This window comes from Actinacidiphila acididurans, assembly GCF_016918855.1.
GTDB classification, from domain to species: domain Bacteria; phylum Actinomycetota; class Actinomycetes; order Streptomycetales; family Streptomycetaceae; genus Actinacidiphila; species Actinacidiphila acididurans.
In genome coordinates, this window is record NZ_JADKYB010000030.1 from 1 (window position 1) to 55,622 (window position 55,622).

The 55,622-nt window shown below is 71.0% G+C and carries 72 protein-coding genes (1 of these 72 running past the window's edge); 49 read left to right on the plus strand and 23 right to left on the minus strand.

All coding sequences use genetic code 11. The annotated features are described in order from the left end of the window. The 23 genes from ITX44_RS36300 to ITX44_RS36410 all read right to left on the minus strand — a co-directional run. The coding region (locus ITX44_RS36300; RefSeq protein ID WP_205363493.1) for a hypothetical protein at positions 1-557 on the minus strand (557 nt) is incomplete at its 3' end. Next, complete coding sequence (locus ITX44_RS36305) at positions 554-1,234, minus strand: hypothetical protein (RefSeq protein WP_205363494.1); 681 nt, start codon at positions 1,232-1,234, stop codon at positions 554-556. The genes ITX44_RS36300 and ITX44_RS36305, both read right to left, overlap by 4 nt. After that, the gene (locus ITX44_RS36310) at positions 1,234-1,965 is read right to left on the minus strand and encodes a hypothetical protein (protein WP_205363496.1); all 732 of its coding nucleotides are present in this window, start codon (positions 1,963-1,965) and stop codon (positions 1,234-1,236) included. The genes ITX44_RS36305 and ITX44_RS36310 overlap by 1 nt, the downstream gene beginning before the upstream one ends. A 2-nt stretch (positions 1,966-1,967) precedes the next feature. Beyond that, positions 1,968-2,606, minus strand: coding sequence for a hypothetical protein (locus ITX44_RS36315; RefSeq protein WP_205363498.1), 639 nt, complete (start codon positions 2,604-2,606; stop codon positions 1,968-1,970). Positions 2,607-2,608: 2 nt separating this feature from the next. Further along, on the minus strand, positions 2,609-3,481 hold the full coding sequence (locus ITX44_RS36320; RefSeq protein ID WP_205363500.1) for a hypothetical protein: 873 nt from the start codon (positions 3,479-3,481) through the stop codon (positions 2,609-2,611). Next, positions 3,478-3,849: a hypothetical protein gene (locus ITX44_RS36325; protein WP_205363502.1), complete on the minus strand. Its 372-nt coding sequence runs from the start codon at positions 3,847-3,849 to the stop codon at positions 3,478-3,480. Before ITX44_RS36325 ends, ITX44_RS36320 begins: the two co-directional genes overlap by 4 nt. Then, positions 3,846-4,772 carry a 3'-5' exonuclease gene (locus ITX44_RS36330; RefSeq protein ID WP_205363504.1) on the minus strand — a complete coding sequence of 309 codons (927 nt, stop codon included), beginning with the start codon at positions 4,770-4,772 and terminating at the stop codon, positions 3,846-3,848. The genes ITX44_RS36325 and ITX44_RS36330 overlap by 4 nt, the downstream gene beginning before the upstream one ends. Further along, the gene (locus ITX44_RS36335) at positions 4,769-5,605 is read right to left on the minus strand and encodes a hypothetical protein (RefSeq protein WP_205363506.1); all 837 of its coding nucleotides are present in this window, start codon (positions 5,603-5,605) and stop codon (positions 4,769-4,771) included. The genes ITX44_RS36330 and ITX44_RS36335 overlap by 4 nt, the downstream gene beginning before the upstream one ends. 17 nt (positions 5,606-5,622) lie before the next feature. Next, the gene (locus tag ITX44_RS36340; RefSeq protein WP_205363508.1) at positions 5,623-6,249 is read right to left on the minus strand and encodes an ASCH domain-containing protein; all 627 of its coding nucleotides are present in this window, start codon (positions 6,247-6,249) and stop codon (positions 5,623-5,625) included. Then, a complete protein-coding gene (locus tag ITX44_RS36345; protein ID WP_205363510.1) occupies positions 6,246-6,554 on the minus strand; it encodes a hypothetical protein in 309 nt (102 codons plus the stop codon). Before ITX44_RS36345 ends, ITX44_RS36340 begins: the two co-directional genes overlap by 4 nt. Continuing rightward, complete coding sequence (locus ITX44_RS36350; RefSeq protein ID WP_205363512.1) at positions 6,551-7,234, minus strand: hypothetical protein; 684 nt, start codon at positions 7,232-7,234, stop codon at positions 6,551-6,553. The genes ITX44_RS36345 and ITX44_RS36350 overlap by 4 nt, the downstream gene beginning before the upstream one ends. Positions 7,235-7,358: 124 nt before the next feature. After that, entirely contained in the window at positions 7,359-7,820 is a 462-nt protein-coding gene (locus tag ITX44_RS36355; RefSeq protein WP_205363514.1) for a hypothetical protein, read from the minus strand. Between the two features lie 22 nt (positions 7,821-7,842). Further along, positions 7,843-8,124, minus strand: a complete 282-nt coding sequence (locus tag ITX44_RS36360; protein ID WP_236062328.1) for a hypothetical protein — start codon at positions 8,122-8,124, stop codon at positions 7,843-7,845. A gap of 19 nt (positions 8,125-8,143) precedes the next feature. Beyond that, positions 8,144-8,719, minus strand: coding sequence for a hypothetical protein (locus tag ITX44_RS36365; protein WP_205363516.1), 576 nt, complete (start codon positions 8,717-8,719; stop codon positions 8,144-8,146). A 247-nt stretch (positions 8,720-8,966) separates the two neighbouring features. Then, positions 8,967-9,464: a hypothetical protein gene (locus ITX44_RS36370; protein WP_205363518.1), complete on the minus strand. Its 498-nt coding sequence runs from the start codon at positions 9,462-9,464 to the stop codon at positions 8,967-8,969. A 184-nt stretch (positions 9,465-9,648) separates the two neighbouring features. Next, complete coding sequence (locus tag ITX44_RS36375) at positions 9,649-10,083, minus strand: hypothetical protein (protein ID WP_205363520.1); 435 nt, start codon at positions 10,081-10,083, stop codon at positions 9,649-9,651. Positions 10,084-10,220: 137 nt separating this feature from the next. After that, positions 10,221-10,481, minus strand: coding sequence for a hypothetical protein (locus ITX44_RS36380; protein ID WP_205363523.1), 261 nt, complete (start codon positions 10,479-10,481; stop codon positions 10,221-10,223). A gap of 401 nt (positions 10,482-10,882) precedes the next feature. Beyond that, positions 10,883-11,179, minus strand: coding sequence for a hypothetical protein (locus tag ITX44_RS36385; protein WP_307795651.1), 297 nt, complete (start codon positions 11,177-11,179; stop codon positions 10,883-10,885). Further along, the gene (locus ITX44_RS36390) at positions 11,176-11,469 is read right to left on the minus strand and encodes a hypothetical protein (protein ID WP_205363525.1); all 294 of its coding nucleotides are present in this window, start codon (positions 11,467-11,469) and stop codon (positions 11,176-11,178) included. Before ITX44_RS36390 ends, ITX44_RS36385 begins: the two co-directional genes overlap by 4 nt. Before the next feature lie 212 nt (positions 11,470-11,681). Further along, positions 11,682-11,849: a hypothetical protein gene (locus ITX44_RS36395; protein ID WP_205363527.1), complete on the minus strand. Its 168-nt coding sequence runs from the start codon at positions 11,847-11,849 to the stop codon at positions 11,682-11,684. A 148-nt stretch (positions 11,850-11,997) separates the two neighbouring features. Further along, complete coding sequence (locus ITX44_RS36400; protein ID WP_205363529.1) at positions 11,998-13,284, minus strand: helix-turn-helix domain-containing protein; 1,287 nt, start codon at positions 13,282-13,284, stop codon at positions 11,998-12,000. A 216-nt stretch (positions 13,285-13,500) separates the two neighbouring features. Then, positions 13,501-13,788: a hypothetical protein gene (locus ITX44_RS36405; RefSeq protein WP_205363530.1), complete on the minus strand. Its 288-nt coding sequence runs from the start codon at positions 13,786-13,788 to the stop codon at positions 13,501-13,503. 183 nt (positions 13,789-13,971) lie between these two features. Next, the gene (locus tag ITX44_RS36410) at positions 13,972-14,736 is read right to left on the minus strand and encodes a GntR family transcriptional regulator (RefSeq protein WP_205363531.1); all 765 of its coding nucleotides are present in this window, start codon (positions 14,734-14,736) and stop codon (positions 13,972-13,974) included. 200 nt (positions 14,737-14,936) lie between these two features. Here ITX44_RS36410 and ITX44_RS36415 point away from each other — a divergent pair, with 200 nt between their 5' ends. The 49 genes from ITX44_RS36415 to ITX44_RS36650 all read left to right on the plus strand — a co-directional run. Then, entirely contained in the window at positions 14,937-15,326 is a 390-nt protein-coding gene (locus ITX44_RS36415; RefSeq protein ID WP_205363532.1) for a hypothetical protein, read from the plus strand. A 119-nt stretch (positions 15,327-15,445) separates the two neighbouring features. After that, a complete protein-coding gene (locus ITX44_RS36420) occupies positions 15,446-16,036 on the plus strand; it encodes an HNH endonuclease (RefSeq protein ID WP_205363533.1) in 591 nt (196 codons plus the stop codon). Next, positions 16,033-16,488, plus strand: coding sequence for a hypothetical protein (locus ITX44_RS36425; RefSeq protein WP_205363534.1), 456 nt, complete (start codon positions 16,033-16,035; stop codon positions 16,486-16,488). Before ITX44_RS36420 ends, ITX44_RS36425 begins: the two co-directional genes overlap by 4 nt. Before the next feature lie 256 nt (positions 16,489-16,744). Beyond that, complete coding sequence (locus ITX44_RS36430; RefSeq protein WP_205363535.1) at positions 16,745-17,248, plus strand: hypothetical protein; 504 nt, start codon at positions 16,745-16,747, stop codon at positions 17,246-17,248. A gap of 99 nt (positions 17,249-17,347) precedes the next feature. Continuing rightward, positions 17,348-17,932 carry a hypothetical protein gene (locus ITX44_RS36435; RefSeq protein ID WP_205363536.1) on the plus strand — a complete coding sequence of 195 codons (585 nt, stop codon included), beginning with the start codon at positions 17,348-17,350 and terminating at the stop codon, positions 17,930-17,932. Continuing rightward, complete coding sequence (locus ITX44_RS36440) at positions 17,929-18,195, plus strand: hypothetical protein (protein WP_205363538.1); 267 nt, start codon at positions 17,929-17,931, stop codon at positions 18,193-18,195. The genes ITX44_RS36435 and ITX44_RS36440 overlap by 4 nt, the downstream gene beginning before the upstream one ends. Further along, the gene (locus tag ITX44_RS42890; protein ID WP_307795652.1) at positions 18,195-18,857 is read left to right on the plus strand and encodes a RapZ C-terminal domain-containing protein; all 663 of its coding nucleotides are present in this window, start codon (positions 18,195-18,197) and stop codon (positions 18,855-18,857) included. Before ITX44_RS36440 ends, ITX44_RS42890 begins: the two co-directional genes overlap by 1 nt. Further along, the gene (locus ITX44_RS42445) at positions 18,857-18,982 is read left to right on the plus strand and encodes a hypothetical protein (RefSeq protein ID WP_265934368.1); all 126 of its coding nucleotides are present in this window, start codon (positions 18,857-18,859) and stop codon (positions 18,980-18,982) included. The genes ITX44_RS42890 and ITX44_RS42445 overlap by 1 nt, the downstream gene beginning before the upstream one ends. Beyond that, entirely contained in the window at positions 18,979-20,103 is a 1,125-nt protein-coding gene (locus ITX44_RS36450) for a hypothetical protein (protein WP_205363539.1), read from the plus strand. The genes ITX44_RS42445 and ITX44_RS36450 overlap by 4 nt, the downstream gene beginning before the upstream one ends. A gap of 23 nt (positions 20,104-20,126) precedes the next feature. Continuing rightward, positions 20,127-20,783, plus strand: a complete 657-nt coding sequence (traA, locus tag ITX44_RS36455) for a plasmid transfer protein TraA (RefSeq protein ID WP_205363541.1) — start codon at positions 20,127-20,129, stop codon at positions 20,781-20,783. A gap of 77 nt (positions 20,784-20,860) precedes the next feature. Then, complete coding sequence (traB, locus tag ITX44_RS36460; RefSeq protein ID WP_205363543.1) at positions 20,861-22,882, plus strand: plasmid transfer protein TraB; 2,022 nt, start codon at positions 20,861-20,863, stop codon at positions 22,880-22,882. Between the two features lie 17 nt (positions 22,883-22,899). Continuing rightward, positions 22,900-23,166, plus strand: coding sequence for a hypothetical protein (locus ITX44_RS36465; RefSeq protein WP_205363544.1), 267 nt, complete (start codon positions 22,900-22,902; stop codon positions 23,164-23,166). A gap of 205 nt (positions 23,167-23,371) precedes the next feature. Continuing rightward, positions 23,372-23,785, plus strand: a complete 414-nt coding sequence (locus ITX44_RS36470) for a hypothetical protein (RefSeq protein ID WP_205363545.1) — start codon at positions 23,372-23,374, stop codon at positions 23,783-23,785. Positions 23,786-23,805: 20 nt separating this feature from the next. Continuing rightward, positions 23,806-24,039 (plus strand): hypothetical protein, encoded by a 234-nt coding sequence (locus tag ITX44_RS36475; RefSeq protein WP_205363546.1) that lies wholly within the window; start codon positions 23,806-23,808, stop codon positions 24,037-24,039. Between the two features lie 5 nt (positions 24,040-24,044). Then, positions 24,045-24,719, plus strand: coding sequence for a DUF6197 family protein (locus tag ITX44_RS36480; protein WP_205363547.1), 675 nt, complete (start codon positions 24,045-24,047; stop codon positions 24,717-24,719). Between the two features lie 229 nt (positions 24,720-24,948). After that, positions 24,949-25,767 (plus strand): hypothetical protein, encoded by an 819-nt coding sequence (locus ITX44_RS36485; protein ID WP_205363548.1) that lies wholly within the window; start codon positions 24,949-24,951, stop codon positions 25,765-25,767. Positions 25,768-25,784: 17 nt separating this feature from the next. Further along, the gene (locus ITX44_RS36490) at positions 25,785-26,390 is read left to right on the plus strand and encodes a hypothetical protein (protein ID WP_205363549.1); all 606 of its coding nucleotides are present in this window, start codon (positions 25,785-25,787) and stop codon (positions 26,388-26,390) included. 14 nt (positions 26,391-26,404) lie between these two features. Continuing rightward, a complete protein-coding gene (locus ITX44_RS36495) occupies positions 26,405-26,563 on the plus strand; it encodes a hypothetical protein (protein ID WP_205363550.1) in 159 nt (52 codons plus the stop codon). Continuing rightward, positions 26,560-27,288, plus strand: a complete 729-nt coding sequence (locus tag ITX44_RS36500; protein ID WP_205363551.1) for a WDGH domain-containing protein — start codon at positions 26,560-26,562, stop codon at positions 27,286-27,288. Before ITX44_RS36495 ends, ITX44_RS36500 begins: the two co-directional genes overlap by 4 nt. Continuing rightward, positions 27,285-27,674, plus strand: a complete 390-nt coding sequence (locus tag ITX44_RS36505; protein WP_205363552.1) for a hypothetical protein — start codon at positions 27,285-27,287, stop codon at positions 27,672-27,674. Before ITX44_RS36500 ends, ITX44_RS36505 begins: the two co-directional genes overlap by 4 nt. A gap of 27 nt (positions 27,675-27,701) precedes the next feature. Further along, entirely contained in the window at positions 27,702-27,914 is a 213-nt protein-coding gene (locus tag ITX44_RS36510; protein ID WP_205363553.1) for a hypothetical protein, read from the plus strand. Then, entirely contained in the window at positions 27,911-28,606 is a 696-nt protein-coding gene (locus ITX44_RS36515; protein WP_205363555.1) for a hypothetical protein, read from the plus strand. The genes ITX44_RS36510 and ITX44_RS36515 overlap by 4 nt, the downstream gene beginning before the upstream one ends. Further along, complete coding sequence (locus tag ITX44_RS36520; RefSeq protein ID WP_205363556.1) at positions 28,603-28,905, plus strand: hypothetical protein; 303 nt, start codon at positions 28,603-28,605, stop codon at positions 28,903-28,905. The genes ITX44_RS36515 and ITX44_RS36520 overlap by 4 nt, the downstream gene beginning before the upstream one ends. Then, entirely contained in the window at positions 28,902-29,351 is a 450-nt protein-coding gene (locus tag ITX44_RS36525) for a DUF6221 family protein (RefSeq protein ID WP_205363557.1), read from the plus strand. The genes ITX44_RS36520 and ITX44_RS36525 overlap by 4 nt, the downstream gene beginning before the upstream one ends. A gap of 110 nt (positions 29,352-29,461) precedes the next feature. Then, complete coding sequence (locus tag ITX44_RS36530; RefSeq protein WP_205363558.1) at positions 29,462-30,067, plus strand: GIY-YIG nuclease family protein; 606 nt, start codon at positions 29,462-29,464, stop codon at positions 30,065-30,067. Between the two features lie 126 nt (positions 30,068-30,193). After that, a complete protein-coding gene (locus ITX44_RS41875; protein ID WP_205363559.1) occupies positions 30,194-30,454 on the plus strand; it encodes a MerR family transcriptional regulator in 261 nt (86 codons plus the stop codon). A 165-nt stretch (positions 30,455-30,619) separates the two neighbouring features. Further along, positions 30,620-30,988: a hypothetical protein gene (locus ITX44_RS36540; RefSeq protein WP_205363560.1), complete on the plus strand. Its 369-nt coding sequence runs from the start codon at positions 30,620-30,622 to the stop codon at positions 30,986-30,988. Between the two features lie 7 nt (positions 30,989-30,995). Continuing rightward, the gene (locus tag ITX44_RS36545; RefSeq protein ID WP_205363561.1) at positions 30,996-31,388 is read left to right on the plus strand and encodes a hypothetical protein; all 393 of its coding nucleotides are present in this window, start codon (positions 30,996-30,998) and stop codon (positions 31,386-31,388) included. After that, positions 31,385-31,849, plus strand: coding sequence for a hypothetical protein (locus tag ITX44_RS36550; protein WP_205363563.1), 465 nt, complete (start codon positions 31,385-31,387; stop codon positions 31,847-31,849). The genes ITX44_RS36545 and ITX44_RS36550 overlap by 4 nt, the downstream gene beginning before the upstream one ends. Positions 31,850-31,881: 32 nt before the next feature. Beyond that, positions 31,882-32,280, plus strand: a complete 399-nt coding sequence (locus ITX44_RS36555; protein ID WP_205363565.1) for a hypothetical protein — start codon at positions 31,882-31,884, stop codon at positions 32,278-32,280. A 61-nt stretch (positions 32,281-32,341) separates the two neighbouring features. Continuing rightward, positions 32,342-32,707, plus strand: coding sequence for a hypothetical protein (locus ITX44_RS36560; protein WP_205363567.1), 366 nt, complete (start codon positions 32,342-32,344; stop codon positions 32,705-32,707). 86 nt (positions 32,708-32,793) lie between these two features. Continuing rightward, positions 32,794-33,744: a hypothetical protein gene (locus tag ITX44_RS36565; protein WP_205363569.1), complete on the plus strand. Its 951-nt coding sequence runs from the start codon at positions 32,794-32,796 to the stop codon at positions 33,742-33,744. 10 nt (positions 33,745-33,754) lie between these two features. Then, positions 33,755-34,177: a hypothetical protein gene (locus tag ITX44_RS36570; RefSeq protein WP_205363571.1), complete on the plus strand. Its 423-nt coding sequence runs from the start codon at positions 33,755-33,757 to the stop codon at positions 34,175-34,177. Positions 34,178-34,208: 31 nt separating this feature from the next. After that, a complete protein-coding gene (locus tag ITX44_RS36575) occupies positions 34,209-34,790 on the plus strand; it encodes a hypothetical protein (RefSeq protein WP_205363573.1) in 582 nt (193 codons plus the stop codon). Between the two features lie 20 nt (positions 34,791-34,810). After that, the gene (locus tag ITX44_RS36580) at positions 34,811-36,295 is read left to right on the plus strand and encodes a hypothetical protein (RefSeq protein ID WP_205363575.1); all 1,485 of its coding nucleotides are present in this window, start codon (positions 34,811-34,813) and stop codon (positions 36,293-36,295) included. 300 nt (positions 36,296-36,595) lie between these two features. Continuing rightward, positions 36,596-39,319, plus strand: coding sequence for a phage portal protein (locus tag ITX44_RS36585; protein WP_307795653.1), 2,724 nt, complete (start codon positions 36,596-36,598; stop codon positions 39,317-39,319). A gap of 47 nt (positions 39,320-39,366) precedes the next feature. After that, positions 39,367-41,247, plus strand: a complete 1,881-nt coding sequence (locus ITX44_RS36590) for an HK97 family phage prohead protease (RefSeq protein ID WP_205363577.1) — start codon at positions 39,367-39,369, stop codon at positions 41,245-41,247. 73 nt (positions 41,248-41,320) lie between these two features. After that, positions 41,321-43,066, plus strand: coding sequence for a hypothetical protein (locus tag ITX44_RS36595; protein ID WP_205363579.1), 1,746 nt, complete (start codon positions 41,321-41,323; stop codon positions 43,064-43,066). 48 nt (positions 43,067-43,114) lie between these two features. Then, positions 43,115-43,702 carry an HNH endonuclease family protein gene (locus ITX44_RS36600; protein ID WP_205363581.1) on the plus strand — a complete coding sequence of 196 codons (588 nt, stop codon included), beginning with the start codon at positions 43,115-43,117 and terminating at the stop codon, positions 43,700-43,702. A gap of 72 nt (positions 43,703-43,774) precedes the next feature. After that, positions 43,775-44,041: a hypothetical protein gene (locus ITX44_RS36605; protein WP_205363583.1), complete on the plus strand. Its 267-nt coding sequence runs from the start codon at positions 43,775-43,777 to the stop codon at positions 44,039-44,041. After that, the gene (locus ITX44_RS36610) at positions 44,041-44,499 is read left to right on the plus strand and encodes a hypothetical protein (RefSeq protein ID WP_205363584.1); all 459 of its coding nucleotides are present in this window, start codon (positions 44,041-44,043) and stop codon (positions 44,497-44,499) included. Before ITX44_RS36605 ends, ITX44_RS36610 begins: the two co-directional genes overlap by 1 nt. Positions 44,500-44,791: 292 nt before the next feature. Then, positions 44,792-45,700 (plus strand): hypothetical protein, encoded by a 909-nt coding sequence (locus tag ITX44_RS36615; protein WP_236062329.1) that lies wholly within the window; start codon positions 44,792-44,794, stop codon positions 45,698-45,700. Then, positions 45,697-46,227, plus strand: coding sequence for a hypothetical protein (locus ITX44_RS36620; RefSeq protein WP_205363585.1), 531 nt, complete (start codon positions 45,697-45,699; stop codon positions 46,225-46,227). Before ITX44_RS36615 ends, ITX44_RS36620 begins: the two co-directional genes overlap by 4 nt. A 64-nt stretch (positions 46,228-46,291) precedes the next feature. After that, positions 46,292-46,693: a hypothetical protein gene (locus ITX44_RS36625; protein ID WP_205363586.1), complete on the plus strand. Its 402-nt coding sequence runs from the start codon at positions 46,292-46,294 to the stop codon at positions 46,691-46,693. Between the two features lie 2 nt (positions 46,694-46,695). Beyond that, on the plus strand, positions 46,696-47,946 hold the full coding sequence (locus ITX44_RS36630) for a phage tail tube protein (protein ID WP_205363587.1): 1,251 nt from the start codon (positions 46,696-46,698) through the stop codon (positions 47,944-47,946). 114 nt (positions 47,947-48,060) lie between these two features. Beyond that, positions 48,061-48,456: a hypothetical protein gene (locus ITX44_RS36635; RefSeq protein WP_205363588.1), complete on the plus strand. Its 396-nt coding sequence runs from the start codon at positions 48,061-48,063 to the stop codon at positions 48,454-48,456. Positions 48,457-48,716: 260 nt separating this feature from the next. Continuing rightward, positions 48,717-49,160 (plus strand): phage virion morphogenesis protein, encoded by a 444-nt coding sequence (locus ITX44_RS36640; RefSeq protein WP_205363589.1) that lies wholly within the window; start codon positions 48,717-48,719, stop codon positions 49,158-49,160. 31 nt (positions 49,161-49,191) lie between these two features. Continuing rightward, entirely contained in the window at positions 49,192-53,865 is a 4,674-nt protein-coding gene (locus ITX44_RS36645) for a hypothetical protein (protein WP_205363591.1), read from the plus strand. Between the two features lie 36 nt (positions 53,866-53,901). Continuing rightward, positions 53,902-55,622, plus strand: the 5' portion of a protein-coding gene (locus tag ITX44_RS36650) for a hypothetical protein (RefSeq protein WP_205363593.1). It continues 1,666 nt past the right edge of the window; 1,721 of the gene's 3,387 nt are visible here — the first part of the coding sequence; it begins with the start codon at positions 53,902-53,904; its stop codon lies beyond the right edge, outside the window.

Sequence of the window (55,622 nt, forward strand, 5' to 3'; positions counted from 1 at the left end):
TCCTGGTGGCGGGGGCAGAAGTAGTGGAGCTTGTGCCAGCCCGTGTCAGGCAGCTTCTCCACCACGTACTCGGACGCCGTGTCGCCGCAGATGCCCTTGGTGTTCCGAAAGTCTTCCTCGTCCCGCCTGGCCTGATCGGCGAGCTGCGCTGCGGTCGCGCCGGTCCACGGACGGCTGCGGTACGGGCGGGTGCGCGGCGCGGCACAGACCTGCAGCAGGTTGTCGTAGCTACGGGGCTGGGCGTCCGGCGGCACGTACCGCGGGGCGTCGTTCCTGATCAGCTTATCCAGGCGTTCCCCGTAGGTACGGGTCTTGCCGAGAGCCTGCCGGATCAGCGTCCACTGCGCTACCGCGTCGTCCGGGGGAGCGGTGACGACTGCGTAGGCGAAGGCGAGCAGCAGCGCCCGCGTGTCGGCGTCGGCTCGGCCGTCGGCGTAGATCCGCTGGGCGTCCTGGTAGAAGCGGTCGCCGCGGCTTCCGCCACCGTCGCCGTCCTTGCGTTTCCGCTTCGGCCCGGGCGGGGCCTGGTGGACCTCGGCGAGGTGCAGGGCGCTCACCGGTGCCCCCCTTCCCACGGTCCGGCCGGCCGCCAGCTTGACCCGTCGGAGGTGATGCGGGGCTTCCTGGACGGGTCGACGGCCAGCCACCGGTCCTGGTAGGCCAGGACGATCGGCAGGCAGTGCCGGCGGGTGTGGAACACCGCGGTGTTCGAGCCGAGGTCGGGGCGGATCAGGTTGTCGCCGCTGAACAGGATGCTGTGTTCGCGTGGGGTGACGATGTGGCCGCAGCCGTGGCACATGCCGTGGGTGAGGCGCATCTCGAACTCGATGCGCTGTGCCTCGACGGCCATCACGCGGTCCGCGAACACTTCCGCGCATGGGGGGAGTTCCCCGCACTGGCGGCACACGGAGTAGTGCTCGGGCAGGATCACCCAGCCCGCGTCGGCGGGGACGATGCCGCCGCGGGTGCCGGTCTCGGTCTTGTTGTCGTACTGGACGGACAGCCACATCGGCCGGGCCGTCCAGGTGGGGATGTCGGGGCGGCCGGCTTCCTCCCATGCCTGTTCGTCCTCGTCCCGCCAGTTCCCCCGGTTCAGGTCTTCCAGGCTCACGACGCGGAAGGCCGCCTTGCCCCAGATGACGAGCATCCCCGGGGTGAGGGCCGTGGTGAGCGCCTGCTCGGTGTCGGGCTGGTCGGACGTCCACTGCTCGTAGGACCGGATCGCGCGGAGCATCAGGGCTCCCTCCACCAGCGCAGGCCCTCGGGCTCGACCGGTTCGGGGTCGCCGTCCTGGGCACGGAGTTCACGGTTCCAGCGGGCCACAGCGTCGGCAGCGTGCTCCCGGGCGGCCGTTTCCATCTTCGAGGTGAGGTAGCGCCAGTTGCCGTGGAGCCAGACGGTGCCCCAGGCGTCGTCGCCGGGCCACAGGCGGCGGTCGCTGATCGCATCGATCGCGGCGAGGGTGTCGCGGGCCTGGTCGATGGCCTGGGCGCGCACGGACGCGCTGATGGTGAGGTCGCACAGGCGGCGTACGGCGTCGACCTGGGCGTGGGCGTTGACGGACTGGGCGCGGACGCGGTTCTCGCTGGCCTGCGCCCGCAGGGTCGCTGCCTGTGCCTGGAGGAGGGCGGCCTGGGCGTCCGCGCGGTCGGCGTCGGCCTCGTGTGCGTGCCGGGTCGCCGTACGCAGCTCGGCACGGAGCCGGTCCACAGTCGTGGGTTTCGCCTGGCCCGTCAGGATCCGCTCGTACTCCGCCTTACGGGCCAGGCAGTCCCGGCAGGTGACGGTGGCGCCGGCGTCGAGTTCGCCCTGGGGTACGGAGCGGCCGCAGATGGCCTGGCCGTGGATCCACGCCTCGGCGCGGTCGTTCCAGGACAGGACGGCCAGGTGGGCGTCTTGCGGCTCGCCCGGGAGGAGTTCGGGTCCGACGGTGACGAGGTAGCGGCGTGTACGGTCGCGGTCCACGCTCACGCCTCCTCGGTGGCGTCGGCGGGCGCGCCCGGCACCGTGTGGCCGGCCTCGGTGAGGAGCTGGAGCAGCGCGCACACGTCCACGGACGAGGTGTTGGCGTGGTCGTACGCCCACTGGCCGACGACCCGCAGGACGCTGTCCCGTTCGGCCTCGGCCTTCATGCGGGCGCCGTGCGGCGTGATCCCGTTCCGGCGTTGGATGGTTACGGCGTAGGAGTCCCAGGGAGCGTCGCTGCCGCGGAGGTCGAAGGACACGGAGGGGCGGGCCTTCAGTTCCATCTCGACGTAGTTCTTGGCGTCGTAGCCGTCGAGGATGCCGCGCATCCCAGCCACCATGATTTTGATCATCTCGGTGGCGGGCTCCAGGTCCATCGTGGCGACGCCGTCCCTGATCGTGAGGGAACGCAGCATCGTGCCATCCACGAGGATCTCTGCGGCCAGGTCGCCGAGCCCGTCTACGGCGTTGAGGGCGGCCAGCGGGAAGTTCGGGCCAGAGGCGTCGCGGGGCCCCCACTCGTCCCAGGTGTCGCGCAACGCGGTCTCGATCGCCGTACGGGCCTGCTTCCGCCGGGCTTCCTTCTTCTGGTGATCCAGCGTCTCGTCGACCTGCGGAATGGTGTCGGTGGTGTCGGGCATGGTCACGCCTCCTTGGCGGGCAACTGGTCGGCAGCGGGCAGGGCCAGGGCGGCGCGGAGGTCGGCGGCCGCGCGGGTGGCGGATTCCCGGATGCGGTCGAACTCGCGGGCGCGGCGTTCCATCTCCTTGCGGGACTCGGTCAGGGCTTTCTGGCCGAGGACGAAGGCGCGGAGGGCGCTGGCGGCGTCGGGAGCACTGAGCCGGTCGTGCCAGGTCTCGGTGTCGAGGCGCTCGCCCAGGGCCTCCTCCAGGAGGTCGAGGAGTTCCAGGCGCTTCACGGTTCGGGGGTTCACGGCGTGGGCGTTGAGTTCACGGCGCAGTTCCTGCTCGCGCCGGTACGCCTGGTTGACGAGGTCGGTGCGGACCTTACCCAGGGAGTTGGTGCGCACCGTCTCGGTGTTCTTCAGCAAGGTGACGAGCAGAGGGATGTCGATGCGGGGCTCCCGCTCGGCCGGCTTCACCACCGTCTTGAAGCGGCGGCCGCGGCCGGAGGGCACCATGAGGCCCCAGCCGGCCGGGAGGTCGTCGGGTCCGGCGATGGACAGGTGGGGGACGACGAGCCAGAACGCCGTGGAGTACGGCCACCAGGCTTCGGCCTTCGCCGGGTCGTTCAGTTCGCGGAGGAAGTCCGACCTCGAGGTCTTCAGTTCGCACACGTCGATGCGGCCGGCGCCGCGGGACTGCCACAGGCCGATGTGGACGACGTCGGCGCGCCGGTTGCTGCCGGGGGCGGTGACCTCGGTCAGGTAGATCGCTCCGGCCCCGGCGACGGAGGTCTGGTCGTCGGGCTTGATGAAGTGCGCGTGCAGCAGTTCCTCGAGCTGCTTGGTCGGGCCCTTCCCGGACGCCTCGGGTTCGGTGACGGTGGTGGTCATGCCGGGCGGTCCTCTCCGTCGTCGGTGGTGGGGTTCGGGTCGGTGGCGCGGCGGTTGGCGGCCCAGTTCGGGTCGAGGCGGGGCGCGGGCATGCGGACGGCGGGGGAGCGTTGCACGTTGCGGGCTTCCTGCCAGGAGCGGCGGTTCGCCATCGAGCGGCGCGGGTGGACGGTGAGCATCCACGCGACCGCGGCCAGGCCGACGGCCTGGGCGGCCCACCAGGCCGGCCCGTGCGGGCCGAGGTCGCGGTCCTCAGCCCACGCGAGGAGGCGCTGCCCGGGCCGTACACGGCCGAGCAGGTACCCGGCGGCGACCGCCCAGGCGAGGAGGGCGGCTTCGCCGGAGGCAAGCCAGCGCAGGACGCTCACTCGGAGGCTCCGACCATGAGGAGGAGGTGTTCCTGCCAGGCGGCTTCGGGGACGCCGCGCCAGCGGGCGGTGGGGCTGGCCCAGCCGCAGGAGCAGGCCAGGGCCAGAGTGCCGTCGGCGGGGTGCTGCCAGGTGATGCGGTGGTCGCGGATGGCCTGGGCGTGGTCAGGGCAGGCGTAGCCGGTGAGGATCGTGGGCCGCATCTGCACCCAGCCCTTTCCGGACCAGGCGGATGTGGCCGGGGGCCAGCCGGACATGTGGGCGATGACGTCGAACTCGTGCAGGCAGCCGGGGAACAGGCAGCGCCGCAGGGCGGGCGGGTAGGCGGTCGCCGCGTCGTACAGGGCCAGGGCCCATTCGGCGTCGCCGAGGGCGGTGTGGGCCTTGTCGGGGCCGGGCCTGGGGACGCCGATGGTGTTGGCCACGTCGTCGGTGGAGAACGGCATCTGCCACATGGCGCCCTGCGCGCGGAGTCGGGCGGCGGCGAGGGTGACGGCGCACACGGGGCGGTAGTGCCACGGGTCCTTCCCTGCGCGGAACAGGTGGTGGAGGAAGGAGGCGTCGAAGTGCGGGTTGGAGCCGACCATCACGGTGCGCTGCAGGGTGTCGTGGATCTGCCAGGCGGCGTCCACGTAGCTGAGGGGGATCGGCTGGCCGCCGGTGAGGGTGGGTGTCATGTCGAGGGCGTCTTCGTCGTGGGGGACGACCATGCGGTCCCGGAACCGGGAGATGTCCAGGGCCTCGTCGTCGGCGTTCATCAGGTCCACCGAGGTGGGGCGGATCTGCCACAGGTGGCGGGTCTCCGTGCCATCAAGGTCGCGGCGGATCACGCCGACCTCCCACGCCATGTGGTACGTGGGGTTGGTTCCGGTGGTCTCCACGCCGGTCGCCGCGATGGGCAGCGCGCTGGCAGTGCCGGTCATTCGGTGATCCGGTGCTGTTCGGCGCAGTCGCGGTGTGCACGGACCAGGACGCCGCGGAGCCGGCCGACGAAGCGCATGCTGTCCCCGGGGGTGGGGGTGATGTCGCCGGGGCAGTAGATGCAGGCTTCGCCGTCCCGTTGGGCGGCGGTGAGGTCGTGTACGTCCGGCAGGTTGTACGGGTACAGCAGGAACGGTGCTGTCGCCTCCGGGGCCAGGGACGGCACCTTCGCGTCGGAGGTGTCGGAGGCGTCGGGGGCGTCGGAGGCCGGGGTGAAGGTGAAGTCGAAGGCGCCGACGACGCGGTCGCCGGCCAGGATCTGCCCGCCCTCGATCTTGGGGTCGGTGTCGATCACGACGTGCAGGGGCCGTCCTTCGGCGGTCGCGTGGGGGCGGGCGTGGGCGGCGATGGCGTCGGTCAGGTCGGGGGTGGTGTGGGCGGTGACGGTGAACGGAGCGGGGAGGGGTGTGCCGCGGCGTCCGCGGCGCCCGAGGCGGGTGTAGGTGATGGTGTAGGTGCCGGGGGTGATGTGGACGGGGCGGGGCGGGGTGTCCTCGTCCGGGTCGCTGATGTCGAACGGGTCCGGATCCGGGGCCGGCTCCGCAATGGTGGTGGGTGCGGGGACGGGTCGGACGTGCGGAGCGGCCTGCCCGGGGGAGGAGACCGCGGGGGCGGTGCCGCGGGGCTTGGCGTACGAGGGGATGATGCCGCCTTTGATGATGTCGACAGGGCGGCCGGACGCGGCGGCGGCCTGGAGGGCGGGCAGCACATCGGTGCGGCGCCAGCCGAACAGGCGGAAGGGCGCTCTGCGGCGCGGGGACGGGACGGTGGCCATGGTACGGGGTGCTCCGTTCAGGACTGGGCGGTGGTGGTGTCGATCTGGGCGCGTACGGCCTCAATGAGCCCCCACGGGGGGATCCACAGGCCGAGGTTGCCGTTGATGCCGATGGGGGTGGTGAGGGGCCGGGCGTCGGCGATCTCCCAGTGCCACCGGTCCGGCTCGCCCCACGCCGCGCAGGCCGGGGTGCAGCCGTCGCCGGCGCGGTGGCAGCCGGTGATGCGGGCGGTGGCGATGACGGCGCGCCACGCCAGCGTCGGGGCCGGCGTGTAGAACCGGCTCGGCACGGCATGGAGGGCGTTCCAGAAGTTCCCGGAGCCGCCGAGCTCGTCGAGGCGGATTGCGGCGTCCCGGGAGTACCGGACGATGTGCACGCCCCGCTGGGGCGCCTTGCTGGTGTGCAGGTAGATCTCGCCCCGGTGGTTGGTGCGGCGGGTGCGGTTCTCGATGGGCTTGAAGCCTTCGGCGATGGCGAACGCGAACGGCTGCTTCACGGTCAGGGCGCGGATGCCGGACTGGCGTGCGCGTTCGGCGTTCGCCTGCTCGACGCAGTCCGGGGCCGTGCACTCCTCCAGCGGGCCTTTGTGCTCGGTGTCGCCGTGCCCGGCGGGGTGTGGCCCGTAGTGCGTGGTGGTGGTCACCGGCCGGTCACCTCCTCCTTGCTGGTGGGGGCCTGCCACAGCGGGCAGCCGGTGCAGATCGTGTCGAGGCGGTCAGGGCCGTCGGCGGCGCCACAGGACTCGGGCCAGCCGGGGTGCTCCGGGTAGGGGCCGGGCTCCGGCGGTTCGTAGTGGGTGCAGGTCTTGCAGGCGCGCACCTCTGGGTTGTGCCAGCAGCGGGCGATGTGCTGCTCGATGGCCTGCTTACGGGACCGGGAGCGGGTGCAGAACGGGCACTTGTAGCGAGTGACCTGTACGGGCACAGGCACGGGGAGTGCGGCGGTCACCAGGGCTCACCGCCCTTGGGGATCCGGCCGTGGATCTCGTCGATCGACAGGTCCGTGGTGTGCTCGGTGCGGGTCAGCGGCCCGTACTCGGAGATCACCTCGGAGAGCATCACGGCCTCGTTGTGCCTGTCGCCGTCGGCGAGCAGCCACAGGCCGCGGTCGTCGGTGGAGTACGGCAGCCACAGGCCGCCGTCACGGTCCGCGTACCAGTGCGCGGCGCTGTACTCGACGCCGTCCACCACGATCCGGGACTGGGAGCAGGCCGGGTCGTGCATCTCCGCCGAGAAGCAGCGGCAGACCGCCGCCTCCAGCTCGGCGACCCGGTCCCGCAGCGCCTGCGTTTCCTCCTCCTGCTGGGCGCGGTAGGTAAGGATCGCGGAGGCGAGCGCGGACTGGTGGACGTCGGTGTAGAACGCCTGCCAGCCGTCGCCGATCTCGTGCCGGGCGTGGTCCCGGGTGACGGTGAATGCGGACCAGGCGGCGGTGAACGCGGGGTCGTCGCTGTTCCTCAGCGCAATGAGCTGCTCGAGGTGGTCGCCGGAGGTGAGGCGGATGCACTCGCGGCAGTTCAAGCCGTCGGGGTGACCGGCACTGCGGCAGGGCCGGTAGCCGTCGGCGTTCAGATTGTGCTGGTCGGCGTGGTGACCGCACAGGGTGCAGGTGGTGTTCTCCTCGGGCACAGGCGAGGCTCCGTTCGTATGCGGCGGCGGTGTGGGTGCTCCCCCGCCCGAGGGGGGTTCGGGCGGGGGAGCGGCCGGGTCCCGTCCCCACGGGCCAGCCAGTCAGCGGGTCAGGCGGTGGAGGTCAGTTCTCCCAGCCGCGGGCGACGTCGTAGGCGCGGCGCAGGGCCGAGGCGAGGGGGAGACGCTGCGCCTCCGGTACACGCACGTCCGCGCAGCGCATGTCACCGTCGCCGAAGTCCTCCTGGACGCCGACCAGGAAACCGTCACCGTCGGGGGTGAGGGTGAGGCCGTCGAGCACCCACCTCTGCGCGGTTCCGTCCGGCCAGTGCGGCACGTGCTGCCATGGCCGGGTGACGGGCTGCTCCAGGGCGTCGAGCAGGGCGGGCAGGTCGGTGGTGGTGATGCCGATCTCCGTGGCGTTGGCGTGGCTCTTGGTCGCGCGGATCATCACCTCGGCGCGGCCCGGGCCTTCGCGGAGGCCGGCGGGGATGACGGTGAGCGTCGTGCCGGTGCTGTCGGTGTAGTCCCAGGGTTGCGGGGTGAGTTCGGCGGTGGCGATGCGGGTGGCGTCGCGGAAGTCCACGGGGTTCCGTTCGGGTTGGCGGTCAGTTGAGCTGCGGTGCGGTGATCAGGGGGTGCGGTTCGAGGGAGACCCAGTCGCAGCCGCCGCGCGCGTGTACGGCCCCGTCCTCGTCCTGCCACGCCCCGTCGATGTCGAAGGGGATCGACCGGGCGGCCTCGGCGAACGGGCCCTTCGCAACGTCCTTCGAGGCGAAGACGCCGAGGACGGTGCCGCCTTCGTGGTCTTCACCAGAGGAGAGGACCCAGACGACCGTCCCGGCCGGCGCGGCGCTGTTGCTCCGCTGGAGGCGTTCGATGTTCGGCACGGGGTCAGCTCCTTGTGGTTCAGGCGGGGAGGTGCAGGTCGTTGATGGGCCGACGGCGCGCCCGGGGGACGGTGACGTTCGGCTGGGGGAGGTCGTCGAACAGCGAGTCCTGGACGCCCGGGCCCGAGGTGGTGGTCTCGGGGTCGTCTTCCTCGGCGAGGAAACGCAGCAGTTCGGCGTGATCGGCGCTGGGGTGGAAGTCGCAGTGGGGGTTGCTGCAGGAGTGCCCGTCTTGTTCCCAGTAGGCGCGGTGGGCTTTCTCGGCTTCGGCGAGCCAGGCGGTCGGGTCATCCTCGGCGAGGAAGCTGGGGCGTGATTCCGCCCAGTAGGCGATGACGTGAGCGAGGAGGTCGCCGCCGCCGTAGAAGTCCGAGAAGCCGTGCATCTTGACCTGGAAGATCCAGTCCCGGCGGCAGGCCTCGTAGTGACTGCGGGAGTAGTCGCGGCCCATCGACGGGTCGATGTCGTCCATGTCGACGCCGCTCGCGATGAGCAGGGCGATGCGGGAGTCCGCCATGGAGGTTCGCTTGTCCGGGTCGGTGTCGTAGGCGTAGTGGCGGATGAGTGCGGCGGCCGTGTGGGCGGGCGTGGACATGGTGCCCCCGTGGGGTGTTCGTGTGGTGTGGTCCCCACCCTACCGTATAAATGAATACACGCGCAATCGTTTTCGGGAGAGGCGGACAGGCGCCGGCCGGCACGACCCCCGGAAACGACGAACGCCCCCACCGCTTCAAGCGGTAGGAGCGTTCGGGGAAGGTGCCCGGCCACAGCAGCGGCCGTAGACGGCAGTCTAGCCACGGACCTCCCGAGCAGGGGAGAGGCTGGCCGCGGCCGAGGATCCGTCAGCCGCTGATCGGGGCAATCCTGGTGACCGTGCCGCCTTCGAGGCGCTGCTCGGCGTCGAGGGCGTGCCCGTTGCACGCGTCGAAGCCCGCGCCCGCCGTGTCGGTGACGCGATGGGTGATGGGCTCGGTGCAGGGCAGGCCGAGCCGGTCGTACGTCCAGCGCCGGCCGCAGCGTTCCACCATGCACCAGGTCTCCCCGGCGGAGCTGCGCAGGGTGTTGCCGTGCTCGGGGCACACGCCCCACGGCACGCCGCACAGGCGGGGGTCCCGGGCGGTGCGTACGCGGACGAGATCCCGTGCGGTCTCCTCGAGGTCTGTGGCGGCCCCGTGCACGTAGCCGGAGGCGTCCGCGAGGCGGAACCGGATGCGCCGGACCTCCGGGTCGGCCACGGCGCCCAGCTTCTCGTACAGGGCGGTGATGCGGTCCGCGAGTGCGCCGGCCTGGTCGCCGAGTGCCCGCACTTCGGCGGGGGTCGGCTCCGAGGGGGTGGTCATGGGTTCCACTGTCCCAGGTATACCGGGCGGGTGTGACGGATCGGCCGGAACCCGCACCGGGTCACCCGGCGGTGGCCGTAGCCGGCTCAGAAAGGGGGCTGTGGACCCCCAAAAGTTATGCCCTGGCATAACTTTCAGGGGCGTCGCTGCCCCCTCCGAGCGCGCGAATCTGGCTGGCCCCGGGTCACCCGGCGGTGTCCGTGGGGCCCGGCTCCTTTGGGGGAAGGCGCTCTTTCAGGGTCCGGTGCAGCTTCTCCTGCAGCTGCCGCAGCCCATCCGGGTCGTCGGCGACCTCGGCGGAGACCACCGCCCAGCCCTTTTCGCCGTTGGGGCCCGGCATCTCCACGATCCGGTGGTCCATGCTTCCGGTACCCACCATGGTGACCACGTCCGCGAGTTCGCGGGTCACCTCCTCGGGGAGGGCTTCAGCGTCGGTGTCGAGGTCGAACGATCCCTCGCCGCCGTTCTCCATGGCCTCGTTGAAGCCGTGCAGGGCCTGCAGAAGCAGATCGAAGTGCTCGGGTTCCATCCGGGCCCGCAGGGACTCCACGTACATCTTCACCAGGTCTGCGCGGCCGGCCGGGGGGAGGTTGTACTTGTCGTCGTTTTTGTCGTCCATGGCGTCACCCTTCTCCCGGGCGGCCGGGGCGTCCAGAGTCTGGGCGAAACCGGTCGCCGGAACCGTCACCGCGCCCGGTGGCGGGTCAGGCGGTGCGGTCGAAGGCGCGCGGCACGGCGGGGGCGCGGCCGGCGATCCTACGACGCGCCCGCGCTGTGCTCATCCATCGCCATGTCCAGGTTCACGCGGGCCGCCCCGACCTCGATCGCCATAGCGTCCTTGAAGCACGCCCCGTTCGCGTCCGCGCTCGGGTCGGTGGCGCAGCCGGCGGTCTCGTAGGCGGTGGCGACCTTCACCAGGCCGTTGATGTCGGTGACCGTCTGCTGGTATTCGCTCGTGGCATTGGCCGCGGCGATGCCGCGCAGTACGCCGGTCAGCGTGGTCAGACTGTCCGTCATGGCTGCGACGCAGGTCGGGCTGCTCGCCGAGTCCGTACACGAACCGAATTGGTTGCCGGCCCCGAGCGCCTGAAGTTTGGGCCCCCACGTGGTGGACAGCTTCACCGGGGCTGCCGGCGCTGTTGTCGCTGCGGGGGAGGTGGCGGTCTGCGTGGCGGCCATGGTCGCGGCCGTGGTGGACGGTGAAGCCGTACGGGCGGTGTCCTTCGCGCCACCGCCACCGCATGCGGCCACCCCTACCGCGATGGCCGCCACCGCTGCCGCCGCGCACACAACTCGCTGAACCTTCGACATCCTGACCCCCCAGGCTCGTTCCGGAACGCCTCACCGTAGTGGGACGTTCGGCTGCCCGGGGCCGGTTCGCCGAACCTGCCGGGCGTCGGCCGCGGGCAGGGGCGGGGTCAGCCGATCCAGAGGAGAACGGGTATGCGCAACTCGCGGATCTTGTGGTCCACGACATACTCGATGATGACCGGCTCACCCGGGATCTGAACCAGGTAGCGGCGGCCGTTCTCGCCGACGCGGCCCCCGGGCGGCTCCTTGCCCGCGTCGATCGCAGCACCGGCTTCCAGGGCCAGGGCTTTGATGAAGTTCCCGACCGCGGTGTGTAACTCCCGCGGCATGGCCTCCATGGTTGCTGCGGCCTCGTACTCCATGAAGGCCGGCCAGCCGCCGCGTCCCCGGCCGGGATGGGTCACCGGGCGTCCAGGGTGACGCCGAGGCGGTCGGCGAGGGCGTCGATGGAGATCAGGTTTCGGCCCGCGTCGGCGTTCGCGCGGCTGCGTTCCGCGCCGGGCACCAGGTCGACCATTGCTTTCATCCACCACCGGTTCATTACTGCGTCGATCGGCTGGCCTGCCTCGGCGCTGAGGACTTCAGCATAGAACCGGGCGCGGTCCGCGCCGGACAGGGTGTCGCCGATGGCGTTGATGGTGTGGGGGATGGCGCGGACCCTGGGGTCCTGGGGCTGCTCGGGCTGGGCGCTCACAGGGTCCTCCGATCGTATGGACTGCGTGAGGAGATCCTACGCAGCGAACCTACGCGCATCTCCCCTTTCGAAAGGCGTACACCCTGCCTCACCTGCGGAACTGCGCACAGTACCCCGTGACTCGGTGCGTAGTCACCGCCTCATGAAATACGGGAGCGACCTGCGGAACTGCCGGACGCCGAACCGGCGCCCGGCAGCAGACGGTTGGCGGATCACGGCCGCTTGCGGGGAGCGAGGACGCCCACGATGCCGCCAGCCGCGATCGAGTCCTGAACGGCCTGTGCATGGTCGTGAGACAGGATCAGTGTGGCCAGCACAACGGTGAATTGGGCGCGTGGGTCTGTGGTGATCCGGCCAATGAATTGGCTGATCTTGCGCATGCTGAAGCTCCTGGGTGCCTGATCGTGGAGTGTCTGGAGAAGCACCCAGGAGCTTGGGTGTCAGCCGGGCCGCCTCATCTTTTGCCGGAGGGGGCGGCCCGGCGCCTGGTAGCCACACGCTAGCCGTAAACGAATACACACACAAGCACTACACCGTTGTGGCGTGGACCACGCCCTTCGTGGTCCGGAGGAACTCCTCCTCCGCGAGGCACTCGTTGCAGGTGACGATGCTCGGATCGGCAGTCCGGGCGAACACGACTTGGCAGCGGTTACACCGATGCGGCGCACTCCTCTGGGGCGGCACCGGCGGCGTCTCCTGGCCGCCGTTCTCCACCGGCTGCTCCTCGGCCTTCCTGAGCGCGTGGTCAGGCTCCCCGGCCTGACGGCGGTCCCTCCTGCGGTCCGCCAGGCGCTCGGGGCACGCTGTGCACGGCTCGCCCGTATCCACGTCTGTGCCTTCCTCGCAGCGTGGGTTCGCGCACCCGTACTGGTCGCCCCGCTTCAGGGGCCGGACCATCGCCACCGCGGCGCCGACCGGGCTCGCCAGGGTCCCGGCGTGGTGCTTCGCGGCGTATCCGTGGAGGTTCCAGCGCCGCTCGATCCGGGCGCCGAGCTGCTCCACCGTCCGGCCGGCTGCCGGTACGTCTCCGGTGAGCGCGCCGAGGATCGCGTCGGTGAGCACCGGCACCAGCGACACCCCGAGCTCCGGCGGGAACAGGTCGCACACCGCGCGGGCCTGCGCCAGCTCCTGTCGGGTGTGCCCTCGCTGTCGCCCCTTCCCCGCCTTCCCGACCTTCGCCTGGGGCGCCGGCGCCGGCCCGTCGTCCCGCTGCTGAGGGGAGGGTGGGGTCTTGCTGGACGCGGCGGAGCCGCCTGCACGCGCGCCCCCACTACCTGAGGACGAAGTGCTTCGCACGCCACGGGCGCTGCGCGCCGAAGGCGCCTCCGGTTCTACTGATAGTTCCACTGAGGGTTCACTGAGGGTTTCCAGGTCATCCTGACCTGGACCTGGGGTCATCTTGACCTGACCGCCAGGCCAAGATGACCTGACGGTCAGGTCATCTTGAACTGTCCGCAGGTCAGGGGCTGCTTTCTCGGTCTCCTCACGGTCTTCGGCGAACCCGAACTTCTCGATCAGGTTGTCGTCGTAGGGCCGGTCCGGGCGCTTCATCGAGGCCAACAGCTTCAGGTTGATCCTGGTCATGCTGCTCGTGTCCGGGCGCCGAACGGACTTCACCAAGCCCATGTCGGTCAGTTCCTTCTTCGCTCGCCTCAGCGTGCTGGCGGACATGCCGGTCTCTGCGATGAGGCGTTCCTCGCCAGGCCAGCAGAATCCGTGATCGTCGCACCGATTCGTGTAGGCGAGCAGCAGGAGCCTCTCCTTGGCATCGATTCCGTCAGCGGCGAACACCATCGCCATGTGCTCGATGCTCATCGGTCGGCCTCCGCCGTGCGGGTGCTCACGCGGTGGGTGTCTGTTCGGCGGATCGGGACTACAGGTACCCTCGTCACGAAGGGCCTTCCTTGATCGGGCTGGTCTTCTTCACGCGGCGGGTTGCAGCCCGCTGGACTTCGGACGGCCGGATGGGACTGGACCCCCACCGGCCGTTTCGTCGTATGGGCCCGACTCTGGCAGCCCCGGACGGCGCGGTCACGGCGCCTCGCCCCGCCTCCGCCGCTGCTGCTTGTCCGGCCCTCGGCCAGACCGAGGGTGCTTCCGGAAGTAGTCCAGGAAGACCCCGGTTTCCATCGTTCGGGCGTTGCTGACCTTGACGTATCGGTGCGGCCGGCCGTCGCCGAACGGCCAGTCGGCAGCGGTGCGGGCCACGTAGCGGATTGCCGTGGCAGTGGCCTCCGGGTCGATATCGAGGTCGATCAGGAGCCGGGCGCCGGTCTCGAAGGTGACGAAGACCGGCAGGGGTGGTTCTTGTTCGGTCATCGGTTGCTGCCCCCGCGGGGACTTTTACCGAGACTCGCCAAAGCGCATAGGATCACGGGGAACCTTTCCGCGAGATGGGTTCATGGGTTGGCGCTCTGGGAAGCGCTGGCCTTCGGACGGTCGGCCGGTCTGATACACCGGTCGACCGTTCTTTTGGATCAGGTACTCATCTCCCTCGGTGGGTTACTCACCGTCAACGGCGATCTCGTACGGGTAGGACACGGTGTGCCTCGGCGGGATGACGGATTCGCCGTACTCGATCAGGCGGTCCTCCCCGGCCTCGGTTGACACCCACACCAGCCACGTCATGGCGAGGACCGCGGCGCCGATCGGCAGGCCGAGAGCGTTCGCCTCACGGGCGTCCGCCCCCCGGGCGTGGTAGAAATCGCGCGCCCGGGTGCCTTGGCCCGTCACCGACTCGATCCGGCTCAGCATCGGCCCGACCTTCGACGACTCCGTGTCCAGCAACTCGGGGACGCTTTCGGCGAGTTCGGCGGGGTGCCAGGTAACCGTGAGGGCGCGCTGCTGCTTGTTCTCGACCGTCGTCCACTCCCGCCGTACGACCCGGCCGGCGTGCTCCATGTCGAACAGTTCGGCGACATACGTGGGGGCCGCGACGATCTCTGCTGCGGTCACGAAGTGGTGCTCACCGTTGGCTTCGGTCGTTCCGGTGCGTCGTGAGCGGCTTATGCGGTCCTGGGGTGAGCTTGCCTTGCTGCCCTGGCTGGCCACGACGCTGCCCCGAGATGGGGAGCTGGTGATCAGCCCCTCCACCTGGAGCTGGCTGATGGCGCGCGCTGCCGTGGCGTGGGCGACGCTCCACTCTCGGGCGATCTCGGCGACGGTGGGGAGCTTGTCCCCCTCGCTGAAGACTCCGTCGATGATCATTTGCCGATACGCGTCCGTGATCTGCATGTATGGCGGCGGCTGCCGCTGGATGCGGGGCATGAGCCCTGTCTCCTCCTGTATCTCGCATGTCAGTACGCAACGGCTTCAGCGTAGCCCCTTGCATCTCGCGTTCTAGTATGACAGCATTCTAGAACAAGAGGCAAGGCTTAGAAATGCAAGCGGCCCCCAACCGGTGCGTCAACACCGGCAGGAGGCCTCGGAGCCGCCCCTACCTGCATGCACAGGAGGAGTGATCCCTGATGACGGATCGTACCGAGACCAAGCCCAGGCGCACGACCAACAACGCGCCGATTCCGATGCCCGGCCGGCTGGCCGTGGACTTCTACGACAACCTGCTGAAGGCCCAGAAGCAGGGCCCCCTCGATCAGCAGCGGCCCGGCACCGCGGTCACCGCGACCGGCCGGATCACCCTGGTGAAGCCGCTGGACAGTGGCCGCGTCCACGTGGTCCTGACCGACACCGACAAGAACTCCGCCCTGATCGACTTCGGCCCGTCCGCGGCGGACAAGGTCTGGCCCCTGCTGAAGCAGGGCGCCCGGCTCACCGTCGCCGGCCACGTGACCGGCGCCCGCCCCTTGGTCCCGGCCGGCATCGCCGGCTACGACGCCCAGATCGCGGGTGCCCGGTGACCGCCCCCACCATCGCCCCGGCGGCGCGGCCCGTCCCGAAGCCGGCACCCCGGGGGCAGCACATGGGCCGGATCACCGAATGCGGCCCGCTCGTCCCGGACAGCATGGCGACTGGCGTCATGACGCTCCCGACCGGCCGTACGATCCGGTGGCGCGCCTCCGCCGACTTGGTGCTGGAGTGCGCCGAGGCGTTCAACGGCTCCCGGATCGTTGCGTCGGGCCACATCCTCCACAACGGCACGATGAACATCGGCTCCGTCCGTGCCGCGTTGCCGGGGGAGTGGGAGCGGCGCATCGCCGACATCATTGCGAGCCGCTACAGCGAGCCCCGGCAGGACCCGGCGCAGGAGCTGAAGCGCCGCGAAGACATCACCCGGGTGCTCACCACCTTGGTCGAGGAGACGGTCGCCAGCCGTCCCCTGGACCCGGAGAAGGTTGCCAAGTCCGCGAAGGCGGCGGCCGCGAAGCGCAAGAAGAAGATCGCGCTCGCCGAACGGGACGGTCTGGAGTGCGCCCTGTGCCACCGGCCGCTCTCCAACGCCTTGGAGGGCCGACTGCACCACATGGTCCCGTACGAGCTGTACCCGACGTGGGCCAACTCGGCACTGGTCTTGGCCTGCCCCGACTGCCACGAGAACACGGCCAAGCGGGTGCCGATCCTCATGGCCCTGCTGATCGCCCGTGTCTTCGGGATCGAGGCGTCCCAGTGACCGCCCCCGCCCCCGCCGCCACGGTGGTGCCGCCGCTGGACGACGAGATCGAGGGCATCGCCGACGACCTCACCGGCATCCACCCGGGCGTGGACTTGATCCGCGACGGTCTCCTGACCCTGGTCCAGAGCGGCCTGACCCGCGGTCAGACCCTCACGGTCCTCGCCACCCTCGGCGGGTCCGAGGGCGCCGATGTCGTCAGCCTCCTCGCCGCCGTGATCGCCCGACTCGCGAACCCCGACGCCAACCCCGGCCTGGCCGGCCCCGGTGGACTGTCCGCCGGGGACGGCGACAACGCCCGCCGGATCGGCGAGGCCATCGTCACGGATGTTGCCTACTCCTGGCCCCGCGACCTCGTCGGGGACGCCATCGCCCACATCGACCCCTACGCCCCCGCCCCCTACCCCGCCGACACGCACCACGACGTGGCGAAGGGAGGCGAAACGCGATGACGGACGAGGAGCGCGCCGAGCTCAGCCGCCGGGTCGCTGAGGCGAACAAGCGCAGCGGAAACGGCCGCTGACCAGACCGGGGCCCGGCGGACAGTCGCAGCACCGCCGGGCCCCACCCCCCACCGTGCACCACCCGCCCCCCGCGCCTGATGGCCGCGGTGTCGCCCCCGGGCCCCGCCCGGCCGGGGACGGCACCGGCCCCTCAGCACCCGCAGATAACCCGCTCCGACCTCGAACCCCGGAAGGACTCCCGATCATGCCGCTCGCCATTCGGGCACTCATCGCCCCCCGCAAGCGAGGCCACACCTACGGCTTCAGCCGGATCGAAGAGTGGCGCCACCTGCGCGACTTCAACCGCCGATGCAAGCAGATGCGAAACAACCCTCCCGACGCTCCCCTCGCTATCGAGATCGAAGGTGAGGACGTCAAAGCGATCGAGGCCATGGTCTGGGCCTGCGACGACTCGTGGAACCGCAACCGCCCCGACGCCCCCATGTACCACGACGACCTGGTCAAGCAGCTGTACGAGCGAGTCGGCGCGGCCACCACGACCGATGCCGCGCAGATGACCGTGCCGCTGTACGAGTACGAGATCAGCAGCCTGGAACTGATGCTGCCTCTCCTCAGCCGGTACGGCGGCGCCGCTGACAACCGGGCCGCCCGGCACCTGCTCAACAAACTGCACGCCCTTCAGGGACGGGCCCGCGTCATGCGGACTTTGGGCGGCATCCCCGTAACCCGCCCCGCGATCGAACGCTGACCGTGCCCTTGACCCCCGGCCCACACGGACCGGGGGTGACGAGAACGGCCAGCACTCACCCGCCAAATCCGCCGAACCGACCAGGAGACCCAGCTCCCGATGACCAGCACCCTCACCCGCCTCGGCGCCTTCGGCGTCCTGCGGCAGGAGGCCGCGGCGCTGCTGCCCGGCACCTCCGCCCGGCACCACCGCCGCGCCTACCGCGAGAACGTCGCACGCCTCATCGATCTGTGGGACGAGCTCGACCAGACCTGGCGCGCGGACGCCTGCGAACTCATCCTCAACGACCTCGCCGACACCCTGTCCCGCCTCGGCCGCGCCTACCGCGAGGGATGGCGCGGCCGGCGCGGCACCCGCCAGATCGCCGCCGACTACGACACCTCCGCCACCCTGCTGGAACTGATCGCCACCACCGAACAGAAGCCGCCGGCCCGCCGCAAGCACGCCTCGCAGGACTGGGAGGACGCCTTCGGCGACACCCTCGACGACCTCGCCTACACCTTCGCCCTGGACGAGCGCGCCGCCACCCTCACCCGCCTCTACCTGGCCGCCCACACCGCCATCGGCGACCCGGCCGACGTCATCGCCCGACTTTCCACCGCCTACTGCCGCGCCCACATCAACCGCCAGGCCAACGCCACCACCACCGACCTGGAGAACGCCTTCGGGGAGGCGGTCCGGTGACCCCCGCCGACGCGCACGCCCTCGCCATGGCCGAGCAGACCGGCGCCGACGGCATCTACACCGACTGGCACCAGGCCCTGAAGGACGCGGCCGCCACCTGGGGCGCCGAAGGCCAGGCCCGCCCTTCCGGCCTCACCGCCCGCGGCGAGCAGGCCCTCGCCAGTCTCACCGACCGGCTCGGCCTCACCACGTCGACCACCACCACGGCCGCCACGACCACCGGCCGTACGGACGCCGCCGCGGCGGGACGGAGCGCCGCCTGATGACCACCACCATCCAACCCACCGCGACCCCGGCCACCCCGGTGTTCGCGACGGTGCCGGCCAACCTCCCCGAGAACACGATCGCCGTATTCGGGACCCTGGGCGGCACGGTCGTCGCACTCACGAAGGACCCCGAGACCTTCCGCACCAACACGGCGGCGTTCGCCTGGGTGTGCCTGGGCTGCGGCTCCCAGTCCGCCTACGCCCACCCCCGGGAAACCGCCCGCGACAGCGCCAACGGGCACGCCGGCCAGTGCCGCTCCCTGCCCATGCCCCCGGCGCCCGCGCCGATCCTTGCGCAGGTCGAGATCACCTCCTTCGGCTACCTCCACGGCACACCCCCCACCGCCCACATCACCGTCGACCTCCGCCACCACTACCGCGACCCCCACGTACGCCCCGAACTGCGCCACCTCACCGCCCACGACCAGACCGTCCGCGACACCGTCCTCGGCACGGCCGGCATCCCGGCCCTCCTCGACTCCCTCACCGCCACCATCGCCGCCTACGCCGCCGGCCCCCGCACCGGACCCATCACCATCGCCGTCGGCTGCGCCGGCGGACGCCACCGGGCCGCGACCGTCGCCGCCGAACTCGCCCACCGCATCCCCGGCGCCACCCTCATCCACCGCGACCTCCACCAGTCCGTCGTGGAGCGGTAATGGCCGACTCCGACCCCACCGGCCTCCACGACGGCGCCAACAACCCCCCGGCATCCCCCGACCCGCCCCAATACCCCACCCCCGCACCCACGATCGTCGACGACGAGGAGGCCAAACCCCAATGACCACCGCCCCGCCCGCCCCGCAGGCCCGGCCCAACCCGGCCGACCCGCCCGCCGCCACCCCGCGGCACGGCGGGACGGGGCTCCCGACCATAACCACACCCCCCACCCACAAGCCCCCGGCGCCCGCAGAGCCGAGCACCATTCAGCAGGCCAGCGTGGCCCACCACGAACACCGCATCGCCACCCTGGAAGCCCACGCCGCCGCCATGACGAACAGCGCCCCCACCCCCCGGCCCCGCACCACCCCGGCACCGGCCAGCAGCCCCGAGAAGCAGACCGAGCCCAAGCGGCCCCTCGTCGACCGCTTCGGCCCCAAGGTCGCCCTCGCCGCCGCCGTCGGCCTCACCGCCTCCGGCGAATACCAGCTCGCCCACCTCGTCGGCTTCCCCGGCATCATCGCCGCCCTCCTCCCCACCGCCATCGACGTGTACGTCATCCAGGCCATGCGCCGCCACCGCGACGTCGCCGCCGCCCTCATCCTCATGGTCGCCACCAACGCCCTCTACCACCTCGCCGCCGCCGGCCTCTTCGGCGTCACCTCCCACCCGGCCGCCAGCCACATCGCCTACACCGCGAAGTGGTGGCTCATCGTTGCGGTCGCCGCCGTCGCCCCGTTCATCGTCTGGCGCATCCACCGCATCACCGAGACCAAGACCCAGTCTCACCGCCGCGCCGCCGCACGAGAGACCACGGCGGAGACCAGTCCCCGCACCGAGACCACGGGGACCGAGACTCAGGTCTCCACCCGCGAGACCAGCCGTGAGACCGCGCTGGAAACCAAGCGTGAGACCGAGACCAGGGCGCCCGAGACCAGCGAGACCAACCACCGGGAGACCCCAGTCCCGCAGACGGTGCGCGAGACCAAGCCCACGGAGACCAAGACTGAGACCCGCTCTCCCCGCCCGGTCCCGACCCGCCGAACCAGCGAGACCACCACCCCGACCGTCACCGGAATCGGAGACCGCGAGACCGAGATCAACCACCTCCTGGACCTCATGCGGTCTCGCGGAGGCGCCGACAAGGTCTCCCTCGACGACGCCATCACCGAGACCGGGCGGCCGCGGTCCACGGCCGCCAAGCGCCTCGCCACCGCGCGAGACCTCTACGCCAAGACCGCCTGACCCTGCACCGAAGGAGTTTCGCCATGGCCGCCCCCGACTACGACCTCCACCCCTCCGGCCCCGGCCCGCGCCGCCTGGCCCCCGCGGCACCGCCCCGGCCCACCGCCCCGCCGACACCCCCCACGCCCCCGGCCGCCGCCGGGCCGTCGCCGACCGCGCGGGCCCGCCACGAGCGGCGCGGCAAGACCGTGAACAAGACCCGCAACGGCGGAGGCTTCAACCCGTCCTTCAACCCCGGCGTCAACATCACCGTCGTCAAGCAGAGCGGCGGCTCCGGAGGAAACGGCGCAGGCCAGGGCGGCACCACGGCCGGCCCGTCCGGCACCGGGTCGTCCGGCACCCCCGGGTCGGCCTTCATGAGCAACGAGGACATCCGCACCTTCGCCGAGCACGTCCGAAGGGGCGCCCGGGCCCGGGCCACGGAGCGGGCCATGGACGCCGAGCAACTCGAGGAAGTCCTGCGGCACATCCCCGACCTCAACGGCTCCATCGGGGGCGCCCGCATGCGGGCCCGCCGCGTCTCCAAGCACCTGAAGCGGATCGCCAAGGCCGAGCAGGTCATCGCCAAGGAAGCCGCCGCCGCGTACGCGTCCTTCGAGCGCGAGTACGACTCCAACGCCCGCACCGTCAGCAAGGGCCGCACCCCGCCCCCGCCCCGCGCAAAGTTCTCCTTCAACTGACCCCCGACCCGAACGCCCCGCACCCCTGACACCCATCCCACCTGCACTAACACCCCTCTGACAGGAGTCCTGACACCATGGCTGACAGCCTGAAGGCCGACCTCTGGAAGGCGGCGAAGCACCAGCGGACACGGCCGTGGCTGGCAGTCATCGCCGAACTCCCCGCCTCCGTCGGCGCCCACGCCCTATGGGGCCACAGCCCCCTCGCCGCCGCCGGACTCACCGTCGCCTCCGGCCTCATGACCGCCACCACCTGGTGGGCCGGCAAAGGCACCAGCGACCAGCGGCGGCGCCACGCCACCCTCACCACCGGCGCCGCCAGCGGATTCCTCCTGCTCGGCACCATCACCAACCCGGTCAGCCCGTTCATGCTGTCCACCTGGGCCATCGGCGGGGCCGTCACCGCCGGCGGCTGGAACATCCGGCAGATCCTCCGCACCAACCCCGACAACCAGCACGGCCAGCCGGCCGCGATCGAGCAGGGCATCCTCACCAAGGCCATCGGCCAGGCGAAGGTCCAGCTCAGGGGCACCCCGAAGGTCGAACCGAACAAGGTCACCGCGCCGATCCAACTCGCCCCCGGCGAGGTCACCACCGACGAACTCGGCAACCGCGTCAAGCACATCGCCGCCGAGTTCGGCGTGGCCCCCACTGCGGTGCGGATCCTGCCCGACCCCGACCGCGGCGACCGCGCCACCCTCGTCGTCGTCCCCCAGGACATGCTCAAGCAGCCCACCGACTGGCCCGGCCCCTCCAGCCCCGGCGGCTCCATCACCGAAGCCATCCACATCGGCCTGTACGAGGACGGCGCCCCCGCCGTCCTGTGGTTCCCCTCCGGCCTGGGACGCAACGCCACCCACTTCCTCACCGCAGGCATGAACGGCTCCGGCAAGAGCGCGGGCCAGTCCGTCGCCATCACCGAAGCCCTGACCAGGTGCGATGTCGTCGTGTGGGCCATCGACCCGTCCAAGGGCATGCAGACCTTCGCCCCGTTCCTGCCCTACCTGGACTGGGTCGAGATGACCCTCAAGGGCGGCGAAGCCATGATCTCCGCACTCTCGGACGTCATCACCGCCCGCGCCAACGAACTCGGCCGCAACGGCTTCAAGAACTGGACCCCCGACGCGTTCGAGCAGCTCGGCATGCCCTACATCATCGTGTGGATCGAAGAGGCCGCGAAGTTCTTCCGCGAGGGCACCGAGATGGAAGGCCTGGTCATGGAGGCCCGCTCCGCCGGGATCTCCGTCATCGTCTCCCTCCAGCGCCCGTCCTCCACCAGCATGCCCACTGACGTGCGGGAACAGCTCGGCGGCGCCCTCGTCTTCGGCGTCAAGGGCTCCACCACCGCCGACATGGCCCTGCCCGACGACGTCCGCGACGCCGGCGCCCGCCCCGAAGCCTGGGAGAACCGGCGCCCCGGCTACGCCTACCTCGTCGCCCCCGGCGTCGACGAGGACCGCTACGCCACCCCGCTGCGCACCTACCGCATCGACGACGACGCCATCGCCGGAGTCCTCGCCGTCACCCACCGCCCCACCCTCGACCCCGTCACCACCGCCGCCGCCGGCCAGGCATACGCCGACCGCACCATCTACGAGCCCGACGTCTACGCCCCTGACACCGACCTGACCAGCACCGACACCCACACCGACGACTTCGGAGGGCCGGACATGCCGGGCGCCGACGACCTCGAGGACGCCATCCTCGCCAGCGTGGAACGCGACATCCGCGCCGGAGAAGACGAGGACGACGACACCCCCGACCCCGTCGTCGACCCCACCAAGGAAATCCCCGCCCCCGCCACCACCTGGACCTTCGGCACCGCCACGGCGACCACCGCCAGCAGCAACGACGAGATCACCACCGAACAGGCCGTCGCCGCCGTCCACGCCCTCCTCGACGAATTCCGCAAGGCCGGCTACGACACCCTCGGCCCCCGCGACTTCAAGCCCTACCTCGGCGGCGACGGCTACATCGGCCGCTCCCGCGCCTGGCTCTCCCCGCGCCTGGCCGAACTCGCCGAACAGGGCATCCACCTCGCCGACACCGACACCCCCGGCGTCTACCGCCTCCTGTACCCCGAACTCCAGCCCGCCTGACCAGGAAGGACACCACCATGGGCAACGCCCACTACACGATCACCCGCAACGGCGAGGAGATCGAAGCCGGCTACGCCGTCGAAACCGTCTGCGAGGAGTCCGGCTGCACCGAGCAGATCGACCGCGGTCTCGGCTGCCTCTGCGGCCAGACCCCCGGCGGCGACGAGTACGGATGCGGCGGCTACTTCTGCGGCCAGCACCTGCACATCGGGCCCTCCGAGGACACCGGTGACCTGTGCGCCCGCTGCTACGACGCCGCCGACAACGAGGAGGCACCCGCCTGACCTGCACCGACACCGGCTGACAGCCCAACACGCCCACCACGGGCCGTCAGCCGGTATCAGCCCCCGGTATCAGCCCGGCTGTCAGGCCGCCCACCTCTACGTAACGCGCGCGCACGCGCGCGAGCCGCCCCCCCTGACACCCCGACCCGCTGACACCACCCGCCGCCCAGCCGGACCCGCCACCAACCACCGCCGAGGACACCCCATGCCCCAACCACGCAACGCCGCGGTCCTCACCGCCGCCCTCAGAAGCTGGGCCACCACCACCCGCGACCCCGACGGCCACGACGTCGCCCGCGTCGAATTCCGGCAGGCACCCGACTGGGCCCCGGTCGGCAAAACCCCCCTCACCGGCCAGCAGGTCGACCGGCTCCTCACCATCCTCCGCGCCGACCTCATCCCCCCGCGCCGCAACACCCCCACCCAGGCAGCGGCCGCCGTCGACCAGATCATCGCCGAATGGCGCGCCGAAGGCCGCACCCGCATCCGCCCCACCGACCTCATCGGCCAACTCCCCAGGATCGGCCAGACCCGCGCCTGGCTCGCCCAGCACCTCACCCACCTCGTCGACTCCGGATACCTCCACGAGACCCGCCGCCCCGGTACCTACCGCCTCTGACCACCCGCCAGGAACCCGCCATGGACCAGCCCTTACCCACCCCCGCCGACGACACCGCGGAACCCGACCCGGCCGCTGAGGCCGCCGACGCCACCACGCCGGACGACGAGCCCACCGCCAAGGCCGTCCTGGCCCGCCTCAACCCGGCACTGACCGACTCCCCACTACGCCGCCACCTCCGCGCGGCCGGCCTCGAAGCCCCCTTCGGCATCGACACCACACCGCCACCCGCACCACCCACCCAGGAGACCTGACCCCCATGCCCGGCGCCAGCCCCGACCCGGACCTGCTCGACCAGCAGGCCGCCGCACTCATCGAGTCGGCGGCCTGGCAGGCCGTGCTCGACGGCTGGCACACCACCGCACCCGAACCCACCACGCCGCCCGCACCGGACCAGACGGCACCCGCCTCCGGCGGCCCGTACGACCGGCCCGGCCGGGGGAGCGGCGCCGACCTCGTCGGCCAAGTCCCCGGCCTCCTCCTCACCAAGACCACCGCGCAGCTCGTCCGGGAGGCCGGTATTGTCACCGGGCCCGCCCCCGCCGACCGACAACTTCCCGGCCGGCTCGCCGCCGTCCTTCCCGACCGCCTCCACACCTGGCGCCGCCTGTACCAGCCCGACATCAAACCGTCCGTACAACTCGGCTGGGCCGCGACCGTCTTGACGGAGTGGGGCTGGCAGGCGCGGCCGTACCGGCTCCGGGACGCCCGCGGCGCCCGCTGCGTATGCGGCGCCATCCTCGCCGCCGAACGCCTCGGCCACGGCTCCCGCGCCACCACCGACCACTCCGCCGCCTGGGTCATGGTCGAGTTGAAGGGACGCGGATGGCCCGGTCTCATCGGTGAGTGGAACCGGCAGCCCGGCCGCACCGCCGACCAGGCCATCGCCCTCGTCACCGCCGCCGCCCACCGCGCGACTCAGGCCGGCTACTGACCGCGCGTGTAACTCCTGGTCACCTCGGGAGGTAGTCGGCTACGCTGGGCGCGTCGCACGCGGCATGCACTTAACGTCAACGGCCCCACCCGAACCTCGGGTTGGGGCCGTTCCGCGTTCCCGCCCCTCTGCGGGCCGGACCACGCCGCTGCCGCGCACCCACCTGTAACCCCCGGCCTCGGGCAATGCCGCCGGCCGGCGCGCGCCGCGCCCTCACCAGGAGACACGCATGCAGTCGCCCCACACCCACCCCACCTCCGTCTCCGCCCCCAGCACCCAGACCGCCAGCCAGGGCGACCACAACACGCCCGCCGTCAGCGGCGACGAGTACGCGTGGCCCACCTGCATCGCCTGCCACCGCGACCTCTGGCCCGATGAGCACGGCCGGCACGCCTGCCGCGCCTGCCAAGACCGCGCCGCCCACCGCCTCGCCAGCATCCGGGCCCTCTACCCCTACCTCGACACCACCAGCGCCCTCACCCGCCACCGCGGCGGCGACAGCGGCCGATCCGGCAGCCGCACCGACGCCCCCGTCCCCGTTAACCTCGCCGTCCTCACCCTCACCACCGCCGGCGGAGTCGCCACCCGCCTCCAGGCCATTGAGGATTCCTGGCGCACCGCCCTCCGACGCCACATCGGCACGTGGCCCGGCAGCCCCCGCCAAGCCATCCCCGTCCACATCGAGTTCCTCCGCATCAACCTGGAGTGGGCCTGCGAGTCGCACCTGGAGGTGGCCGACGACCTCGAGGAGATCCGCCGCCTCCACGACCAGTGCACGACCGCCCTCCGCGGCGCCCTCGACCCCGGCGAACGCCGCCCCGGCCCCGTCCCCATCGGCCCCTGCCCCACCCCCCTCCCCGGCCTGTCCGGCGCCGGGCCAGCCGCGGCCCCCGGGGCCCCCGCCCTGTGCGGCACCCCCCTCACCACCCGGCCCGGCGCACAGCGCGTCCACTGCCCCACCTGCGGCACCACCTGGGAAGGCGCCACGGCATGGATCAACCTCCGCCGAGCCCAGAACACCCACACCCCCACGACCGCCGCCGCCTGACCAAAGGGAGCCCCCTCGTGCATGACCCCCTCACCGTCGCCTTCGAGATCCGCCGACCATGGCCGCGCCCGGACGCCTGGACGACCGGACTTGCCGCCCGTACTGGTGTCCGCTGGCAGCACCGCGGTGCGTACTCCGTCGTCGCCGGCCGCGGCCTGTACTGGCCGCCCCTCATTACCGTGTGGCACCGCGACCCATCCGGCTACGACGACGCAACCTGCGGAGCAGGACGCGGCCGAGCGTGGATGTGGCACATCCACCACTGGCGCATCCAGGTGCCCCCGCTCCAGGAATTCCGCCGGCGACTGCTGACCCGATGCGCCTGGTGCGGCGAACGCTCCACGAAGGCCGACCCGGTGAACGTGAGCCACCAGTACGACCGCAAACGCAGCCACTGGTGGCAAGGCGAACCCGGCCTGTTCCACTCCGACTGCTCGGCCATCAAAGCCGCCCACGCCGCTTGCATCTGCGACCAGCCCATCCTCGACGGGGACGGCGACGGCTACGGCCACTGCGCCCACTGCGGCCGGTACCGCGCCTACGGCACCACACCCGAACGCCTCGCCCGGATGCGGGAGCTCGCCGCGATCCCCACGGGCGGACGCCGCCCCGCCACCGACTGAACCGGGGGAGCCCCATGCCCGAACAGCCCGAAGAACCCCTTACGTCACTGGCCGCCGAAGCGGTCATGCACCACGAGATCTACGACTCGTACGTCCGAGCCGGCTTCTCCGAACCCCAGGCCCTCGAACTCCTCAAGACGATCATCGTCACCATCATCGGGAAGACAGCATGACCGCCCAGGAACAAGCCCGCCCCTCCGCAAATCCACTGGCAATCCAGCAGCGCAGCATCCCCGACACCATCCGGCACATCGCCACGAAGATCACCGACCACATCACCCCCGCAGAACAACTCGACACGCGCCTCGCCGGCCTCGCCATGTCCCTCGCCGTGGCCGCCGACGACACCGAAGCCGAACTCGCACGGATCACCGCCGAGCGCGACAGGCTGTACCGCGCCCTCGCCGACGTCGATCTCCGCAGCGCCATCGCCGCGGCCGCCCACACCGTCCTCGCAGGTGCCGGCCCGCAAACCCTCGACGAGTGGACCGCCCTCGTCGCCGACGCTGTCCTGCCCGTCGTACGGTCCCGCCTCGCCTCGACCGTGAAGGAACGCGACGGCGCCTACCGCGAACGGAATGCCCTCGCCGCCCTTGCCGCCGGCCAAGCCGAAAGCGCCGTCGTCGCCCCGGCCACGGACGTGCCCGAACCCGGCTGGCAGATCCTGTACCTCGTCCTGCACGGGCGGCAGTGCTCCTGGCACTTCGGCCCCAGGGACGCCGACCTGATCGAGCACCTCGAACACGTCCCCGCCGACGACCCCCGCGCCCAGTGGGACGGCCACACCACCGAGGCGAAGTACGAGCACATCGCCTGGATCGCCCGCGCCCTCGGAACGCCAGGGCCGTTCCGGAAGCCCGACCCCGCCAAGACCACCGAACGGGGCCAGCAGTTGTGACCGCTAACCACACCGGCATCGGCGTCATCGGCGTCGGCATGCCCGCCATGCTCCACCTCGAAGCATTCGGCCGCGAGATCAACGACGCCTTCGGCCACCTCCCCTACCTCGTCGGATCCGCGGCCAAGACCAAGACGTGGCGCGACGTCGACGTCCGCCTCATCCTCCCCGACCAGGAGTTCGACGCCCTCTTCCCGCAGCCCGCCCCCTACGAGTCACCGGACGGACTCTGGGGACTGCTCTGCGCCGCCCTCTCCGAACTCGCCAAGCTGCGCACCGGCCTCCCCGTGGACTTCCAGATCCAGCGCATGACCTACGCGAACGAGCGCTACCCCATCAGCCACCCCCGCCACGCCCTCGGCCTCCACGACCGCAACGGCCAGTAACCACCACCCCAACCACCGGAGCCCTCCATGCCCGAAACCCTCGAAGACCTCACCGCCCCCGACCTCGACAGCCTCGACGACACCGAGCCCGCCCTCCCGCCGCCCCCGCGCTGGACCGCCCACGACGCCGCCCGCCAGCTCCTCGCTGCCGGCCACCACGTCCACCTCGTCTCCGACGGCATGACCGGCTGCCTCAACGGCCGCTGTGCCCCCGGCCTGTCCCTGGACGGCACGGCATGAGCGGCCACCTGGACACCACGCCAGCCGGTCCCTTCCCCCCGCACCTCGAAGAGGTCGCCTGTCACCTGTACCTCGTGTTCTGCGAACACCTGCCGTTCTGCGGATGCGGCGACCCCGCAGCCGGATACAAGCTCGCCCACCAGATCCTCACACTCGCCCCGCTGTACGAAGACGGCCGGTGGCGGCAAGCCGAAGAACTGTGCGGCACGCCCGGCGCCCACCAACTGGTCCTCGCCGCCCTCACGGAAGCCGGACTCCTCGAACACGGCAGTAGCATCGGCGGTTCCTGGATCACCGACCGCGGCCGATGGGTCCTATGGGCAGTCGAGCAGATCGGCGGCATCGACGTCCTTGAAGACCGCCTCGACAACGCAGGCTTCCCCCATGAATGGGACCCCGTAGCCAAAACCCAGCAGGAATGCACCGACGCCTGCTGGACCATCCCCTCCGCGGCTGAGAAGCCCGTGACCGACGACGCCCCCGCGGTGCCCGAGGACTTGGCTGACGTCATCGCCATGACCCTCACCCGGCGCGCCGCCGCCTACGCCATGCTGCCCCCGTGGTCGCCTTTCCGTAGTCCGATATGGGCACCCACCCCAACGGCGGCCGTGACCCCCGGCGCCTGCTACGAGGCGTCCTTCGGCCGGGTCCACGTCAAACCCGGCTGCCGGTGTGAGAGGAGGCCGCAGTGAGCGGCGACATGGCGCGCGCGTACATCACAGACGACTACGACCTGTATGAGCAGTTCAACACGATGCCGCCGTCCTGGTGGTTCGACGACGATGCCAACGAGATTGCGCGTGAGCAGGCGGAACGCTGGCGGGCTGCGGAGGCCGACCGGGCTGAGGCCCGCTACTGGGGCGAGGCATCGAAGGAGATGCTCGCCGTCATGAGCGAGCGGCGGAACCGGCAGATAGCCGAACGGCGGGGGCGTGAGGAGGCCCGGCGCGCGGAGATCCGGGCCGGGCTCTACGGCAAGGGGACACCGTGACCACCGATCCGCTGGCGTTCCTGCGCGCCGCCCACACCACGGCGGAGGCCCGCGCAGAAGCCGCCGCGGCGCGAGCCTGGTCAGGGGAGTGGGAGTACGACCACATGGTTCGCGAGATCCGCGACCTGAGCAACGGCAACGAACTCGCACAGATCCATCTCCCGGAGATCGGCCATTTCGTCGAGGCGAACGACCCGGCCGCCGTACTCCGCCACATCGAGGCCGAGCGGAAGCAGATCGAACTCCACGCCACCGTTGAGAACCACGGCCGGTTCAGTGAACGCGGATGCGACGCCGACTGCGACGGCGACCACTACATGCCGCCCGTCTGCCGCTCCTGCCGCAACTACGCCGGCGACCCCATCGAAGCCCCCTGCCCCACCGTCGAGATCCTCGCCGAAGGCTGGGGCTGGACCAGCGACACGCCCGATCCGAACGGCCAGTAAAAGGGCATTGACCAGCGGAAACATGGTAAATCGCGGTAGAATCAAGGCAGTTGAGACCCCGGCGACGGACGTCACCCGCCCCGGGGCGTGGCCGACCGCAAGGAGCCGACATGCCCAAGCCTTCCAGAACCCACGTGAAGGTAGTCAAGCCCTTCACGCCCAGGACCCTCACCCCGGACTCGGGTAGGAGCGGCATCAGCCGCCACATACCAGCGCCCGGCGACCCCGCTCTCCCCGGCTTCATCCGCATCGCTACGGAGTGGAGCAAAGCCGGAATCGAGATGACCGATGAGATTGTGGCCGCCGCGGCGAAGCTGGCCAGGGCGCGGCTTCAGGAATCCCGGGAAGCGAACGCTCGCATTCACACACAGCGCGAAACGCAGGCCCAGCGCCTCGCAGAACTCAAGCCGGGAATCTTCGGCGACGCACCGGGCGGCGTGGTCTACTACATCCGCCGCGGTGACTACGTGAAGATCGGCACCACAACCAAACTGCGGCAGCGCATGCGTGACCTGATGCCAGACGAAGTTCTCGCCGTCGAGCCCGGAAGCTACGGCTTGGAGAGCGAACTCCACGCCAAGTTCGCCAGCATCCGCTTCGCCGCCTGGTGCGAATACTTCAAACTCACCCCGGACCTTCAGCAGCACATCGACACCGTCCTCGACAAGAACGGGCCGCCGCCCCCAGGCTTGAGTCAGTTCCTGCCTCACCCGTGAGCCCCACCTGACTTGCGCGTACGGCCGATCTAACCGTAACGTGATCAGCACTTAGAACACGTGTCTCCAAACCCCCGTCGTGAAGACTCCGGCGGGGGTTTCGTGCGTTCACAGGGAGGTGCTCCCGTGGCCGTCACCTTCCCCAACCCGGACACCATTGAGGTCCACTTCGCACAGCTCCACCAAGGCGGCCAGATCGGCGACATCGAGGAGGCCGCCCGCGCTGCGGGCGTGAAGCCGGTCACGATCCGCGTCTGGGTCAATCGCGGCAAGGTCGAGCCCATCGTCCGCGGCGACGGCCGAGACCTCTTCCACATCCCCACCATCATCGAGGCGAGCAAGAGCCGCCCGGGGCGCCGCTGGCACACGACTGCCACAGCCGCCTGACCCACACCCCCTGACTGCCCCGCCGGCCGTACTGCCGATGCCGGGGCCCGCAGGCCGATGCCCCAAGGGCGACGCCTGCCGCCGTGCGGCCCCCGTGGGAGGGCCCGGGGGCCGCACGGCCCACCCATCGCCGCCATCGCCAACGCCGCCACCAGGAGTCCCGCCATGCCCAAGCCCACCCAGACCCGCGTCTTCGTCGTCAGCACCATCGGCTCCACGCCCGACGAACCCCGCAGCGAGCGCATCGAGGCCGCCTACTACCAGCAGGAAGGCGACTTCACCGTCTTCAAGGACGTCGCCCACGAGCCCGTCCACAGCGTCCGCAACCAGCACCTGATCTCCGTCACCCGCGCCGACGGCGCCGACCCCGTGACCGCCAGCCTCCTCGAACTGGCCGCGACCGCCCGTGAGAAGGGCCGCGCCCACGGCGTCATCACCTGGGAGACCAGCAACCAGCCCGGCGGCCGCGTGTACCGGGCCGGCCTGGACGTCACCATGGTGCTGACCGGCGAGTCCGCCAGCGAGACGCGTTGAGCCCGCGGTGACCACCACCGCCCCGGCCCGCCAGGTCACCCAGACGATCCTCCACGAGCAGGACGGCGATGTACCCGGCAACTGCCTGCAGGCCGCCGTCGCCTCCCTCCTCGACCTGGACCTCAACGTCGTCCCGCACTTCATCACCCACGACGACTGGCTGAACCGACTCATCGTGTTCGGCCAGGAACACGGCTACCTCGTCCGCTGCGAGTGGCAGCCCGAGACGCCGACCCCGCTCGGGATCGCCATCGGCCCCTCACCCCGCGGAGTCCAGCACGCCGTCGTCGTCATCGACGACGAAACCGCGTGGGACCCCCACCCCTCCCGGGCCGGCCTGCTCAGCGTGTCGCTGGTCCTCGAGTTCACCCCCCTCCCCGAGGCCGGGGGCGCGCGGTGAAGCGGCACGGCAAGAACCTCATCGCCGAGTTGAAGGCCCTCGGCTTCGACTACATCTGGACGAACAGTTCCGGTGCCGAGTGCTACGTCCACCCCGGCGACGCCGCCCAGACCCAGGTCACCGTGAGCGCGTCCATCGGCGAGCGCGCCGCCCGCGACCTCCTGGCCCGGGCCCGGAAACTTGCCGGTGCCACCACCCCGGACGACAACAAGCGCAACGCCGCCCAGGTCAAGGACCGGGCCGCGGCCTCACGGCAGCGCCTCCAGGAGGCCCGCGATGCCCGCGAACGCCTCCTCGCCGCGAGGGCCAGCGCCGCCGAGATCACCCGCGCCGAACTTCTCGTCGCCGAGCGCGAGGCCGAACTCGCCCTCATCGAACGCCTCATGGTTCAGCCGGCCCAGGGTGGCAACGCTCACCGCGGCCGCGGCCAGGCCCGCCACCGCGCCGGCCGGCGCCCCTGACCCGGTACCTTCCCCTCCACCGGAGGCCCCTCATGGCCGACCAGGTCGACGAGCAGCACGACCGCACCCCCGACACCGCGCCCCGCCAGCACCGCCTCGAAGTGCGCTGCCCCAGCGGCAACCCGTCCAAGGCGACCATCCACCTCGACGGCCAGCAGCTCCTGTTCGTCTCCCGCGTCGAACTCGTCCTCGACGCGCAGACCCGCGAGGCCGCGGTACGCCTCACCGTCCCCGCCGCGGTCCTCGACCTCGATGTGGACGCCGCCGCATTCGTCACCGCCCACTCCAGCGACACGCCCGTGCCCACAGAGAACCAGGTGCACGTCCACGTCGGCGGCACCGTGATGACGGAGAACATGCAGCAGGCCGTCAGGGGCGCCCAGCGGCGCCAGGCCCAGGAGGAACGCCGGCGCCGCGGCATACGCCCCTGAGCACCATCGACGCCGTACGCCGCGAACCGGCCACCCGGACAGCGACGGGGGAGGTGCGGCCGTGACGCTGCAGTGGAACACCGACGCCCCGGCCGGCAGCCAGTGGCAGCGCCAGTTCACCCTCACCAACGCCGACGGCTCCCTCATCGACCTGACCGGCCTGGCATGGGAGTTCGTGGTCCGCCCGAGCGTGACCGACATCACCAGCCCGGCCCTGATCTCCGTGACGACCACCCCCGGTGCGCAGGGCTCAATCACCGTGGACCTGCCCACGTCCACCCTGACCGTCACCCTCACCCCCGCGGCCACCGCGGTGCTGAAGAAGGGCTTCTACCCCCTGGCCCTGTGGTCGGCGCCCACCGACGCCAGCACCCGCACCGCGTGGGTCACGGGCATGTTCAACAGCTTCCCGGCCGCCCTGCCGTAGCAGGGCCGCCCACACCCCGTAGTTACCGGCTGGTATGGGTGCGACCTGCGGTTTCCCGAGACCCCGGCACCGAGGAGGTGGCTCACGTGACCGTCAACGTCAGCCTCCCCGCCAACGTCACCGTCTCCATCCCCGGCGCCCAGGGCCCGCGCGGCAACACCACCCTCAACGGCCTCGGCACCCCGACCTCAACCGTGGGGATCGATGGGGACTGGTACTACGACCTCACCGCCTACCCGTCGACCGTCACCCTCTACGGCCCCAAGGCGGCCGGCGCGTGGCCCGCCCAGGGCGTCGTCATTGGCGGCGGAGGCACCGCCGGAGCCCTCCTGGCCGCCAACAACCTGGGCGACGTTCAGGACACCCCCACGGCCCGGGGCAACCTCGGCCTCGGTGCCGCAGCCGTCCGGAACGTCGGCACCACCACCGGCACCTGCGCCGCAGGCGACGACGCCCGCTTCACCGAGATCGTCGGACTCCCAGTCACCGGGACGCCCGCCACCGGCAAGGCCCCCGTGTGCACCAGCGGCAGCGCCCTCGCCTGGACCACCATCAGCGGCGGAGGCGGCGGGGTCACCCCAGTCTTCTACGACGACCCGGTCGGCGCCGGCATCGTCACCCTCACGACGGTTGCCGACTGGACCCCCGTCATCGGCACCGGCGGCAAACACGTCGGCCGCACCATCCCCGCCCGGGCCGGCGACGTCATCCTCTGGTCCCCGTCCTTCCTGCGCACCGGCACCACCATGTTCCTCGACGCCGTCATCCGCGCCGGCGACGGCACCATCTCCCGCTTCGTCTCCTCCGGCACCACCACCCCCAACGTCGAGGGCTACGCCCCCTGGTACGCCCAATCCGGCAGCTTCCCCGGCGTCGGCGGCACCCGTGCCTTCACCGTCCAGCCCGGCGAGATCGACCCGTCCGGGAACTGGACGCTGGAGATGATCTACAAGGGCGGCGACGACACGTGCCGCGTGTACTTCGGCGACGGCTACGACGGCTACTGGCCCCTCATCCGCTGGCCCCTCGGCACCTGAACGGAGCACCGTGACCGACCCCGCCCCGGACCCGCTCGCCCCCACCCCCGACGCGCCGGCCGAGCCCACCGCGCCCCCCTGCGGCTACTGCGGCGGCCCCTCCGCCGTCCACTGGGCCCGCCGCCTCACCGCAGACGAGATCGCCGCCGAGCAAGCCAAGGAACAGGCCCGCAGAAATGAAGCCACCGCGCTGGCCGACCCCGACGGACCGGAGCCCATCTGGCCGCCACTACCGGACTGCCTGGACTACGTCCACGCCGTGTACGGCTGCCTGACCCACTACATCACCCAGGACGCCGCCGCCCACATCCACGGGCCCGGCTGCACCGCACCGCGCCCCGAACTCACCCCCGGCTGCGACTGCACCCCCGAACCCCTCCCCGAGCCCGAACCCGAGCCCACACCGCCGCCGCTCCCGCCCGGCTGGACCTGACCCCCAAATCGGGGAAGGGAGGCAGAGGGTCATGACAGTGCCTCCTGAGCCCGAGGGTCATGACAGTCGGCACTGCGGGGCCCGCAAACGGCAAGGCGAAGGGACCTGCACTCGACCCGCCGGCTGGGGCACCGACCACGCCGGACACGGGCACTGCAAGCTTCACGGCGGCTCCACCACGGACCAGGGCAAGGCGGCCCGCGCGGCCAAGGCCGAGGCTCAGGCGCGCACCGCCCTGGCGACCCTCGACGTCCAGCCCGTCGACAACCCCCTCGTTGCGCTCAGGCTCCTCGCCGGTCAGGCCGTGGCGTGGCAGGAGGCGCTCGCCGCGTGCGTGAACCGCCTCGGCGACCGCTTCCGCTACGAGGGCTTGGCCGGCGGTGAGCAGCTCCGCTCCGAGATCGCCCTGTACGAGCGGGCCATGGACCGGTGCGGGCAGATCCTCGGCCTCATCGCGAAGCTGAACATCGACGAACGGCTCGCTGCGATCAGCGAGCAGCAGGCCGACGTCGTCATCGCCGCGATCGACGCGGCCCTCGCCCACGCCGGGATCAACGGGCCGGCTGCGGCCGAAGCCAAGCGGGTCGCGGCGCACCGGCTTCGCAGCGTCTGACCCGGGACGGGGGTGGGCGGGTGGATGCGCTCCTGCTCGCGGCCGACCGGATCGAGGAGGACGCCGACCGCAGCGACCGCGCCGAGGAGTACGCCCGGGACCCGGCCGCGTGGGCGCGGCAGAAGCTCGGTGAGCACCTGTGGTCCAAGCAGGTCGCCATCGCCGAGTCCGTGCGCGACCACCGGCTCACTGCGGTGCAGTCCTGCCACGGCGTCGGCAAGTCGTGGACGGCGTCCCGGCTGACGGCGTGGTGGTTGGACACCCACCCGCCGGGTGAGGCGCGTGTCGTCACCACGGCGCCGACCGGTGACCAGGTCAAGGCGATCCTGTGGTCGGAGATCAACGCCGCGTTCGCGAAGGCGGAGGCGATCGGGGAGCCGTTCCTCGGGCGGATCAACGAGACCGACTGGAAGCTCGGCAAGCGCCTCATCGCGTTCGGCCGCAAGCCCTCGGACTACAACCCGCACGCCTTCCAGGGCATCCACGCCAAGTACGTGCTGGTGATCCTCGACGAGGCGTGCGGGATCAACAAGCAGTTCTGGACCGCCGCGAACGCCATCGCCACCGGCGAGCACTGCCGCATCCTCGCCATCGGGAACCCCGACGACCCTGGCTCCCAGTTCGCCCGGGTGTGCGCGAACACTGACCGATGGAACGTCATCCGCATCTCCGCGTTCGACACCCCCAACTTCACCGGCGAGCCTGTACCGGACGACCTGCGGCCCATGCTGGTCGGCCACGACTACGTGGAGGACATGGCCGCCGAGTTCGGCGTCACCTCCCCGACGTACATCTCCAAGGTCACCGGCGAGTTCCCACACGACTCCGAAGACGGCGTGGTGCGCCTGTCGAAGCTGCGTGCCTGCTCCCAGCCCCGCGACAACGACGCCTCCCGCGACACCGCCGGCCCGGTGGAGCTCGGCATCGACATGGGCGCCGGCGGCGACGAAACCAGCATCCGTGAACGCCGCGGCATGACCGTCGGCCGCGAGTGGAAGTTCCGCGAGAAGGACCCCGTCAAGGCGGTCGCTCGGATCGTGGAGGCCATTCGCGAGTCCCGGGCCGCCGTGGTGAAGGTCGACTCCATCGGCATCGGCTGGGGCATCGTCGGCAGCCTGCGGGAGAAGCGGCAGCAGGGCGCCCACGAGGCGGACATCCTCGGCGTGAACGTGGCCGAAGCGTCCACCGAACCGGAGAAGTACAAGAACCTGCGCTCCCAGATCTGGTGGCAGGTCGGCCGCCAACTCTCCGAGGGCGTGAGCTGGGACCTGTCCCGCCTCGAGGAGGACGACCGCGAGCGCCTGGTCTCCCAGTTGACCGCGCCGAAGTACAGCATCGACGCCGCGGGCCGGATCGTCGTCGAACCCAAGACGGAGACCATCAAACGCATCGGCCGGTCCCCGGACAACGCCGACGCCCTCCTGCTCGCGTTCTACGCCGCGCCGGGCGGCTTCGACGGCGCCATGGGCTACCTCAACGCCTACAAGCCCCAGCAACCGGCCTGACGAGAGGACCCCCTCGGTGATACGTCTGCTGGCCCCGCGGTGCGCGCACCGCGCGAACGCCCCTACGTTCCGGGTGCTGCTGTGCCGGGCCCATCCCGGGCAGGCGTGGTGCGGCCGCCTGTGGACCGCCAACGGCCTGCGCGGACTACAGCAAGCCGCCGAGGGCAGGCAGGTCCACGAAGCCCTGTGCGAGACCGGCGTCCTCGTCGGCATCCCAGCCGCACCCGTCCCCGCTTCCGCCGGTACGACTCCCACACGCCCCGGGCCCGCCGCCCGCTGACCTGAGCGAGGGGGTGCCGGGTGTCCCGCCGCCACAACCGCCAGCGCCGCCCGGCGCGCATCGAGAAGGCCGACCGGCCGGCCATCGCCCCGTCCGCGACGTTCACCGGCGAGCAGGTCGCCGCCCTGCTCGCCGCTCAGGCCGCACCGCAGACCACCGGGAGCTTTGCGCCGCTGCCCCGCATGGACCCGCAGGTCGCCTTCGGCCCCGGCCTGCCCCTGATCCCCGCCGCGATCGACCCCGTCCGCCAGGACTCCAGCCGGCCCGAGCCGCGCTTCAACGAGTACCCCGTCTCCAGCAACCTTCCCGGGGTCACCGACCGGCTCGTGCCGTGGAAAGTCCTGCGGGACGCCGCCGCGGCCGGCGGGATCCCGCGGCGCTGCATCGAGATCCGCAAGAGCGACATCTCCACCCTCGACTGGGCGATCACCATCACCAAGGACGCCGTCGCCCAGGCCGAGGCCGACAACCCCTCGCAGTCCCGCGCCGACATCGAGGGCGACCTGCGCAAGAGCCTCGGCCCGGAGATCGGCCGCTGCACAGCGTTCTGGGAGCGCCCCGACCCCGGGCAGGACGAGGACTGGATCGAGTGGGTCAGCAAGCTCCTCGAGGAGCACCTCGTCCTGGATGCGCTGGCGATCTACCCGCGGCGGACCTACGGCGGTGACCTGTACGCCATGGAAATCATCGCAGGGGACACCATCAAGCCGCTGCGGGACTACCGCGGCGGCAAGCCCGCCCCGCCGAACCCGGCCTACCAGCAGATGCTGTGGGGCTTCCCCCGCGGCGAATACACCGCTGACGCCGAAGCCGACGGCACCATCCCCAACGGGTACCCGGCCGACACGCTGATCTACAAGCGCCGCAACGTCCGCGCCTCCAGCCCCTACGGGTTCTCCCCGGTCGAGCAGTGCCTCGAAGACCTCGACGTGTGGCTGCGCCGCCGGGCCTGGATCCGCGCCGAGTACACCGACGGCACCGTCCCGGCCGGCCTGCTCCGCAACACCGCCAACAACGGCTGGACCCCGGCCCAGGTTCTCGAGTACGAGACGGCCCTGAATGATGCCTGGTCCGGCCAGACCCTCGAGCGGCACCGCATGCGGATCCTGCCCCCCGGCTTCGAACTGGAGCCCCTGGCGGACGTCGCCGAGCGGTACAAGCCCGAATACGACCTCTTCTTGTTGAAGCAGCTCGCCAACCACTTCTCCACCACGATCGCCGAGCTGAACTTCACCGAGACCGGCGGACTCGGCAGCGCCGGCTACCACGAAGGCCAGTCCGACATCCGCGAACGCTCCGCCACCATGCCGCTGTACCGGTGGATCCAGGCGCTCATCACCCAGATCTCCCGCCGCCACCTGGGCATGCCGTCCCAGCTGGAGTTCCGCATCCTCGGCCTCGAGGAAGAAGACGAGGCCGCCGCAGACCAGGTCGCACAGAACCGGATCCAGTGGGGCCGCATGACCCTCAACGAGGACCGCGATCGCACCGGCATGCCCCGCTACACCTTCCCCGAGGCCGACAAGCCGATGGTCATGACGACCCGAGGCGTGATCTTCCTCGACGGCGCGTCACAGAACGCCGCCCCCGGACAGAGACTCGGCCTCGACGGCGGCAACCCCACCGGGCAGATCCAACCCGGGGGCCAGGAGGCCGACAGCGCCGCCGCCGACGAGGACGACGACAGCGGGGGAGACACCGCAGACGATGGCGAAGACCCCGGGAACAACGCCGGGAACAGTGCGACGGACACGGCAGTGAAGGCCGAGCTGGCCGCCTATCACCGCTGGGCCAAGAAGAACCCCAGCCCGCGCCGCCCGTTCACCTTCACCATCGTCACCAAAGCTGACGCCCCCATCGACCTCAACACCGAACACGTCATCTTCGCCGGCGGCGACACGAGCCCCTCCGGCGGTGATCCGGTCCCAAAAGGTGAAGCGGCGGACTCCTGGCCGGGCTGGGACCGCGACCAGGACGCCGCCGACGTGTGGGCCGCACGCCTGCAGCAGGCCCTCGACGGGTCCGTCAACACCGATCAGGTCGCAGAGCGCTGGCTCGCCCAGCAGGCCGGGACAGCCCCGGACGCCGAACCCGCGGACGACGCAGGTGACGGGGACGACCAGGACGACCGGACAGACGCCGCGGTGGCCGCAGCGCTCGCGTTCCTCCTCGCCGGGGGTGTCAGCGTCACCACCGCCCTCGCCCCGCTGCTGGCCGGCATCTGGACGGAAGGCTGGGCCATCGGCGCCGCCTCCGTGCACGCCGCCCTCGGCGGCACACCGGCCGCCTTCCCCTGGAACATCGGCGACGACGCCGCGGCACGGCAGACCCTGACCACCGCCATGAACGACGCCCTGACCGCATTCCTCAACGGCCGCCGCGACACCATCCCACCGATCGCCGACCGGCGCCTCCAAGCGCTGGCCCGCGTCCTCGCCCGCGCCCGGGTAGCTGGCATGACCCGGCAGCAGCTCGCGCAGGCACTCCGCGACGCACTCCGAGACGAGCCGTGGGCACGCATGACCGCCCTGACCGAACTCACCCGCGCCGCCGCCGCAGCCGCCCGTACCGCCTACCAGGACGCCGGCATCACCCAATGGCGATGGGTCGCCGAACCCGGCGCCTGCCCCATCTGCACCGCCAACGCCGCCGCCGGCCCGCGCACCATCGGCGAGGCATGGCCTGACGGCTCCGACGCCCCGCCCGCGCACCCGAACTGCCGCTGCTACCCGGCCCCTTCCTGACCCGCTACCGCGACCCCGTGTGCCCGCGACCCGGGCAAGGAGGAACCATGTCCGACACCGCCTACGCCTGGGCGCCCATCACCAAGACCGTCCGCGAGGACGACGGGACTCTGCTCGTCTACGGGCCCGCCGCGTCCTCCGCCCTGGACCGCGACCAGCAGCGCCTCGACGGCACCTGGCTCGACCAGGCCATGCCCCGCTGGCTGGCCGAGGGCGGCGGCGTCCGCGAGCAGCACGACCCCAAGCGCGCCGTCGGCGTCGGAGTGGGCCTGTCCAAGGGCGACGACGGCGCGCACCTGCTGACGGCCCGCATCGTCGACCCCGTCGCCGTCAAGAAGATCGAACACGGGGTGCTGCGCGGCTTCTCCGTCGGCATCAAGGCGCCCAGAGTGGAGATGGGCAAGGCCGACGCACCCAACGGCCTCGTCGTCGGCGGCGACGTGATCGAGGTCAGCGTCGTCGACCGGCCGGCCAACCCGGGGTGCACCTTCGACCTGGCCAAGGCCGACTCGGCTGGGGACCTGATCCTGGTCGAGGACGCCGAGGTCACCGAGAAGACCGACGCCGAAGCGTTCGGACTGCCGCAGGAACTGTACGACCGGCTCGCCGCGCCGGTGAAGGAGGCGCTGACCCGCCTCGCGGACGGCGGCGCGCAGGTGTCCGTGGACACCGCGAAGACCGACGACCCTGGTCCGGCAGTAGCGTTGCCCACCTTCGTGATCCACCTGCAAGGCGCGCCCGTGACCGAGGAAATGCTGCGCGGCCTCGTGGACGCGCGCGTCGAGGAACTCTCCAAGGCGGACCTGTCCGCGGCCGGGCGCCGCAAGGCCGCTTCCTCGGGGGCCGCAATGAACGACGGCAGCTACCCGATCGAGACCAAGGCCGACCTGCGCAAAGCGATCCGCGCGGTGGGCCGCGGCGGAGTCGACCATGACAAGATCCGCGCCCACATCATCAAGCGCGCCAAGGCCCTCGGCCTGTCCGACATGATCCCCGAGAACTGGAAGGCCGACGGCTCCATGACCACCACGAAGGCCGACGAGGCGACGATCGCCAAGGCCGAGCAGATCCTCACCGACATCCTGCCGCTCGTCCCGGGCGTGGCCAAGGCCGACGACGGCGGCACAGGCGGGGACGGAGGCGACGGAGGCAACCCGGACGAGTCGATGGACATCGAGGGCGCCCAGCAGGCGCTGGCCGGGATCGCCAAGCTCATCATCGCTGAGGCCGAGTCACTCGCCGAAGGCAACGTCAACGAGATCATCGACATCTCGCTGCTGCTGGACGCCGCCCGGTCCCTGAAGTGGTTCCAGGACCGCGAGGAGCGCGAGCAGGCCGGCATGGCCGAGGACATGTGCCTGTCCGACAAGCCCGACGCCACCAAGACGGACAAGGCACCGCCGGCGGCCGCGAGCGGTCCCTCCGGGACGGGCGCCCCGGGCGACGGCACTGGAACCGCCCCGGGCGGGAAGGCCGCGAAGAAGGCCGACGGCGACGGCGCCCTCCTCACCAAGGCCGAAGCCGCGGCCGCCGTTCAGACTGCCGTCGCCGAGGCCCTCGCCGCCCGCACCCCCCAGACCGCCCCGGCCGACGAGCCGGACACCGTGACCAAGGCCGACCTCGCCGACATGGTGAAGGCCGCTGTAGCAGAGGCCACCAAGGCCGCCGAGGAGCGCGCCGCGGCGCTCGCGGCCGATGTGGCAAAGGCCAGCGTCGCCGAAGCCGTCAAGGATCTGCCCACCCCCGGCGGCCCGGTGCTCACCCGCACCGCCGCCCAGCAGAGCACCGCCGCCGAAAGCGACGCGGCCCGGATGCGCGCCGAGGGCGACGCCCTCATGGCCAAGGCCGACCAGTTCGCAGCCAACCGCGACCTCGCCGAGGGCTACCGCATCCGCGCGAAGGCCCTGTACGCCCGCGCCGGCGCCTGACTCTGCCCCACCCCACCACCCGCTTCAGCCCCGCCACTGAGGCGGCGCTTTCGTACGGAAGGAGCAGGGCGAGATGGCTCTGCCCGCAAACCTCGAACTCCTCTTCGGCGAGTCCCACGAGGCCCCGAAGCTGTCCAAGGCCGAAGTCAGCGAGCGCTTCGACGAGCTCGTCAAGTCCATCGGAGGGATGCCCGAGCGGGAACTGACCCGCGAGGAGATCGTCACCTCCTTCAAGGCCGGCCAGCCCGTCGACTTCACGTCGCAGCCCACCAACGCCCTGGGGTACCTGGAGAAGGCCCTCGGAGCCCCCGACCTCGTCAAGGGACTGGGAGCAGACGCCGTAGCGTCCATCACCCAGGCCCTGGACGGCCTGAAGGCCCAGACCCCGGACCTGGTCAAGGACATCAACCTGACCTCCCCGGTCGGCACCGGCCTGGTCGCGTTCGACCTGGAAGCCCCGGCGAAGCTGTTGGCGCCCCGGCCGACGCCGCTGCGCAACCGCATCCCGCGCATCAAGGGCATCGGCACCAGCCACCGCTTCAAGGTCATCTCCGGATTCACCGGCTCCGGCACCGGCGGCGTCGGCAACATCCACCCCGGTATCCAGGACACCACCCAGAACAACTTCGCCCCCTCCGGCGCGGGCAACTCCCTGTACTACGCGCGCGGCCCGAAGATCGCGTACGCGGGCTACGACGTCACGCTGCCCTACAGCCAGTTCTCGATGTCGGACGAGGTGACCTGGTCCGCGCAGTACGCCGGCCAGGGCTACCAGGACATCCGGCAGCTCTCCCGCACCAGCCTGCTCTACGCGAGCATGCTGATGGAGGAGCGCATGATCCTGATGGGTCGCGGCACCGCATCCCCGTACTCGGGTGCGCTCGCCGCCCCCGGCGGGGTGTCCCTCGTCGACAACACCGTCGGCACCGGGCAGGTCGCCCTGACCGGGTACACCACGAACATCTACGTGTACGTCACCTCCGACGCCGGCGCCTTCGGAGAGTCCGTCGTCTCCAGCGTGGCGACCATCGCCCCCACCTCGACCCACAACGTGGTGCTGCGCCTGACCGACGTGCCGCAGGCCCTCGGGTACAACGTGTACATCGGCACCGGCGCCTCGCAGCCCGCGAACAGCAGTTTCTTCCTCTACGGCCGCTTCCCGAACCAGACCGCGAACGGCGGCGGCGCGGGCGGCACCGGCATCGTCCTGCAGGGCGCGATCCCCACCAGCGGCAAGAACCCGCCCACCGCCGACACCTCCGCGTACGCGGCCGGCTACGACGGCATCCTGCCGTGGGTCATGGGCACCCAGTCCGGCTACAACGTGAAGATCAACAGCACGTTCAGCACCAGCAACCCGGGCTCGGAGTTCCAGACCGCGTTCGCCGCCCTGTACAACGCCGTCAAGGCCGACCCCGACCGGATCCTGTTCAACGGCGTCGACCGCAAGCAGCAGTCCGACACCCTCAAGGCCGGGTCGTCGAACAACTACTTCCTCCAGATCACCCAGGACCAGGTGTCCGGCGTGTCCCTCGGCTCCGTCGCCGTCGCCATCATGAACGAGGTGACCGGCAAGCGCGTCGAGATGGAAGTCCACCCCTGGCTCCCCCAGGGCGTGTGCCCCATCCTCTCCGACACCCTTCCGATCCCGGACACCCAGGTCTCCAACGTCTGGTCCATGATCAACGTCCAGGATCTGATGGGCATCGACTGGCCCGTCAACCAGTTCGCCTACGAGTCCAGCTCGTACTGGTTTGGCGGAATGCTATGTTACGCACCCGCCTGGAATGGCTGCATTTCTGGCGTGACGGCCGCGTAATTCCGGAAAGCCGCAGTGGTATAGCCGCCAATCAGCTACGCTCATTGTGTGATTGAAAAGGGGCTGTGTCACTGCGGCTGCGGAAACCCAACGAAGATAGCCACCCGAACCTCCACCCGCTACGGCTGGGTAAAAGGCGAGCCACAGTTCTACCTTCGCGGCCACGCCGCTTGGAAAGAGAGTGGCCCCAAGTGGATCATCAATGAGAACGGCTGCTGGATCTGGCAACGCGCCCTGAACCCCGAAGGCTACGGCATGGGTACGTTCGCCCGGCTCGGGCACCCGGGGCACCACTTGGCGCACCGCGTCCTGTACCAGGAGAAGCACGGGCCGATACCGGACAGCATTCTGCTCGACCACACCTGCCACACGAACGACACCGATTGCCAAGGTGGCCCGACCTGTCCACATCGGCAGTGTGTTAACCCCGATCACGTAGAGCCAGTAACCCCTCTGGAAAACGTGCACCGCGGCGTTCTGCTGAAAGCTACCGAACTGGATATTAAGGCCGTGTACGAGCTGCGCCGCCGAGGCATCTCGTGGCGTCAGATAGCACCGCGGTTCGGCATGACTCATCCGCCGCTGATTACGCGGCTGAGAAAACACTGCGAAGCCAACGGTCTGGAGTGGCCGTAGCCGCGCTTCGCTCGCCCCCCCGAGAGCCCGTCGCCCTTGGTGCCGGGCTCTCGTCATGAGAGGACTCCGCGGATGCGTATCGCAGCCCCCGACGGCGCCGTGGCCGGCATGGAAGTCAAGGGCGCTCAGACCGGTCACGTCACCCGCTACAACGGCCGGATCGCCGACGTCGACAACCCCGGGCACGTCAAGGCGCTCCTCGCCGAGGGCGCGTTCGTGGCGTCCCTGTCGGGCCGTACCCGGCGCGGCATCGGCTACCGCTGCCCGACCTGCCAGTTCGGCAGCTTCGTGACGACGTGCAGCCGCTGCGGCGGCACCTGCGAAAAGGAGACCCCCTGATGCCGCCCCGCACCCGCAAGACCACCCCCAAGCCGGCCGATCCCGCCGCGCCCGATGCGTCCGGCCCCGAGGAGCCGCAGCTTCCGGCCGCCGACGACGGGAAGCCCGGCACCACCAGTCCGGACGGACAGGACCAGACGCCAACGGCCACGCCGGACGACAAGCCCCAGGACACCCCGCCAGCCGATGTTGACGCCGACGCGGAGGCGGAGGCGGCGACGGGGGACCGGGACGCGGCCGCACAGGCCAGCGCCACGGCCGATCCCGGAGCGCAGGACCCCGAGCCCGCGGCGCCGGAAGCCCTCGAGGCGACCGCCGAAGCCTTCCACTGGGAGACCCCCGCCGGCGACCGCGACGACCCGTGCCGCCTGTGCATGCCCCACGGCGTGCAGCTGAGCGCGGGCAGCGTCGGCTGCCAGCACGGGCAGTGGGTCCGCGTGCGGGACGACGACCAGTAAGGGGAAGGCGCATGTCCCCGAAGAAGCGCCCCGCCGCAGACGAACCGGCCGCCGACACCCCCGCGGTTCTCGGCCCCGGCGAAACCGTCCTCTCCGGCCCCGGATGCCAAGCAGGCCGCCCCGGACGCGGAGCCAGAGCCCGAGGGTCCTGCGCGCAGCGACCTGCAAGAGGCCAACGAGCCCTGCTCGATCTGCTACCCGGACGGCTGGCCCGAGCAAGTCTTCTCCCTCGGCTGCGACCACGGCACCTGGATCCGCACCAACAGCAACTGACTGGGCGAGGGGTGATCCGATGCCCACCCCACCTCCCTTGGTGACCGTCCCGTACGTGTCCGCCGCAGCGTTCCAGGCACACCCCACCTACCTCGACCTGGACGACCTGCGAGTGGACGTCGATGACCCCGCAGCCCAGACAGCCGAGCTCGAGAACCTTCTGCTCATGTCGTCGCAGTGGGCCGCCGACACCGCCATGCAGCCGCTGCACGCCCACGTCTTCACCCAGCGCACCAGAGCCCGGACCGACCGGCAGGGCAACCTGAAGTTCCACCTCGACCACACGCCCTACCTGAGCCTGGTGCAGGTCGGATACGGCTACAGCCCGACCGCGCTGACGGTGATGAACTCCCCGACCGTCTGGGAGCAGGACAACAACCTGACCATCCCCCTCGGGCAGGGCGGCGGGTCCTGGTCCGGAAGCCTCCAGTTCGGCTTCCCCGCCGGGGTGGAGCTGTGGGTCCAGGCAGTGTGCGTGGCCGGCTTCGTCGCCACCCGCCTGACGGCCGACACCACCGCCGGGGCGCTCACTCTCACTGTCGACGACCCCACCGGCATCCTCCCCGGCGCCCAGTACCGCATCTGGGAGCCGGGAGCCGAGGAAACGGTGACCGTCTCACCGGCATGGACGCCCCCGGCGATCAGCGTGCCGCCCACGGCACCCGCCCCCGCAGCGGTGACCCTGGCCACCCCCACCCGGTTCGCGCACACCAGCGGCCACGACTTCTCCGGGATGCCCGCCAACCTGCGGCTCGCAGTCGTCAACTACAACATCAGCCAGTTGATGCGCCCGGACACCGCAGCCGAGGACTCCTACCCCGACACCCACCTGGCCTCCAGAACCCGGCAGACGGACCCCCGCAAGGACGGCTCGGGCCTCGTCGCGGAAGCCGAACGCATCATCAACTCGTACTGGCGCGTGCGGTGAGCGGCACGACTGTGCTCGACGGGATCTGCCGGTACTTCGGCGGTCCCTACGACCCGAAGACGCACACCTACCGCGCCTCCCCGGTACCCGGGGTCGGCATCGTGCGCCGCGCGTGGCCGAAGGACGACGGCCACCAGGACTTCTTTCACGGCATGCCGCCCGGTGCCCGCACCGGCTCGATGCTCGTCTTCTGGATTCCCCGCCGCTCCGAGGGCCGCTTCGCAGTCGCCGGACCGTACAACGGCCAGAAGAACGTCCTCTACCAGATCGAGGGCGCCTGCTACCTCCGCTCCCGCACCCCCGATGCCGAGGACGCGCAGGACGACATGTACGCCCTCCAGGACGCCCTCGTGGAGTGGATGCGCCGCGACCGCACCCTCGGTAAAGCCTGCTTCCAAGCAGGCGAACACGTTGAGGGCGGCAGCGGAACGATCGACTTCGACAACGGCCAGCCCGAGACCAAGGGGCAGCTCACCAAGAGCTTCTTCCTCATGTCCTTCACGGCCCTCGAGATCGCCCAAGCCTGACCGGCGTTCGGCCGCACGCCCCGCCCCCCCTTACTGCTGTCCGCTCCCGGACTGGAGATCCGCCATGCCCGCAACCAAGCCCACATCCGGGCCGGACAGCGCTCCGGCCACCACCGGCGACGACACTCCGAAGACGAACCCCGCCGCGGCCACGGCCCCGAAGCCCGACGCCGTCGCGGTGGACGAGGTGCCCCCGGGCCGTCTGGCCGCCGGGACGTACGAGTACGTCTGGCCGATCCCGACCCAGTACCTCGACGTGCCCTTGACCGCCCGCCCGGTCGACCCGGGCCAGCCCGCAGTGCCGGCAGACGGCGACAAGCCCGAGACCCCGGCGATCCCGCCCACGCCCGCGACCGTCTTCGACTGGCCGTTCGGCGCCCCGAACGACGGCCGCTGGCAGCCCACCCGCAAGAAGCCCAACCAGGTCGCGGACAACGACGCCGCACCGCTCGTTTCGGAGGAGTGACGGTGTCGACCCCCATCACCTACGCATCGACCCAGCAGTTCGTCGGCATCGCCGCCGAAGCCGTCCAAGGGACCGCGGTGGCCATGACGGCCACCCAGCTCCTGACGACCTTCACCCCCGGTGACACCCCCTCATGGCTGAAGGACCAGTCCTGGCGCGGCTCGATGGGCACGGACGCGTTCGCGCACATCCAGGGGACCAAGATCGCGGGGATCAGCCTCGGTGGCCCGGTCTACGGCGACACCCTCGGGTTCTGGCTGCGGAACATTCTGGGCGACGTGTCCGTCGTCGGCACGCCGACCGGGTCGGGCGCCACCACGCTCGCCGCGTCGGCCGCCGCCGGGGCCACGTCGTTTCAGGCGACCGCGACGATCCCCAACGGCACCCTCCTGCAGGTCGGCACCGGGGCGACCGCCGAGGTCGTCACCACCGGCACCCCCACCGGCTCGGGCCCGTTCGTCATCCCCATCACCACCCCCACCGGTGGGCTGCTGTACGCGCACGCCTCCTCGCAGGCCCTCACCCCCGTGACCGGCCCGTACACCTACGCCTGGAGCTTGCTCAACAGCAACGGTGGCCAGCCGGCCTCCCACACCCTGACGCACAAGCTGGGGACGACAGCAACGGTGGGGGCCCGGTCCTACCCGGGGTTCTGCATGTCGCAGATGAACTTCACGTTCAACGCCGAGTCCGAGCTGTTCTCCTGGACGGGGCAGGGCACCAGCTATCCCAGTGCCCCGGCGAGTGTGGCGCCGACGGCGAACCCCACGGGCATCCTGCCGATCGCATCCTGGCAGACGAAGGTCGGCATCGGCGGCCCCGCCAGCGGGGGCACCCTCGTCAACACCGTCACCGACGGCGAGATCGACATCACCCGCGAACTCCTGCCGATCTTCACGGCGACGGGTTCGCAGCTGCCGTACATCATCCAACGCGGCGGCGTCGCGGTCACCGGCAAGCTCAACTTCGGCGCGGTGAGCGACGAGTCCGCGCTGCTGTACATGCTCAACAACACCAAGCCGCAGGTGCAGATCGTCTGCAGCAACGGCCTGTCCGGCGCCAACCTGATCAGCATCCAGATCGACATCCAGGTCGCAGCGTTCACCGCCGCCACCCCGGACACCAGCAAGGCGGCCGTCGGCTACCAGGACAGCTTCGAGACGGACTTCAACACCACCAACGCAGGCGGTAGCGGCGGCATGAGCCCGATCAAGGTGTCCGTGACCTGCAACGTGCCCCCCGGCTCCTTCTGACCCGACCGGACTGGCCGTCCCCTGTGACCGCGGTCCCGGAGAGGAAGGGCTCCGGGACCGCGCCCGCTCCCTGCCCTTCCAGCCCTTCCACCACCCTTCCGAAAGGCCCGACCCATGGGACAGCGTCACCCCCTCGCCACCGAAGGCGCCTGGGTTGAACTCCGCGACGTCGACGAGTTGCGCGCCGGCGACCAGATGGACATCCAGGGCGCGATGGACGACGAAGAGTCGGTCAACCGGCGTGCCGTCCAGATGTACAACGGGCTCATCACCGCGCTGGTCATGAGCTGGTCACTTCCGCTGCCGATCCCTTCCCAGGCCCCCGACACTCCGCAGTCCGCGGGGTCGCTGCGGCTGATGGGCATCAAGGACTACGCGGCGCTGAAGCGACTTGTCGCCCCCGCGGTCGAGGTGGTGTTCCCGGCCGATCCGGAGCCGAAGACCGCGGAGGCGCTGGAGACGGCGAAGGCGGACCCGGGTTCCCCTACTGGGGACGCCGACGCGTCCTAGCCTCTCTCCTCGGCCAGTCGAAGCCCGGGCCGGCCCAACATCCGCTGACACCGCTGGAGCGCCTCGCGTGGCCCTACGGCTGGTTCGCGGAGCGGTACGGCTGGGAGCCGGAGCGGGTCGACCGGATTCCGCTGCGGCAGCTCAACGAGTACCCGGTCTACGCGGGCGTCGTCGACGAAGCGAAGGCGATCCGGCAGGAGCAGGCCGCCGAGCAGGCCCGCGCGAAGGCGGCGCGCGAGGCCGCCCGCAGGAGGTGACCGGTGGACGTCGGCATCTCCGTGGACGGCGTGGAGGAGTGGGCCGCCGCGGTGGACGCGCTGGGGCAGCGGATGCAGTCCGCGACCCGCGCGGCCACCCGCGACGCCATGAAAATCGTGCAGCGCGGGGCGTTCAGTCGGCTGTCCCGCTACTACCACCCGCCGGGCACCCCCACCCCCGCCCCGCCCGGCGGGCCCCCGGCGCGCATCAACGGCCACCTGCGCGGCTCCCTCAGCCCGACCGGGCCCCGGCCCACCGGCACCGGCTACACCGGCCAGCTCGGTCCCACCGCGGTGTACTCCCGGATCCAGGAACTCGGCGGGCAGGCCGGCCGGAACCACTCCGTCACGATCCCGCCCCGCCCCTACCTGGCGCCGACCGTGCGGGACGCACGCGACGCCATCCGCCGCCAGTACGTGGCGGCCTGGGCCCGCGCCATGCCGTAGCCCCCTGACCGCGCAACCGGAAGGGGGCCCGGTGGCGGACTACCTGCCCCCTGTCGTCGCCAAGCTGGAGGGCGACCACTCCGGTCTCACGCGCGTCCTGGCATCCAGCAAGGAAGACGTCAAGCGGTGGGCGCTCGAGGTCGGCAAAACCAAGGCCACCCTCCAGGTCGACGCCAAGCTGGCGGACGGCACGCTCGCTGCCCTGCGTCAGAAGATCGCCGACAGCCCGGCGGCGAAACTCGATGTCGACCTGCGGCTGAAGACCGGAACGCTGACTACCCTCCGGGACAAGGTCAAGGACAGCACCGCCGCTCGCCTGGACGTCACTGTGGCCCTGGAGAGCGGCACGCTGGCCACCCTCCGGCAAGAGGTACGCGACAGTCCCGCGGCGAAACTGAGCACGGAACTGCGCCTGGCGGACGGCACTCTCGCCGCCCTGCGTCAGAAGGTCAAGGACAGTACCGCGGCCACGCTGCTGGTCGAGCTGAACCTGCAGACCGGAACCCTGGCGGCCGTCCGGGACAAGGTCAAGGACAGTGCGGCGGCGAAGCTCAGCGTCGCCGCGTCCCTCGACAGCAGCACGCTGGCCACCGTCCGTCAGGAAGTGGCTGATGGGGACCCCGCAAAGCTCGGCGTTGACCTGCGTCTGAAGGACGGCACTCTCGCGGCGCTGCGGGAGAAGGTCGCCGACAGCCCGGCGGCCAAGCTGAAGGTGAAGCTGGACCTGGCGACTGGGGAGAGGGAGGCGCTGCAGACCCAGCTCGCCGACCGCGAGGTGCAGGTCAAGGTCACCCCCAAGCTCGACCAGGTCGCGCTCCGCCGGGTCCAGACGGTCCTGATGGAACTCGGGCGGCCCATCACCGTCTCGGTGCGGCCCGACACGGACACCGGCGCGCAGGCGCGGGCCGAGGCCCGTATCGCGCGCCTGACCCGCGACCGGACCGTCGTGGTCCGTACCCGCGTCATCGGCGGCGGCAGCCCCGGCGGCGGGGGCGGTGGCGGTATCGCGGACGACATCAAGCCCCTGGCGACCCTGATCTCCCTGGCGCCGTCGCTGGTGCCGGTCGCTGCGTCGCTGACGGCGTCGCTGGTGAGTATCGCCGAGCAGGCCGGGGCCGCCGGTGTCGCGCTCGGCGCGTTCGGGCTGGCCGCGAAGTCGCAGATCACCGCGATCGGCGCCGCGGCCGACGCGCAGGCCAAGTACAACGCGGCGGTCGCCAAGTACGGGGCGAACTCCAAGCAGGCCATCGCGGCGCAGGAAGCCTCCGCGAGGTCCCTGGACGGGATGCCCGCGGCGACCCAGCGCGCCACCGAGGGCTGGCTCGGCCTGAAGGACGCCTTCAAAGCCTGGTCGGACTCCCTCGCCGGCGCCACGATGGAGCCGGTCAACCGGTCCTTCGCGGTCGCCGAGGCGATCCTGCCCCGCCTGTCCCCGCTGGTCCGCACCGCCGCAGATCAGCTGAACCGATTCGTCACGATCGCCGGCGGCGCGGTCGCCAGCCCCGGCCTCGACGGCCTCATGAAGCGCCTGACCGCCTTCTCCGGCGGCGTCCTGAAACGCCTCAACGACGACCTCGTGCACTTCCTGCGGTACCTGGACGAGGGCCCGCACAACGGGGCCATCGCCCAGGTCTTCGCCTACGCCAAGGCCGAGGGGCCGCAGGTCCACCAGGCCCTGGACGACATCGCCCGCGCGATCGGCACCATCCTCAAGGCGTCCGCGCAGGCCGGCCCCGGGCTGCTCACCGTGGTCGACGACATCGCCCGCCTGGTGGCCGCCCTGCCGCCCTCCTTCGTCGCCACCGTCCTGGACGCGTACGCCGCGTTCCGCCTGTTCAAGGTCGCCAGCGCGGGGATCACGGCCGTCACCGGGGCGGTGACGTCCCTGTCCGGGCGGCTGGTGGTACTGCGCGCCGCCTCCCAGGCCGCCGGCGGGGGTCTGGCTGGGGTCCGGGCCGCCATCGGCTCCATCTCCACAGCGGGGAAGATCGGCGGCGCCATCGCGGTCATCGCCGGGATCGCCGTGGTCCTCGACAAGTTGTCCTCGTCCGGGAAGAAGGCCCCCGACGTCGATCGCATGACCACCGCCCTCGGCCGGCTGAGCCAGACCGGTAAGGCCAGTGGCGAGCTGACCAGCGTGTTCGGGGCGGACCTGGACGGGCTGGGCAAGGCCATCGACCGCGTCAGCGGCAAGTCCTCCGGCATGGACAAGTTCAACGACACCATGAACCGCGTTTTCACGCTGGGCATGGGCCAGTCGAACTCGATGAAGCAGGCCAAGAAGGACATCGACGCGATCGACAAGGGCCTCGCAGCGCTCGTCTCCGGCGGCCACGCAGACCAGGCCGCCCAGGCTCTGAAAGACCTGTCCAAGGCCGGCCTGAACATCCCGAAGAAAAGCCTCGACGACTACAACTCCGCCCTCGCCGACGCCGCCTTCCAGGCCAAGCTCACCGCCCAGTCCGAGGGCATGTTCGGCGACCAGGCCCAGCAGGTCCAGAAGAAGTTGGACGCCCAGAAGCAGGCCGCCCAAGGGCTGCAGCAGGCCATCCTCGACCTCAACGACGCCAACCGGGCGGCGCTCGACGCCGAGTCCGCGTATCAGCAGTCCATCGACGACGCGACCGCCGCCATCAAGGGCCACCGGGACGCCCTGCACTACAGCAACGGCGAACTCAACCTGAACAGCCAGAAGGCCCGCGAAGCCTACGCCGCACTCAGCCAGATGGCCGCGGCCGCGGAGGCTTCCTCCACGGCGACGCTTCAGCAGACCGGCTCCCAAGAGAAGGCCAACAAGGTCCTGATCGACGCCCACGACCGGCTGGTCGCCACCGCCGAGAAGATGGGCCTGTCCACCAGCGAAGCGCACAAGCTGGCCGACGCCCTGGACAACATCAAGGACCCGAAGATCCAGGTCACCGTGGCCACCCAGGCCGCTGAGGCGAACCTGGCGGCGGCCAAGAAGAAGGTCGACAGCTTCCCCAAGAGCACCCGGACCAAGGCGAACTTCGACTACCAGCAGGCCGCGGCCGATGTGCAGTTCTTTCAGCGCATCATTGACCAGCTCCACGGCAAGACCGTCACCGTCCGGATCAACAACGTCTCCACGCAGGTCAACGCGAAGGACTACTACTCGCAGGGCCCCCACAAGAACGCCTACGGGGGCGTGGTGCGGGCGTTCGACGCGGGCGGCACCGTGCCGGGGTATGCGCCGATGCGGGACACCGTCCCCGCGGTCCTGTCGCCCGGCGAGGGTGTGCTGGTGCCGGAGGCGACGCGGGCGCTGGGCGGTGAGTCGGGTATCAACGCCATCAACCGGCAGGCCCGCTCCGGCGGGTCCCTGTCCAGCGCGTCCCTCTCGGGGGGTGTGGCGCCGATCGGCCGGGAGGTCGCGGCCGGCCTGTGGCAGGGACTCCAGAGCCAGCAGGGGTGGTTGGCCGCGCAGGCCCGCCAGTTCGCGCTGTCGACGATTCCGCAGCCGATGGCTGACGCCCTGGGTATCGCCTCCCCGTCCAAGGTGGCCATGTCCCTGGGCCGGTGGGTGGGTGCTGGCATGGTCCAGGGCCTCACCGGGTCGACCGCCTCGGTCAAGTCCGCGACACTCCGGCTGACCAGGTCGATTGAGCAGGTCTTCCACGACGACGCACAGAGGCAGCTCGCCAGCGACCGCAAGTCGTTCGAGAACCTGGTCGGCGTCAAGGGCAAGAAGGCCGCGCGGGAGCGCTCCGACCTGCTCGCGGACATGAAGCAGCAGCAGAAGTACCTCAGCGAGGACTCCGCCATCTCTCGCTTCGTCGCTGTCGACAACCAGCGACTGCTGAAGCTCGCCGCGCAGCGCGACAGCGTGGCGTCCAAGCTGAAGACCGCCCAGGCCAACCTGAGCAGCCTCCAGAAGCAGTGGACGTCGGAGCGTGACCAGGTCGCGTCCCAGATCCTCCAGGGCGCCTCGGTGGTCACCGCGGCCCCGCAGGCCGGCTTCGCACTCACCGCGGGCGACGTCGTCAACAACCTCAAGGACCAGGCCGAGAAGGGCAGCACCTTCGCGGCCGAACTGCAGCAGCTCCAGAAGGCCGGACTCCGCTCGGACCTGATCGCGCAGATCGCCGCGGCCGGCGTGGACCAGGGCGGCGCGACCGCCGCGGCCCTGGCCGGGGCGAGCAAGGACACCATCAAGCAGCTCAACTCGATCCAGGCGAACCTCGCCTCCTCGGCCAACGCCACCGGCGCCGCGGTCGCGGACTCGATGTACAAGGCGGGCATCGACAGCGCGAAGGGCCTCATCAAGGGCCTGGAGTCGCAAGAGTCGGCGATCGAAAAGCAGATGCTCAAGATCGCCAAGTCCATGCAGACAGCGATCCGCGAGGAGCTCGGCATCCACTCGCCGTCCACCGTGATGGCGATGGACGGCGAGCACACAGGCCGCGGCTTCGCCCTGGGGCTCGACCGCTCCGTCAAGCACGTGCAGATCGCCGCGTCGGGGCTGGCGATGGCCGCCCGGCAGGGCGCGTCGCTTACCAGCAGCGGCGGCTACCGCGGCGGTGGCGGCGGCGAGGTGCACTACCACTACAACTCCGTGAACCTCACCGTGCAGGGCTCCGTCACCACGGCACGCCAGCTGGTCGACGAGGTCGAGAACGCCCTGGCGGTCCGCGCCCGCACCAACCCGGGCGGCTTCCGCCCCGCGGCCACCTGGTCCGGTCGCTGACCGGTCACTCAACCATCACGCAGAACAGGGGGTGCCGTGGCGACGCTTGCGGCCCTGGTCGACGACTTCACCGCCACCTCGATCAGCACCACGGTGTGGAACAACGTCACGGCAGGCGCGGCGACCCTGGACACCGTCAACAATCAGGTCGTCCTGGCCGTGCCCACTGCGGCGAACGCGACCAACGTGTTCGGGGCGAACGGCCCCTGGGACGCGCGGAACAGCAGCGTGTACGCCCAGATCGGGGCGGCGGCCAACGGCAACGGGACCGTGGCGACGGGGGTGCGGCTGCAGCTGGACGCCAGCAACGCGATCCTGCTGCGCGTCCGCAGTGGCGGGGTCTTCGAGGTGGTCCTGACTACCGCCGGCTCCTCGATCGTCACGGCGCTGCCGGCCTACGATTCGCATCAGCATCGCTGGTGGCAGATCAGCGAGGCCAGCAGCACCTGGACTGTCCAGGCCAGCCCGGACGGTCTGAACTGGACCACCCTCACCACTCTCGCGCACTCCTGGTCGGCGGCGGCCGTGCAGTTCGCGTTCCTCACCACCGTCACCGGAACGGAGGCGGCGGGGAACGTCGCGGTGATCTCCCACGTCAACACCCGCGGCGGCGGCCAGTTCAACCTGGCGTGGCCGCGGATGGAGTACGCGGCCGGCCTGTGGTGGGGTGCCAACGGCGCCGCGTCCCCCCTCGACCTGTACGTGGAGGTGGGCGGTCGCACCAACGACACTGTCTCGATCAACCGCGGCCGGCAGTACGAGCTGGACCAGGTCCGGGCCGGGGATGAGACCGCGACGCTGCTCAATGTCTCCGGGGACCTGGACCCGAACGTGGCGGGCCCGTATGCGGGCCGGATCCAGCCGTACCAGCCGTGGCGGGTACGGGCGCAGTGGCCGCCGACGGTCAACATGTTCTCCCGGGGCATCGCTACCGGGGGCGACCTGGGCGGCGCCACCGTCGGCACGATCACCGCGTCGGCGGCCCTGGATCTGCTGTCCGAGACGGACGCCGGCGGGGGCAGCGTCGTCACCTCCGCGACGGCTTGGGCGGGCGGCCGGGTCACCCAGTTTGCGGTGCCGCTCGGCGCCGCGGTGGGACAGCGCATCGTGCACACCGCGCAGACCCCGGTCCTGGCCGGGCAGACCTACACGGCGACCATCCGCGTCCGGAACGTGGCCGCGTCCACGACGCTTCAGGCCAAGCCCCACTTCGGCTGGGTGACCGCCGGGTCCGCGACCCCCTCGTCGTACGCCTACGGTTCGACGGTCACCCTGACCGGCTCGACCACGGCCGGGTGGACGACGCTGACCGTGACCGGCACCGCCCCCTCGGGGGCGCTCGGCATGGACGCCGGCGTGACCGTCGCGGCCACCGCGGCGGCCACCTGCTCGGTGCAGACGGACGGCTGGCAGCAGGAGAAGGGCTCCACCGCATCGGCGTGGGTGTGCCCCGGGGCCTGGTATCCGATGTACGCAGGGTTCACCGGGGACTGGCAGTTCCAGTGGGCCCTGTCCGGGACGATGGGCTCGGTCACGGTCCCCACCGCGGACGCCCTCGGCCTGCTCGCTCAGCAGCAGTTGGACGACCCGCTGACTGAGGAGATCAACTCCCACAACCCGACGTTCCTTTACACCCTCGCCGACCCCGCCGGCGTAAGCGGGGCGACCGACACAACCGGTACCTACCCGGCGCTGCCGATCGCGGTCAGCAAACAGGGCGCGGGCACGCTGACGTTCGGCAACGCGATCACGGCCAC

Bases quoted from the DNA above. Each gene is read 5' to 3' on its own strand.
- ITX44_RS36610 (WP_205363584.1), top strand. From the start codon at position 44,041: ATGCCGCCCCGCACCCGCAAGACCACCCCCAAGCCGGCCGATCCCGCC.
- ITX44_RS36410 (WP_205363531.1), bottom strand. From the start codon at position 14,736: ATGCCCCGCATCCAGCGGCAGCCGCCGCCATACATGCAGATCACGGAC.
- ITX44_RS36430 (WP_205363535.1), top strand. From the start codon at position 16,745: ATGCCGCTCGCCATTCGGGCACTCATCGCCCCCCGCAAGCGAGGCCAC.
- ITX44_RS36635 (WP_205363588.1), top strand. From the start codon at position 48,061: ATGGGACAGCGTCACCCCCTCGCCACCGAAGGCGCCTGGGTTGAACTC.
- ITX44_RS36335 (WP_205363506.1), bottom strand. From the start codon at position 5,605: ATGGCCACCGTCCCGTCCCCGCGCCGCAGAGCGCCCTTCCGCCTGTTC.
- ITX44_RS36510 (WP_205363553.1), top strand. From the start codon at position 27,702: ATGCCCGAAACCCTCGAAGACCTCACCGCCCCCGACCTCGACAGCCTC.
- ITX44_RS36625 (WP_205363586.1), top strand. From the start codon at position 46,292: ATGCCCGCAACCAAGCCCACATCCGGGCCGGACAGCGCTCCGGCCACC.
- ITX44_RS36480 (WP_205363547.1), top strand. From the start codon at position 24,045: ATGCCCGGCGCCAGCCCCGACCCGGACCTGCTCGACCAGCAGGCCGCC.
- ITX44_RS36605 (WP_205363583.1), top strand. From the start codon at position 43,775: ATGCGTATCGCAGCCCCCGACGGCGCCGTGGCCGGCATGGAAGTCAAG.
- ITX44_RS36540 (WP_205363560.1), top strand. From the start codon at position 30,620: ATGCCCAAGCCCACCCAGACCCGCGTCTTCGTCGTCAGCACCATCGGC.
- ITX44_RS36495 (WP_205363550.1), top strand. From the start codon at position 26,405: ATGCCCGAACAGCCCGAAGAACCCCTTACGTCACTGGCCGCCGAAGCG.
- ITX44_RS36615 (WP_236062329.1), top strand. From the start codon at position 44,792: ATGCCCACCCCACCTCCCTTGGTGACCGTCCCGTACGTGTCCGCCGCA.
- ITX44_RS36500 (WP_205363551.1), top strand. From the start codon at position 26,560: ATGACCGCCCAGGAACAAGCCCGCCCCTCCGCAAATCCACTGGCAATC.
- ITX44_RS36590 (WP_205363577.1), top strand. From the start codon at position 39,367: ATGTCCGACACCGCCTACGCCTGGGCGCCCATCACCAAGACCGTCCGC.
- ITX44_RS36515 (WP_205363555.1), top strand. From the start codon at position 27,911: ATGAGCGGCCACCTGGACACCACGCCAGCCGGTCCCTTCCCCCCGCAC.
- ITX44_RS36530 (WP_205363558.1), top strand. From the start codon at position 29,462: ATGCCCAAGCCTTCCAGAACCCACGTGAAGGTAGTCAAGCCCTTCACG.
- ITX44_RS36400 (WP_205363529.1), bottom strand. From the start codon at position 13,284: ATGAGCATCGAGCACATGGCGATGGTGTTCGCCGCTGACGGAATCGAT.
- ITX44_RS36380 (WP_205363523.1), bottom strand. From the start codon at position 10,481: ATGACGGACAGTCTGACCACGCTGACCGGCGTACTGCGCGGCATCGCC.
- traB (WP_205363543.1), top strand. From the start codon at position 20,861: ATGGCTGACAGCCTGAAGGCCGACCTCTGGAAGGCGGCGAAGCACCAG.
- ITX44_RS36305 (WP_205363494.1), bottom strand. From the start codon at position 1,234: ATGCTCCGCGCGATCCGGTCCTACGAGCAGTGGACGTCCGACCAGCCC.
- ITX44_RS36595 (WP_205363579.1), top strand. From the start codon at position 41,321: ATGGCTCTGCCCGCAAACCTCGAACTCCTCTTCGGCGAGTCCCACGAG.
- ITX44_RS36485 (WP_205363548.1), top strand. From the start codon at position 24,949: ATGCAGTCGCCCCACACCCACCCCACCTCCGTCTCCGCCCCCAGCACC.
- ITX44_RS36395 (WP_205363527.1), bottom strand. From the start codon at position 11,849: ATGCGCAAGATCAGCCAATTCATTGGCCGGATCACCACAGACCCACGC.
- ITX44_RS36375 (WP_205363520.1), bottom strand. From the start codon at position 10,083: ATGGACGACAAAAACGACGACAAGTACAACCTCCCCCCGGCCGGCCGC.
- ITX44_RS36370 (WP_205363518.1), bottom strand. From the start codon at position 9,464: ATGACCACCCCCTCGGAGCCGACCCCCGCCGAAGTGCGGGCACTCGGC.
- ITX44_RS36405 (WP_205363530.1), bottom strand. From the start codon at position 13,788: ATGACCGAACAAGAACCACCCCTGCCGGTCTTCGTCACCTTCGAGACC.
- ITX44_RS36555 (WP_205363565.1), top strand. From the start codon at position 31,882: ATGGCCGACCAGGTCGACGAGCAGCACGACCGCACCCCCGACACCGCG.
- ITX44_RS42890 (WP_307795652.1), top strand. From the start codon at position 18,195: ATGACCACCACCATCCAACCCACCGCGACCCCGGCCACCCCGGTGTTC.
- ITX44_RS42445 (WP_265934368.1), top strand. From the start codon at position 18,857: ATGGCCGACTCCGACCCCACCGGCCTCCACGACGGCGCCAACAACCCC.
- ITX44_RS36470 (WP_205363545.1), top strand. From the start codon at position 23,372: ATGCCCCAACCACGCAACGCCGCGGTCCTCACCGCCGCCCTCAGAAGC.
- ITX44_RS36450 (WP_205363539.1), top strand. From the start codon at position 18,979: ATGACCACCGCCCCGCCCGCCCCGCAGGCCCGGCCCAACCCGGCCGAC.
- ITX44_RS36320 (WP_205363500.1), bottom strand. From the start codon at position 3,481: ATGACCACCACCGTCACCGAACCCGAGGCGTCCGGGAAGGGCCCGACC.
- ITX44_RS36415 (WP_205363532.1), top strand. From the start codon at position 14,937: ATGACGGATCGTACCGAGACCAAGCCCAGGCGCACGACCAACAACGCG.
- ITX44_RS36575 (WP_205363573.1), top strand. From the start codon at position 34,209: ATGACAGTGCCTCCTGAGCCCGAGGGTCATGACAGTCGGCACTGCGGG.
- ITX44_RS36365 (WP_205363516.1), bottom strand. From the start codon at position 8,719: ATGTCCACGCCCGCCCACACGGCCGCCGCACTCATCCGCCACTACGCC.
- ITX44_RS36435 (WP_205363536.1), top strand. From the start codon at position 17,348: ATGACCAGCACCCTCACCCGCCTCGGCGCCTTCGGCGTCCTGCGGCAG.
- ITX44_RS36475 (WP_205363546.1), top strand. From the start codon at position 23,806: ATGGACCAGCCCTTACCCACCCCCGCCGACGACACCGCGGAACCCGAC.
- ITX44_RS36315 (WP_205363498.1), bottom strand. From the start codon at position 2,606: ATGCCCGACACCACCGACACCATTCCGCAGGTCGACGAGACGCTGGAT.
- ITX44_RS36465 (WP_205363544.1), top strand. From the start codon at position 22,900: ATGGGCAACGCCCACTACACGATCACCCGCAACGGCGAGGAGATCGAA.
- ITX44_RS36330 (WP_205363504.1), bottom strand. From the start codon at position 4,772: ATGACCGGCACTGCCAGCGCGCTGCCCATCGCGGCGACCGGCGTGGAG.
- ITX44_RS36420 (WP_205363533.1), top strand. From the start codon at position 15,446: ATGACGCTCCCGACCGGCCGTACGATCCGGTGGCGCGCCTCCGCCGAC.
- traA (WP_205363541.1), top strand. From the start codon at position 20,127: ATGGCCGCCCCCGACTACGACCTCCACCCCTCCGGCCCCGGCCCGCGC.